We start from the raw sequence: 57,103 nt of genomic DNA, 5'->3' as shown, positions 1-57,103 counted from the left end.
ATCATTCCGATTAATAATTTCTCGTTGTATTGCATGGTTGATAGCACGCTGAATTTCGTCTAAAGAATAACCTTCTGATTCTAGCACTCTCATAACTTCGTCTTTGCGGCCACTATTAGAGCGAAATATTGCATGTTCAATATCAATGGGAACGAGAAAACCTAAATCCTGAATTTCTCGTCGTAACTTTACATGCGCCGATCTAACTTGAATGAAATCTTTAGTAGTTTCCATTCCCAGCATGTGCTGCAAGTCAGTATTGAGCGATGAGTAATAACCTGCACCGCCGAGGTATTCAAGGAATCTCGCATTAGGATATTGCTGAAGAGTTAAATGTCTTGATGCCTGCGTTTGATCGATAACCTTGTGCGAGACGCTTCCTGAATCACCTGCATAATATTGGCATTGAACAAATATGTGGGGTTGCCAGCCTTCCGTGCGGTAAGGCAATACAAAATCGTAAGCCCGTGTTTTGCTAGTGTTACCGACAACATTATGCGGATATTCAAGAATCACATCCTCGAGATTGAAGTCTACACCTCTTTCCATTCCCCAAGAAGACATCATCTCTCGAAGTCTATCTTCGGGAATGTGGCCGCCAGATGCAGAAACCGAGCCTCTCACCTTGAAGATAATAATGGGGGCCAGCAGAGCTTTTTCAGAGCCAGCATCTTCTGCCATCAATGTAAAATAGCTCTTTCCTAATGCCCAAAATTGGCGGATGCTTTCTTCGTCTTTGAGAATCGCGGTGATATATTTGCCGAGTAACCAGAGTGCTTCCTCTTCAAGATATTCCAAACCTTCATAGCTGCTATAGCAAACTAGTGCGTCTGCTATAACTTTGGCCAACTTGTCTGATTTTATAGTTCTACCAAGTGGAGCCTTCTGGAAGATACCGTTTTTGCCCTTTCTTTGGGGGAAGTCAGCTCTTTTTTCTGTTTGAGCCAGGAATACGGGAAATTGACATTTCAGGTTGTTGTCTGTTTTGCCAGTTACCATGAACAGTAATGCACAAAGTGACTCAAGTATGCCTATTGCTGAGGTGATTTTATTCTGTTCACTATCAGCTTCCGCTATGACCTGCTCAACCAGTTCAACACATGTTGCTGCAATTGCTTTTGGAGAACAGCTTTCTATTGACGCAAAGTTGTTAGTAGCTTCACCTAACCTACAAATAAGCCTATCAACTTTTGCAAGCTCCTGAGTATATTTATCAGTATCCTGAATCTCCTGCAGTGAGGGGGTAATCCATAAATCAAACTCTGCTAACTGCTCCGACAGGCTTATCTTCTTTACAGGTAATTTCATTATTAACGGTTTCTTGATTGAATATTTTTCTTGTCGCTTCGGCCATCTTTTTACTTAGTGGTGGCGCTACGGCATTTCCTACGAGTCTATAGCCAATCTCTAGCTCTTTAACACTTTCTGTTTGCGTGAAAATAAAACTATCAGGAAAGCCCTGAAGCCTTGCACATTCGCGCAAACTAAAAGGGGTATTTCTACTTGGATGAATGAAATAACGTGGATTATGGAAGTTCGTCAAAACCGTAGGGCTTGGTTCATCCCATCGTGGTCTTTTAAATAAGCCAGAGCAAAACATTGCACCTTTAAGGTCATATCCACCATTTTTCTCTTTTAAATATTCCGCTTTTACTAGACGAGTTAAACGTCTCTTTATACCGCCAAATCCACTGAGTTCTTTTATAGTTTCCTCGGATAGAGGATTTCCGTTCGGAATATTGCCATATTTCTTATGTCTTCGATTTTTACCGATAGTTTCTAAAATCTGAATATCAATGTCATCAACATCACCAAAAACTTCTGGGATATTCCATGTATAAACAGATGAACTAGAAAAGCGCACATTACAAAGCTTTTGTCCTTCTCTGATATGCGCCATGATCTTTTCTGCATCCGAACTCCATTTCTTCGTTACGCGATGATCTGGAATATTGGAGGAGAGTTCTCTAAGATCGTATATAGCATCTTTGATGGTTAGAGCGTTAGATTTGTGTTTGATAGTAATGCTATCCAAGAAGTCAGCAGTTTTAGAAGAGATAGATTCTCCGTTTCTGTCAACTGAGCAGTGAGTTTCTAAAGGCCACTCAAAATCAATATGATTTTGGTCTTCGCGAATTCCAACAAAAAATATTCTTCGTCTATATTGAGCAACACCATAGTTGACAGCGCTTAGAATACGAGCTTCCACGCTATATCCTATCTCTTCAAAGTCACTGATAATCTGTTCAAAGAATTTCCCCTTAAAGTTCTGACTTAAGCCATCAACATTTTCAGCTATGAAAATACGTGGGCGCAGGACATCAATGGCTGATTTCATTTCAAGATAAAGCAAATTTCGAGTATCGTTTTCTCGCTTCGGGCCTGCTTTGGAGAAACCCTGGCAGGGAAAACCGCCCAACACTACATCGCAGCTTCCTATATCCTTAATATCATTATGGAACTCTTCGGATGTTACATCTCTGACATAAGCTCTTTCATCGACATTGCGTTTATAGACATCAATGGCCGCAGGATCATTGTCACAGGAGTAGATGAGATTAAACCCTTCTTGCTTGAAGCCGAGATCTAGTCCCCCGCAGCCCACGAAGAGACTTACGACAGATGGAGAATAACTGCTTACTATTTGATCTACTTTTAGCATGACCTCACTTACCACAGAGAAATATTGATAGCAAAATGCATTATTGTAAGCCATCTAAGTCTAATGAACTAACAAAAAGAGCTAAAGTTATGAAAGTCATGAAGCTTAGGGGGAGAGCTAGCAATTCTCTACCCAAAAACAATCAGTCACTTTTATGGCATTAGCCCAGATAAAGATATATTCAGCTTTGATGCTTCACCAGCCTGGCTAACGTGCAGTCCAGTCGTGGACGGTGCTGTCCCATGACTTGGATGGGTATGACTGGCCGAGGCGTTCGCAATGCGGCTCACCACATCACACAAATCACTCAGCACCCGTAATACATCCGTCCCACTTCCACCGGCACCCAGAGCAATAGATGCCCCCTGTAGCGCAATAGAAGGGGCCTGAATCATCACCGAGGCATTCCCTTTTAACTGGATCACCTGAGCCTGAATTGTTCTCACAGCCGTGGCGATATCCGTATGGTTACCGGTCACATTCACAGACCGCTGGCCAGATGCCTGGCTGTCCGTCCCTTGAATGGTCAGAGTTCGGTTACCTGTTAGGCTCGTAGACTGATGTCCTTTGATGCTTTTGTTATCGTTTCCCGTAATACTGGCGTTGCGATTACACCCCACCGCTTGGTTCAGATCGCTGGCTGTAGTCAGGTTCAGATTGTCCACGGCGGACAGATTGGCATGGCCTCCGGACAACAGTTTGAGCGCGCCCAGGGCTTCCACTTTTTTGGTGCCTGCCACCATTGCCGGGCAGTGTTCCAGCACCTCCATAGAGGTGTTTTGATAGTGTTCCTGGTTATCCAGGACGTTCACTTTTCTGGTGCTGGACGTGTCGGATATGTTCCCGTGGGTTTCTCTCAACCAGTCCCCTTTGGCCGTCACTTTTTGCCTTGAGGTCTCGCTTTGCTGCCACACCATGTCCCCAGGTTTAATTCCCGGAATCCCTTGCCAATGTCCGAGCACTGTCCGAATGAACGGATGGTCCGGCAGCCCATACGCAAAGCCCACTTCTACCAACGCCCCAGGTTCCGGAAAGCCATACTGTCCCCGTTCAATCCCGGCAAACTGCACCGGCAAAGGCACCGACCGATACACCGGTAATTCCGGGTCCGGCTCGCCCTGGGGGGTGAGCATTTCAATATCGACTGCATAGCGCGGCCTGAAATCGTCGCACAGTTCCGGTTGGTTTAGGTGGTCACTGATCGCCACCACTTTGGCGAACCGGGGCAAGTGATAGTTCCCGGTCAATTCCGGAAACAACCGCAACACTATTTTTTTAATCTCTTCGTCCAAGGGTTGGGACTCCAGCTTAATAACATATGACTGTCCACCAGGTTCACTTGGTGCAGGTAATTTCTGTTGGATAAGTAAATGCCTGGGCGCAACTTCGGCACCGCCGGAATTCTGGCCCGGTTCGCCACCCCAAAGCCGTCCAGCCAGGCGGGAGGAATCTCGACCTCTCGCCCGGACCAATAGCTGTGTTGCCAGCTGCCCACATACACCTGACCGTCGCCTTGCTGTTGCCAGATCAGTTGCGGAATACTGAACACCTCCGCCATCGAATCTAGGCAGTGGTAACCACCGGTCAGGGAATAAAACGCCGACGCTTTGGTTTCGGTGTAGTTCGCTTTCGGGGTCACAAACCTAAGTCCCGTCTGGTCACTGATCGCGGCTAACACCTGTTTCAGATCCACATTGCGAAGGCTTAACGGAATTCGCCGGTTTAAGGTCGCGCTCAGCTCCCGACAAAACAGCCGCTGTTGCTGACTATCCAGCGTTGTGCAGCTCTCCACATAACCCACAAAGTAACGTTGAAGCTCCTGGGGATCATATCCCATCGAAAACCGTACAATGCCCGACAACGGGATTTCAGACTGCACGGTGAACACCGCCCGGCCCGGGCTCATCAATGACAGGCGAACCTCTTCTTTAACTAGCTTTAAAAGTTGGTCGGCCACCTCGATTTGTTTATGCAGTTTCATGCCAGGGCCTGATCCAGTTTCCCTAAGAAAGTTTCAAAGCCGGTTAACGCTTCCGCCTCTGCCGCGCTGACGGTGGCCGCACCTTCGCCCTGTTGTTCCTGAATAAGTCCTGTGGTTTGTCGTTGTTCGGCTTTCTCCGACACGCTTAGATATTCGGCCAGGGTAAAAGTCACCCGCCAGGCGTCCCGGGGGCTCAGATCCTTGGTCACCAGATTGCCGCTAAACTGCACCTGGCGAATGTTCATCGCCTGGGCGGTGTCTTCGATAATGTCGTACACCAGAAGCTTACCGGCGAGTCCACCGCTTCGGCCACCTTGACCAGTTCGGTCAGCTCTCCCGCGTGTTTCTTTTTGATCAGCAAGGACACATTCAGGGTCTTGGGTTTAATGCCCTTGTTGGCTCTATCGGTGGCGTTGGTCTGCCCACCTAATTCCTCTGTCTCAATTCTTAAGTGCCCAGACACCACCAACTCCGTACCGGGCACGGTAAATTCACTTAGTCTCATAATCCCAACACCTCTTTAAACAACGTCAGCCCGCCGGGTTCGGTCACCAACAACACCCCGGCGGCCAGTACGTTTTCATGACCGGGTAAGCCGGGGGCCTGCAACGCTTTAGCAATCCCTGACGGGGATTGATTCTCCAGGAACAAACGGAAACCGGCGGGACCAGAACACCGGGCTTTTAAAGCGGTAATGTTGTCCTCCTGTTGCTGCAACCAGCGTTGCTTTTTGGCGATCAGTTGTTGAAGCTCATCAATGGGCGTTTGGTTTTCTGCATCAAAACTTTCCATCAGACCCACCTGGGCACCGATGCCCCGCCGGATTTCCTGGGCGAGCGGATATTGGCCATGATCCCGGTCTTTCCAGTGCGGATTCAAAGCGGCATTCGGTTGAATCGTTTTTTCTGACTCCAGTACGGCCAATTGCCCCGCCCGACGCTCAGCCAGTTGCAGTTCCGGCACCGGAAACACCTGGTTAAAACTGCCTAACGCTTCTGAGAATCGGCCATATTCGGTGGCCGTCACCAAGATACACAAGGCATCACAAGGGCCTACTGGCCGTCCCTCGTCGTGTTTGTCTTGCAGCTTCTCCGCCAGACATTGCACCAAGTTGGGCGCGGACAGGTACTGATAACGCCCCTGTCCCTGGCCGATCCCTTCCAAAAACGGATGCACACACAACACCTGCCCTTTCACATTTAACAGGCCTCTCAGCTGCTCTCTGGCCTGTTGTGCCTTATCGGCTATCAAGGCCAGGGGGTTAGTAACAAAACTGGCCCCGATGCTCTCCAGGCGATTTTGAGCGGCGGATAATTCGACACTGGCGCCACTCAATACCGGGGCCACCTGATCCAACACTTGCTGACCACTGGGCGGAAACTGAAAAGGGCCTGCTTCCCATCTCATCACAGGCTTTCTCCAGGCCGTAGCGCCGCCAACTGATCGATATAGGGCTGGGCCAGCGTTTCAAAATCCTCGTCCTCGTCCGCCGCATCCAAGGCGGCTTTCCCGGTTAACCGAAACGCCCGAATCTGCAACAACAGGCTGTGCCAGGCCTCGGCGGTGGCTTCGATATTATCCGCGGCGTTTGTGGCGGTCAGTCCTGCCGCTTCGGCCCAGACCTGGATCGATGCCGGCACCTGGTCGGCGGGTCGGCCCTGGGTGTTCCAGATTTCCACTTGTTGCAACACCAGGCGGTATTCCTCATCCAGATACTGCCCGGCGCTGACGTAACGGGCGCGGGCTTCGCCGGCGGCTTCATCAATACGTTGTTTGGCCAGACGTCGAAGGATAGGCGCCGGTGGTCGCACCAGGCACGGCTGGCCCTGATCATCGGCCTGGATCTTCTGCAAATTGCCCTGGCCCTCCAATAACCGTTCGTATTCCGCTGACGTGATCTCCACCGCATCCGCGGGAATCTCTCCAGGCTCGTGGACCCCTTCCATATAAAAGCCCTGATCCGACGGGCAAAAGTAGTGCTTCATCATTAACGTCCAATCGCGATATAGGAAACGGCACAGGTGTTATCCACCGAGGGTGCCCGATCAATCTCAAAGGAGGTCCGGCTCCAGGTGACGATAGGCACTTCCTTGGTATGATCCCGGTCAATACGGTTGCCAACCACCTGATAACAGCTACTCCTGAATGCCGTTGGGAACGAGAAACGGACCGGACTGTCACTGGCGGTGGAGACCTTCCCCCACTGAATCATGATGCCCATGGACAACTTCAGATAACCGTTACTCGAATTCTTGCTGGTCTGGTCGGAATGCTTGACCAGGGCGGAAGCGTGATAGCCGTCCACCTTGTCCGAGTCCGCCGCTTTCCCATTAATTGGCAGCGCCGCTTTGGCTTTGTCATAAGCGGTCTTCACTGCCTGACTGGACGCCGCCACATGGGACGCCGTACTGGTCACCGAATCGGACAAGGTCACGTTATCGGTCCAGGCCGCCGGCACATTGACCACCCGCCCCGCATCTATGGCGTCGGTAATACGCTGGTAGCGGTCCGCCTCGATGCCAGCCAACTTGGCCGCATCGGCGGCCTGATCCTCAATGCCCAGTTTCTGCTGGATGTGGGCCAACAGGGCTTTCCCCTGGGCGGCACTTAACGGCTTATGGGGATCTTCGGAGGTTAAGTGATTGACCACATCGGCCATCTTTAACAACAGATCCCAGGCTGGCCCCTGGTCTCCCAGAACTTTGCGAAGATCGGTCACCAAACCGTCCGCCGCAATCTGGGCGATTTTGACTAAGTAATGTTGTCGCTGGTTAACATCCTGATAGTTCGCCTGGGGGTCAGTGGACAGGATCACTTGCACCTCGGGCACCACATCGGTGGCATTGCCCTGGAGCGAGACATCCAGCCAGACATCTTTGGGCAGAACCCCCGGGGTTAAGGTGATCTCTGAGCCCTGGGTAATACGTAGGCCGCCCACATAACCCCAACCGGCTTTTAACTTAAATACACCACTGTCATTCCAGACCTGGAAACCCTCGCCCATAAAGGCCTGGTCCCCATACAGATCAACATTACTTTGCCGTTCCCGCTCATCAATGCCATCCAGGCGAGCAGTAAAATCGATCTGCCAGGTATGGGCGTTTATATTGATCTGGGTCGTGGCCTGGGCATCGGTGAAGGCCAACAGGAAATTCCGCGTCAGCGTATTGCCCAACACAAAGCCATCGGACTTGCGCTTGTGCTGGGGTTCAGTCGTGGCCACCGCCACCAGGGTGTCATCCTCGGCCAGCAACCCAATCCAGTTATAATCAAAGTCCCCCACATTGGCTCCCAGCAACAAGCTATACACCACCTGGTCGGGGCTGACATAGCCATGACGGGTCACCGGTCCCTGCCACACAATCGTGTCAGGATTGGGCAAGGTGGTGTTGAGGTCCACCGGCTGGGTGGGGTCCAGGTGATCGATGTAAGCCAACACAAAGCGGTCAATAATCAGGGCCTCTCCGGCCCCTTGTTTTTGCGCGATCAGGTCACGCCCGGCGTTCAATATCGCTGGCATGAATTTGTTACTCCTCTAACCGGGCCACATCGGTGGCCCAGGTGTTGTTGAATTCGGCGACGGCGACCCCGGCAATTAACGGGGTGATAATGTCCCATTCATAGCGCCGACAGGTGCGGCCGTATTTGCTGATAATGATGTTCAATAGATCCGGATTGCGGGCCAGCTGGCCGTCCGTCACCCGTAACACAATCACGTCCCAATCCCGGTTGGCGGTGCGCTCTTCCACCTCCACATACCCCACGCCCAGGCGCGCAAAGATCCGCTTGATCCCTGCCGTACTGCCCGCGTCCACCGCGTTGGCGTAGGCGTGTTTCACCCGTAGTCGGTATAAAGATTCCGGCTCACCGGTAAAACGGCGGATATTGCGTTGCCAGGCCAACAGATCCAGCAACCCCAGAGAACAGGTGTCCGGGTCCATTTGCTGTAAGGGCCAGGACAACCAGGTTTCCACCTTGGCCCAGTAATGTCTGGCCGCCCGGGTCAGCTTGGTCAGCTGTTCGCCGCTCAACCAAAACGGTAATTGAATGTCGATCATTGAGCGGTCACCGTTAAGGATTTCAGGCGCGGCACATTCAATTCACTCACAATGTCAGAGCCTGCAAATTCAATGGAGACCAGCGCCGGAAATTCCCGGTGCAGTTCCTGGCCCAACCGGCTGAACGAAAACCGACTAAAGGGATGGGTTAACGTGGGCGCATAGTCCTGGTTTTCCCGAAAGGCGGCCCGGATAAACTGGGTAATGTCGGCGGTGATCTGGGTACGTTGCGCTTCCGTCAGCGCCTCGTTTAACCAAAGATCTGCGGTCAGGTCGTGAAAGGTTTCCGGCATCGCCGCCACCAATAGATCATCGCCGTGGCCATGGTTGCCCTCGTCGCTGATCCGGCTCTGGATCTGATCTAAAAAGCCCTGATCCGGGGTGCCCGTATCCAACAAAATATAGGCGTTGGCCGTGCCCGGCCCCCGGGGCGCTCCATGCAGGAAGTACACGTTATCCACGCTCACCCCATCGAAACTGGCCATGATCGCCGTATACACCGCGTCCGTATGCCATTGGTTCACCGCACTGAACTGGTTACGTACCCGCTCGCGTAGTTCATCATCGGTTTCCCGGTCGGCGCCGGGACGTTGCAACCAGTCCGTCGGGTTGGTCACCGCCACCCCGGGAATCGGCGTTTGCATCACCGCGTAATAGCCTGACGATAGGTTATAGCCCTGGCCTTCGGCCACGGCTTCAGCGTTCACGCGGAGGCTGTCTTCCCCATCCTGAAAGCTCTGATTTTCCAGAGTGACCAGGCTGTAAATCTGGCCATTAATATTCGCGCTCAGCACAGCGGTACCGGCGGGAATCTCCAACGTCCCGGACACTTCCGCCCGGGTAAACTGCAGAATCCCCTGGGCCTTGGCTGCGTGTTTGCGTTCCAGGTTCACCCCCCAAGCCAACAGGTCCAACATGGGACCGGTGGCGGTCTTCACAAACATCTGCGGCAACACGTTCTGGATCAACATCTGGACCAGCCAGAGCACTGGCTTGGTGACCAGGGCGGTGACAATCCGCCACCAGGGCGAATAGTCGCTGTTGTTGCTGAAGGCCACGCCCTGGGCGTTCACTTCCGCCTCCCAGTGTTGCTTTAACTCCGCCTCGGTGGTGGGAATCCCCGCCTCTTTCACAATGCGGGTAAAGGCCGCTTGCTGATCACTCATAAATAAAATTCCAAATCGCCATAGGCCAGGGTTTTGGCCGTAATCAAAAACGTCTCGGTGTCGGTGCGGGTGACTTTGGCGGTACCGGGTTTAATGCGGGTGTCGTTCTCCACCCGGGTTTCAATCCGGCTCAAGTTCAGCGCCACTTTTTCCCCGTTGCGCTCGCCGATCAGTTCCACCAACAGGCCACTTTCCCGGATCATGTGTTTGATGTCCTGGGCAATGGAGGCCCGCCCGTCCACTTCCTGGGGCACCCCAATGGCATCCAGGGCCAGATCGTTATCCACAATGTAAAGATCGATATAGTCACCCATTGTTAGGCCCCCGCCATGGCCAGCTCATCGGCCAATAAAAACCCGTTGACCGGTTGCGTGGTGTTCACTTCCAGCTTTTCCACCGTGACGCCCTGGTTCTGGTGGGTGGTCGCCTGGGTGATGTGCTGAAGCAAGCCACCGCTGGGTACCTGGCCCGGTTGAGAGGTTTGCAGCCGGGGTACCGCTGCCGTGATGGCGTCGCGTTCCTGGCGGATCTTTTCGGTGATCTCGATATCGTCCTGGGGGGCAAAGTCGAGACCGGGTAACTTGTTCAGTTTTTCCGTCACCCAATCAATGCCGTTTCCCAATCCCGCGAACGGGTTTACCTGATCGAACCAGGTCTTAAACTGGTCCCACCACTGGGGGATTTTGGCAAAGGCCTTAATCAGCGAATCCACCAAGTCCACCGCCGCCAATAAGGGCGCAAAGGCGAAGCGTAAAAAGGCATTGTCCTCGATCACCCCGCGTAACCATTGCCACTTGTCGGTGATATAAGTTAAAGCTGTCACCGCCATCACTTTCACCTCATCCCAATAGATCACCAGCGCAGCTAACGCCCCGATCAGGGCCACCACGCCCAGCACAATCCAGGTGATGGGATTGGCCAGTAGTGCCGCCGTAAACGCCCAGGTGGCGGTGATCACGCCCGCCAAGCCAGCGCTTAAGGCCGCAAAGCCCCCCGCCGCCAGGAAAGACGCGATCTGAAACAGGAACAACGCCCCCCGGGCGACCGCCAGGGCCAGCTGCCAGGCTTTGATGATCCCGGTGCCGACCAGCATCAGGGTTTGCCAACCGGCCAGCGCGAGCTTGGCCACCCCGGCAATCAAGGCAAAAGCCGATACGGCCGCGACCAGTCCGGTAATGGTCAGCACGCCAATGGCCACGACCCGGGTCAGGTTTGGAAACAACTGGGTCCAGCGCGTAATGGTGTCGGCCCCTTCGGTCAGGGACATCAGCACCGGTTGCAGAATCGGCAATAACGCCCGCCCTAAGCTGATCTTGACCGCCGTCACCCCGGCCGCCCATTGTTGCCAGGGGTCCACCATGGCCTGTGCCATTTCCCGCGCCTTGTCCATCCCAGTGACCGCGCCCAGCCGATCCAAAGAACCCGCCAGCCCGTCGGTGTTCTGTATCAGCAACTTGATCAGGCCCACCGCTTCCTGTGATCCAAAAGCGTTTTTCAGGGCGTCGGATTTGGCCACGGTGTCCAGATCCCCAAAGCGGCCCTGGATGCGGTCCAGAATCTCCACCATGGGCAATAAGCGCCCGGCACTGTCGGTAAAACTCAAGCCCAGCTCATCCTGGGCTTTGCCCACACCCGCCAAAAACGCCCGGTATTTGGTGCCGGCTTCGCTACCGCTCATGGTGGCCTGCAAGGTGCCCAGGATCGCCATTTGTTCGGCCATCGCCACACCATGGCTTTGCGCTTCCGCCCCCAGGTTGGCAAAGGCCCGGGCCATCTCCGCCCCGGTGGTCTTGAACATCTGCACCGCGTGGGCAGTCTGCCCGGTCAACATGTCCACCCATTGGGCCTTGCCCATCCGATCGGCGGTCTGTTGGAAAATCCCGTACATGGTGCCCATGTAGTCGGTGATGGTGTCGGCGTTGGATTTGGTGGCCTTGGCCAACACCCCGCTGGCTTCGGTAAAGCGCGCCAATTCGTGTCCAGTGAGTCCGGCAATCGCGCTTTGAATGTCATAACTGGATCTCACCACCTCATCGGCGACTTCCCCATAACGAATGGAAAACCGCAACGCGGTGGCCTCCAGGGTTTTCAGGTCACGCTCGACCACGCCCAGGCTTTTGACCTCGTTTAAGGCATGGTCCATGGCAATGGCCGGGCTTAAGATCGACTCCAGCGCCGCCCCGGTCGCCAACAATCCCGCCGCCCCGGCCCCGACCTGCAAAAAGCCCGATGTGGCCGTGCGGGTCAGTTGGTCGATGCGGTGCTGGATCTTGCCGGCAGTACCGCTGGCCTGGTCGATCAGGCCGACGGTGAACATCAGTTTTTCCAATTGGCGACTCATTAAAAAAATTACCCTTTCAAGGCTTTGGCAATGCCGTTGGCCACGGCGTGGGCGTGTTTTTCCCAGTAGTTGGTTTCCAGGAACAGAGCCAACCCTAAAACCTGTTCGTTCTGGGGTTGGCCGGGACACCATTTGGTGGCATAGGCGCGGAGCTGGTCGTAACCGTTATTGGAAATCTGGTCGGCGATCAGCTGCGCTTTTTTGCCACAATCCCCAGGTCCGGGGTGTACTCTTCCAGCACCGCGCCGACCAGTTGAATTTCCGCGCCGGGGTGGGTTTTCAACAACTCCAGCAAGGCGTCCTTATGCTCGGTGTCCACCGTGCTCACCAGAAAGTTATGACTGGGCGCCACCTTGTTATTGGGCGTCACACTGTTGATGTACTTGTTATAAGCTTCACGGCTGACCTGAAAGCTGAAGTCCTTGCCTGCGGCCGTCACGTCAATGGTTTGGTGTGTTTGGCTGTTCATCGTTGCTTGCTCCGTTTTGTTGCTTGATTTGTTCCCGGGATAATTCCAGGTGCTTTTGCTTATAAAACCAGTTGACCAGGAAGGTGGCCACGCCAATCAACAGACCGCCCAGGGCCACCCACTGATTGAAGGTGAGCCCCGCCATGGTGGTGATGGCAGAGGCCGCATAGTTGGTCATCACGGCGGATTTTTCGGGCATGGCGTTACCCACCTTTACGGGCTTTCAGTAAGTGGGTCAGATGCGGCGCTGCGTTGGTGATCGCCCGTTCCCCAAACAAAAAGCCCAGCACCAAAAAGTTGATCAGGATTAAGGCGCTTTGTTGTTGCTCATTCAGGCTCCAGTGACTAAACCACATCCAGTCCAGGGCCATGGCCCCAAAGCCCCACAAGGGACGCTGGCAACCCCGTAAAAACAACATCAGCGGCCCCAGTAACGGCACGCGCAATAAATCGGAAGCACTGCCCTCTAACGTTTTAATGCGATCCGTTAGCCGCTTTTCGGCTTCGTTAATCGCCTGGTCCGCCTGGCGTTGTTTTTCCAGCTCCAGATTCTGTAAGGCCAATTGAATATTGGCCTTCTCTGCCTCGCTCATGTCCGGCGGAAAATACTCCTTCACGATGCTGTAAGCGGTGGTCGCCAGATCCCCGGTGAACACCTCCACCAGGCCCTTTAACCAGCCCATAAGTCCTCCTCATCCAATAAGGTGTAGGTAAAGCGGTTGCCATAGAGCCCTGCTGCCTTGCGACAGAACGCCATCAACACATCAAAGTCGCGGACATCGGCCAGTACCTGACAACCGGCGGACCAGCGGTCCACCTGGTGACTGGTCCCGGTGGCGGTCGCTCGATGGCAGTTAATCCCAAACAGCCCTTTTTCCGTGTAGCCCTGGGCGTCCAGCTGGGCGTTGCCGTCGTTATCCCGATACACCGTGACCGGTGCGCGCTGGACCAGGGCGTCATATTTCCCCTGGTGTTTGCCCAGCGCCCAAAGCCCCGGATACTGGCCGGGTTTGACGATGGCCGTGCCTGACACATTGGCCGGATGCTCCCGCCAATAGACCCCCGGGTCCGTGGTCACCGGAAACTGAAACACATGTGTTTGGCTCCCCGTTTTAAAGGCCACATACAGGCTGTCGTTAAAGGTGTTGGCCTGACGGTCCCGGGCGCGTACCCCGACCAGGTTCAGATTGAAATCGCCCTGATCGAAAAACCGGTATCCCTGATAACAGACCGCCACTTGCAGATGTCGATAGGACAAAGGAGTCATCGCCGCCCCCGCTGCTGCTCTCTCTGGCGCTCTCGTTGAAAGTAGCCCTCACACTCCACGCACCGGGTCACCCCGCCCAAACGTTGCCGGGCTTCGGGAATGTCCGCGTCACAGTCCGCACACATTTTTAGGCTGGGCATATGGGTCACGGACTGACTTAACTGATGTCGTAATGCCGTGGTATTCAACAAATCCTGTAACTCAGTGGCGGTATCCAGATGATCAATCGCCATGCTTACACCAGATTCTCGGTTTCTTTAGCGTCCACATAGGACACGCCGTTAATCCGCACAAAATCCGGGTCCGTCACGTCATAGGCCAGTTTGTGGGTCAGCTTTTCTCCACCACTGGCATTGGCGTTTAACAGATCCGCCATACGCAGCTTGCAGCCGAAGGCCTCAATCCGCAGTTCCCCGCCACTGGTCGTGCCATTAAACACCTGGTCGAAAGGCTCCAGGGCACGGAAGCTGCCCGCACTCTTGGCCGCATCCAGGATGGTTTGCAGGTTAGTCGTATCCACGGTGATGTCCCCCGAGGCGCTGACCTCGCCATTCACATAGCCGTTGGGAATCCCCCGGGTTTTGGTGACGCTGGTGGCGTCTTCAATGGTCAGGGTGACTTCTTCCACGTGTACCAGCATGTCGCCGATCATCACGTCAATGTCTTTGCCTGACAGTCTTTGATTACTCATGTTGCGTTAGTCCTCTTATCCCTGGCTTAACCCGCGCTTGGGTTCGACAGGTCCAGAATGATGTTGGCGGTGATGTCCTTGGGGCAGTTGTAAGGCTGCACCTTGAGATACACTTCCACCTTGTTTTTGGTCGGCCAGACGATCTGAATACTGTCGTCAGACGGCGGTTTGATTTCCCCCGGGAAATGGGTCCCGGCAAACACCACGCTTTTGCTCATTTCCCGCAACGGGCGCATAAAATAGGTTTTGTTCGCCGCGATACTGACCGGGGTCGAGTTCAGGGAGCGGTTCGCCACCCGGGCAATGGCCAGAATCCGGATGGCTCGGGCGGCCTTATCCACCACTCTTAAGTGTTCAATCACCTGGTAATCCCCGGCGGGCACATCCAACAAATTACAGTCGCCCCAATAGGTGCCCGGGTAATCCGGGTAACGCTGAATGCAAGACAAGCGGTTAGCATCCAGGGTGGCCAAAGTGGCGTCCGGCAGTTCAATGCCGGCACTGTCCACCGGGGCATTGCCCAGGGCCAGCACGGAGCCGGTGGCCACTCGCATGGGACTATCGGCAATACTCACCGCCCGGTTACACAGACGTCCGACCAACACACCCAAATCATTACCATGCAGCAAGGGCACCACGCCCACCCGGGGACAGGCCAAGCCCTGGACGATGGCCGCCTGGGCCGCTTCAAAATCGCTCCAGGATTGGTTATCGCTATCAATGCCCGAGGTGGCCGCGAGGATAATTACCCGTCGTCCTAACGTGGTCCGGATCAGTTCCGCTTTGGTTTGCATCGCCTCGATGTCCGCCGCTTCCTGGGCCGGGGTGCATAACACCACCAATTCCGGGGAGATGGTCAACATGGCCTGATCCAGGGCGTCCTGCCAGGCGTCGCCCCCGTTCAGCGGCACCGCGTAGGCCTGCCAGTTTTCGCCGCCGTTGGCCTTGGCCGCACTGACCTGGTTTTTTATATCGCTATGATTCACGCCCAGGGATTCGTCCAGATTGCTCTGGGTATTTAAGGACAGCACGCTGCCCGCGTTTTTACTGCCGACGCCGATAAACAGCGCCTTGCGTTCAATCTCCGGGAAATTGCCCTGGGACAGATTGAGGTTGTTAACCGTGACTTTGCCTTGTGCCATTGTTAGGGCCTTCTTACCTGCTTCAGTGTCTGTTCAATGAGGTGGTCCGCCATCGCGTCGATCTCTGTCTGGGTCGCGCCCAGGAAACTGCGCGCCGGCAACGGAATCTCCCACCGGGTTTTGGTTTCTTTGTCCTGCAACTGCCGCAGGATCAGGCCCGCCTGGCCTTGGGTTAAGTGCTCGGTGATCCACCGCAACGTCGGCCGTTTACGCCCCTTGCCGCCATGACGGGCAATGGTGAAACCTTCTTGTCGTAATGCGCGGGCTAAGGACCGGCTGGCCGGGGCGTCATAATCGGGCGTCCCATGAATCCGCCGCATCCGGCCCGAGGTCATCACCTCGCTGATGCCTTCCTGGTGCTGTCGGGCAATCCGCCCCACCAGGGGATTGTTAAAGGTGATATCCACCCGATTCGATTGACTGTGGACCGCTAAGTGGCGGCCCAGCTTGCGCAACATCCGCCGTTGGCCCCGGCCTTTGCGCGCTTCCCAGGCCTGACCGTCCAGTCCCTTTTGGGCCCGCAAACGTTTGCGGGTCGCGGTGCGGACCTTGCGCCCGATCTGGCCTAACAAGCGTTTGCGCTTGGCTGGGGGCAGCTTCAATAAGTCCAACTGGCGTTGGATCGCCAGCTGGCCACCGACCTCAATCTTCACGGACATAAGGGGCATCCGTGGGTTGGGTTTGGTCATCCCCCACACCGACCGCCCGGGGTTCAAAAATCGGGACCCTGGCCAGGCGCCAGGACTCACCGTTAAAAGCAATATCGCCGGTGTCGTCTTTCACCAGGTCGATGTTTTCGTAAAAGCTCACTCGGATCTCAATATCCGCCGTGTCCTGGTCGTTCACATCCACTTCAACGTCCGGCGGGGCCAACCCTTCCCGGTCTCGGTCCGGATCATGATCTGAAAGCCAGATCACGAGGTGCGCAAACAGGGTTTGCGGATCGCCCGGGTATCGTTCCAAAGTCAGTACCGCGTCGTATTTCAGGCGACAGATCCGCACGCCCTGGCCCAGGGATTTGTCCGCCAGTTCCAGGGTGCCGTTCTCCATCCAGCTGTCGAGCTGTTCCACCGCCACCAGATTGCGGTCCAACAGGTGCGCGGTGAGCTGTTGCAATTTGGCCAGGGCCATCAGAGCAATACCGCCGTGATGCCGGTGGCTTGTCCCAATAATCGACGCACCGCCCTAACACTCAAACTCAGATATTTCTGCTCCGTCTCCGGGGCTTCTTTGGCCAGGTTCTCCGCCGACTCGCGCCGGTTCATCGTGGCGAAGGCTTGCAATAGGCTGGCTTTTGCCCGGCAGTACACCGCCTGCTGGTAATGCATCACCAACAGCTTTTGGCCATCCAGTTCCTGATCGCTCACCGCTGCCAGGGACTCAAAGCCACCACTGATCCACTCGTCTTTACGCTCGGCCAGGCTTACGTTAATCGCCACCATCGCCAGGCGTAGGTGCTCTTTCACCATGTCCGCGTGATACTCCGCCGGAATTCGGTACACCCGCTGAAAGTCCCCCAGGGACAGGTCCGGGAAAAAGCCGTCGTTGCTTAACGTGACGTTTAAAAAGCTGTGGGTTTTACCGGTAAAGCTCATGCCTGTTTATCTCGTTGATCCCGAATAGGTGGCGGGTCGGTGTCCGTTCACTGCCAACTCAAAAAAGCGTTGCAGATCCCAGACACGCCCGCCGGGTGGGGAAGCCTTTTATCGTTTATTCCAGGCCCAGTTGGGCCTTCAGTTGCTTGATCCGGGTTTTACAGCCTGCCGCTTCATTGGCCGCCTGGGCCTGCTCGAAATAATCCAACGCCGCTTTGAGTTCCTGGCCACGTTCGGCGTGCATCCCACACAAGCGGTACACCTTGCCCATCACAATGCTGTTGGTGGTCGGCCAGGTGCCTGCCGTCATCAGATCCGCCGCTTGCTCCAGGTAGGGGCTGGCACTGTGCCCGGCCTTGTACTGACGTTCGGCCCAGTCGTGGATCTCTTCCAGCACATAGGTGGGCAGATCCCGTTTAAAGAATTCCGGCATCAGTTGCTGTTGCTCGATGGCAAGCCCAGCCCAGGCCATGGCGCTTTCGATATCTTCCACGTCCAGCAACCAGATGATGCAGAACACCAGCACCTGATTAGGGTAGCGTTGGCCGCTGTCCCGGTAGTCCTGTAAAAACTCGGTGAACTGGGGCAACACTTTTGCCTTTAACGCCACCTTGTCCCTGATATCGTCCAGGGCGCCCAACTGCTCCCGGATTTGTGCCAGCGCGGTCAGGGCCACCTGGTAACTGTGGGTGGTTTTATCATTGCGGACGGGGACGCCGGACCGGTTCGCCAGGGCATCTTTACCCGCCTGCTGTTCCAGGCAACGCTGTTTATGTAGCACGGTGATCAAGGGCATAGGTCACTCAGAAATTCGTTGTAAAAAGCCACCGGAGGATTGCCTCCCTGGTGGGAGATCCACCCGGTGAAAAGTGCGCATCCTTACGCGACACACAAGAGAAAATAGAAAAACATTACTGCCAGCCGTCCGCGCCGTCGGGCAGCTTCACATGGGCGAATTCAAAGCCGGCGGCCTTGGTTTCGTCTTCGATCACATAGCCTTCATTCAGGCTGTTAAAGTCCTCGATCCGGTTACGCTTGGGGTTGTCGATCACCTGGCGCCGGATGCTGTCTTCCTGGTAGTAGATAGACAGATTATCCAGGCTGGTAATCAGCAAGCCCCGACCTGGGAAAAACGGCGCGGTCATGGCAGGCAATCCCCCATAGGTGCGGATAATGGCCTGGTTTTCGATACGCTCTTTTTCGGTGGGTTTCTGGCCCTGGGCGGTGTACAGCTGGGCCTTGTCTTCGGCCAACAAGTCGCCCCCGATCAGCGCTACCAGATCGCCACCGTCCCGGTGCAGTTCGTCAATCATCTGCTTGCAGGCATGCACCGCCGCGTCCAGGTTTTCAAAATCGCCGCCGGGGCCAATGCGGATTTCCCCGGGGGCTTTCGCGCCTTCAGTAAACCATTGCGCCCCGCTGTTGAATTCCCGCAGTAACTGCAACCAGCCTTTGTTAACGTCCTCGCCGTTGGGGTTGTCTGCCGGTTTGGTTTCCGGAAAGGCGCAACTGGTTCCGAGCCAGCCCACACGGAGTTTTGACAGGCTGATGGCCTTACGCACCCAGCCCGCATAACGGGCCTGGAAGTCCGGAAACTTGGCCCAGGAATCAATGGTTTTGTATTTAATGTGAGTGTCGTACTCGACCGGGTGCAGCTCATAGCCTTTGCTGCCCAGGGACAGCACGTCGCTGGTCTGGCGGTCGCGGCTGTCGGTATCGGTGCGCTTGGGCACAAAGCCGGTCACGCTGCCGATGACTTTCTCGCCTTTCAGTTCCGCCACACCGATCACGTTCACCAGCTGCAGAAAACCGAAAGACTCGGTGATCTTGTCCTGGAGTTCCTGGGCAATGGTGGGCTCAACACTGAATTGTTCCGCCACGGACGACACCCCATAGGTGGCGGCCATCGCGCTGCACATATCGTTAAATAATTTCTTGGTCTTAAAGTTCATCAGGTCCACTTAAAAAATAGAATTCGGGTCGGGTGTTTGTCGCTCTCGCCCAACAATGGGTTACAGCACCCGGGGCAAACTGGCCCCCTCGCCTTCCGGCACTTCCGTGCCCGGCTGTGGTTGGTTCAGCGCCTCGTGAAAATCGGATTTCAATTGATCATGGGCGGCCAGCAACTGGGAAAACTGTTCCTTCAGGTCGGCCAGTTCACTGTGTTCCTCCGATGCCGCACTGTCAGCTTCCGGGGTTTCGATTGGGGCTAATCGATCCGCCAAACTGGTGAAGCCTTCGGCCATCTTGTCGATGGCGTCCTGGGTGGCTTTGGTGGTGTCCATCAGTTGGTTAAATTGCTCGGTGTTCATGGTCTCAGTGTCCTGTGGTTCATCGTCCTGGCGTGCGAATTTGCCTACCCACCGAGACAGCAAACCGCTAGGGGGTTCCAGATCCAGCGGGGCCAGTTCGATGGGCGTAGAAAAAAGGTTGCCCGGCAGTTGCGCCCGGTGGTGAAAATGCAGTTCCTGGGTGCCGATACTGGCCGGGGAATCGGTGACCGCCAGACCCGCCAAATAGGCTTTGCCGGAATCGGCGAAGTTCGGTTGAATCTCAATGGAGGTAAACAGCTTCTGGCCCTGGGCGTTCAGGCGTAACAGCTCATTGGACGGGGTGATTTTGGCGAACAGACACACCCGGCCTTTGTTGTCGGTGTCGTGTTTGATCTCGGTCACTTTGCCCAGGCTGCCGAAAAAACGTAAATGCTCGTACCAGATCACGGCGGTATATTCCTGGGGGTCGTAAAGATCCGCCATATCGATAATGTCCTGGGCGTCGATGTTCCGACCGTCAATGGTCGGGCCACTGGTCGCGACTTTGACAAAATCGGTGGTCAGGGTTTTCGCCATAAAAAGGGTGTCCGTCAGCTCTTAAAATGTTCGTTGATATGTTTCGATGGGGCCAGATTAGGGCGTAAAACGCTCCCCTTCAAAGGCTTTACTTGCGAAAGCTTCCTAGCGCTGAAGGCTAGGAACGGCGCGGGATTTCAGCGAGATTCAACGATGTAAAAAGCCCCTATCATGGCCGTATGTCATCACGTTATCCCCAAGAAGTTATCGACGCCGCCAAAGGGCTGTTTTTGCGTCACGTATCACCGGCTGAAATCAAGGATCAGCTGGGCATTAATAATGTCCGGGTGATTTATCAGTGGATTGATCGCTATGAGTGGAAAGACCTGTTACAGCATGAGACGGTGGAACAGGCCACCGCCCGCCGCTTAATTCATCTGGTAGAAAAACCGGTCAAGGTGGCCAGCGATTACCAGGAAATCGACCGCCTCAGTAACCTGCTGGATAAGCTGGCGGGCATCGACCTGAAGAAAGCCAAGGCCGCGAAAGAAAAAGCCCAGAGTGAAAACGGGAATAAAAGTCAGGAGAAAAAGAAACGTCGCAGTGCCAAGAATGACATTAGCGAGATTACCCCGGAGCGCCTGGAGAAAATCCGCAAAGAGTTGTTCTATGAATACCAGCACCGCTGGTATGACAACCTAAATCAGCGCACCCGCTTTATCCTGAAGTCCCGCCAGATCGGCGCGACTTATTACTTTGCCTGGGAGGCGTTCGAAAACGCCATTGTCACCGGGGACAATCAGATTTTTCTGTCGGCCAGTCGCAGCCAGGCGGATATTTTCAAGGCGTACATTATCAAGTTCGCCCGGGAGTATTTCGAGGTTGAGCTGAAAGGCGTCGATGTCATCCCGTTGAGTAACGGCGCGGAGCTGCGCTTTGTGTCGACCAACGGGCGTACCGCCCAGGGTTACCATGGGCACCTGTACATAGATGAAGTGTTTTGGATACCGGACTTTGACCGCTTAAACAAACTGGCCAGCGGCATGGCCGCCCACAAGAAATGGCGGAAAACCTACTTCAGTACACCGTCAGTGAAAAGCCACGGCGCCTATACCCTATGGTCTGGTGAGAAATACAACGAACACCGCAAGACCCGCGCCGATTTTGATCTGTCCCACAAAACCCTGAAACAGGGCCTACTGGGTCCGGATAAGGTGTGGCGCAATATTGTCACGGTGGAAGATGCCGAAGACCAGGGCTGTGACCTGTTTGATATTGAGGAACTGCGCACCGAGTACACGGAATCGGAATTTAACAACCTGTTCTTGTGTGCCTTTATGGAAGCCGGGCTGTCCGTGTTCAAGCTGGATGACCTGTTGAACTGCGTCATCGATGCCAATGTGGTCTGGGTGGATTTTAAGGCCAAGCAACAACGGCCCTTTAACAATCTGCCCGTGTGGCTTGGGTACGATCCGGCGCGCACCGGGGACCGCTCCACGGTCGTGGTGGTCGCCCCGCCCCTGGAACCCACCGGGCGTTTCCGAGTGCTGGAAAAGATCCATTTGAAAGGCGCGTTCAGCTACCAGGCCAACCGCATTAAGGAACTGACCGAACGTTACAACGTCCAGTTTATCGGCATTGATTGCACCGGCCCGGGGTTGGGGGTGTTTGAACAGGTGAAGGCCTTTTACCACAGAGCGACGCCCATTCATTACTCCCTGGAAGCCAAAACCGCCCTGGTGTTGAAAGCCCTGGACGTGGTGGAAAACGGGCGCATTGAATGGGACGCCGAACACACCGACATCGCCCAGGCCTTTTTGCAGGTGAAACAGACCACCACCGGCAAGGATCAGATCACCTATGTGGCGGATCGCAACAGCAAAACCGGCCACGCTGATGTGGCCTGGTCGATTATGCACGCGCTGAGCCATGAACCCTTAAACCGTCGCACCCGCAAGGGCTCCATTGCCTTTGCCAGTGAATGAGCTTTTCTATGACAACTAACACCTACACAAACACGAATATCAGCGCCTTTAGTTTCGGGGAACCTGAAGCGGTATTAGACAATACCCTCACCGGGTATCTGGGCATGTTCCTGCATCCACATGGGGACTATTACGAGCCGCCTGTGAGTCTGCCCGGCTTGGCCAAGCTGTTACGGGCCAATGCCCATCATGGGACCATTCCGTATTTTAAGCGCAATATGCTGCGTAAGTTCTATGTGGAATCCCCCGCCCTGTCGGCCACGGATCTGGAGAACGCGGGCTTTGATTATCTGGTGTTTGGGCAGTGCTACTTTAAACGCATTAAAAACCGCTTTGGGCAGCTCCTGCGCTTTCAGCACTTACCGGCTTTGAACATGCGACGGATGAAAGAGGCAGACCGGTTTTGTTTGTTGCGGCCGCATGGGGAGCTGCCGTTGGAGTTTCAGCCCGGGGAAGTGCTGCACCTGAAAGAGTACGACGTCACCCAACAAATCTATGGCACGCCCCAATACCTGGGTGGGATCCAATCGGTGTTATTGAATGAGTCCGCCACCCTGTTCCGCCGCAAGTACTACAACAACGGCGCACATATGGGGTTTATCTTTTACACCGCCGATGCCCAATTGGAGCCGGAAGATGAAAAGGCCCTGAAAGAACAGATCACCGCCAGCAAGGGCGTGGGGAATTTTCGGAGCCTGTATTTAAATATTCCGGGCGGCAAACCGGACTCGGTGAAGATTATTCCGGTGGGTGACATTGCCACCAAGGACGAATTTGAGCGGGTCAAGAACCTGTCGAGAAATGACATTTTGAGTATGTGGCGCATCCAACCAGCCCTGGCCGGGATCATGCCGGAGAATACCGGGGGTTTTGGGGATATTGAGAAGATCAGCCGGGTGTACTATGAAAACGAAGTGGTGCCCATGCAGCATGTGTTTTTGAAGCTCAACACCGAACTACCCAAGCAGAAGCGCCTTCAGTTTATGAAGCCGGACGGACAACCGGATGGATAATATTTATCCCTAAAGGGGTAGTGTGGTAAAATTCAGGTCACCAAATAAGGAAGGGTTGACCATGCAAGTAAACTGCCCCGAATGCAGCCAAAAAGCCATTATCACCAGCCGCCAGGTATTAGATCCGAAACTGGCAAATCTTTACTGTATCTGCAAAAACGCGGAATGTGGTCATAGCTTTGTGATGAATCTGGCGTTTAGCCATACGTTAAGCCCATCGTCGTTTCAGGCGAAAAAAATGATGGTGGATATGTTGAGGGGAATGGATCGGGCCGAGCAGTTGGAACTGCTGGCCCAGGCTCGAAGCAACGCCTGATTGTTTTACTTATTGGGTATCAGTTCTAAGGCACGCCTGTGCCGCTTCGATCTTCTCCTTCACATGATCAATAATAAAATGACATCCTTGCTGAATATCGTCTCCCAGCTCCAAACCGGGTCGATTTGATAAAGCAAACTGCACAAATTCCAAGATTTTCTGGCTCTCCGCCAGTTGTTCTATAGCGTCTATCATTTTCTTCCTGTGCGCCAATTTATATAACTCCAATTTACTGCACTGTTCCATATGAATGGCTCTTGCCATCAAGGAATCAGATTTTACATCCAACCCCCAAAAACTGTATATATATACAGTCCTCATATATGACACTTTTTTACGACGAAAGTGTGTAACAATTATGTGGAGTTTTTTTACCGGATTGTGAACAGCATCACATTTTTTCTTTCGCAGGCTAATAACGGACATGCTGAGCGGACCATTGAAAATGGGATCTTCAACGCCCTGGGTAACTGATGGGGCCAGCCTGGGCGGCACCCCCAGGCTAGCGAACATGGATTATACGGTTGAACGTAATTGGTCAGCCGTCATAAGATCTGAAACCGTCAACTTAGCAAATACAGCTCTAATCACCTCCACCGTTGTGAAGCAGTCAGCCACAGAGCGGTGGGAACCGGTAATCTCAATCCCCATTTGGTTAGCAGCTTTGATTAAACTTTGTCTTCTGTACCCGCCGCGCTTTGTGTCTAACTCACCTCGAAATTCTGCATAAGCCATCATGGCACATTGCCAGTCTACCTCTATCATCGGCAGACCGTACGCATCACAGGTCTGTTTTAGTAATCGATGGTCATAGCTTGCATTGTAGGCCACCACCGATTTGCCTTTGATCACTTCCATCAAGGCATGATAGAGCTCTGGAAAAATCGGCTTATCACGCAAGGTTTCGTTCGTAATACCGTGGATCTCGATCGCATCCTCCGGCACAGAATGAAGCGGACGTATCAGTTGATCAAATAAAACATTTCCAGTCATGTCCATGACGCTCACTTCGATAACTTCGGCGTGTTCATCCAGCCCGGTGGTTTCCGTATCCAGTACCACCACCTCGGGCTCAAACACCCAGCTTCTAAAGATTTCTAACAGTTCGGTTTGATTACTTTTCATTTTCAATGTATCCAATGGGCAGAGGGCCAGGTCATGCTGGCCCCTATCATGCCTATGTCGGGTTAGTTTCTATCGTCAGTATTCACTGGCCGGTTGCTAGGGGTTTCTTTTTCAATCTGTGGTCGTTGATCTGTCTTCACGATCCACCGACGGTGCTTGCCGCCCCTTATTCGATGTTTCAGCCATGCAATCACATGGCCGTTGTGTTGGTAGTGTCTGCGATCCATTGCTTGTGCTTTCCTCTGCACGTTTCAACACGTAGAATCACACTCGGGCTCACGCATAAGCGCATCGCTTCGCCGATTTATCGGCCTGGTGTGGTTTGTCTTCCTGATAAAGGCTTGTGCGGCTGGTAGCGTCCCGGTCAAGTTCGGCTACCAGCGCCCACCTGTTTGCATTCTTCATATCAGCAACCCTTCTAAAACGCTTTCGTAGTGGTGATCCATCACCCGCCCCGGAATATCGCTTTGACTGCATACGCCGTGACTGATGGCTAATAAAGTGCCCCAGGACGGATGGAGCAAGCTGACCATAGTCGCCAGTAAGATCTGGTCGCACCGTTTGGCATGGATCAATACCGCATTCACTGCCGTTGGCGATTTAAAGCCGATCTGATCCAGAGGCGTGGCTCGCTGGTTCGCTGAGGTAATTGCAAAAGCTCTCTCTCCCAGTACTTCCAAAGCCTGGTCCCAATAGAAGAAAAACTCCTGGGTTGGCTGTAGTGATTCCGGTTTCGCCAGCCGATGGCGCTTGCCCAGGGTCTCCAGGACTCGGAGCCGTCCCCGGGTCTTGGCTTCATATACCCAACAGCGCAAAGCCTGTTTGCCATTTAACGTGCTCACAACACCCGGCACGACGGCCAAGCCGTTGCAGATCCCTTTTGCCCATGTCTCCATTGGGCATAGGGGTGCCTCTATAGTTGGCTCATTGGCCACTTTATCTATCATTGCGTTTTCTCCTTTTGCATTGATTCCGGGTCTCTTCCCGGTTCTGTTTCCCCTCAAAAATCAGAGGGGGGTGTCGGAAAAAGGTAATATAGGTAAGACGCTTCCAAAAACATCATCTATCTATATGTTTTAATTAGATTTTTAACTTATTTGCGAAAGGTAAGAAAAAGGTAATATCAAGGTAAGGTAAAAAGTAAGATCATTGATTTATAAGGATTTTTTGTTTTTCAAAAAGGTAAGGTGGAAGTAAGTTTTTAAGGTGTAAAAAGGTAAGAAACTTACCTCAATATTACCTTTTTCTTACCTTTTTAATAAATCTATAACCTACTGTTTTTAATAAGGAATATGGCACTTTTTTGGACCTTCTTACCTATATTACCTTTTTCCGACACCCCCCTTGGAAAAATGAAACTTTCCGCCTATCTCTCACGCTTTCCCACGTACTCACACGTATGATTAACGCTTAAAAATCCAGCAATGCAGGGTTTTGTTCAGCCGTTTTGAATACACCTTGCGACTTTCCACAAACTTGTAGCGCTGACTGTTGGGCAGCAACTTTTTTAATGTCTTAAGGTCGAGGGACTTCTGACCACGATCCCGGCACACCTCATCAAAATGGTTCAGGTTAATGGCGATTTGTTCAGCCCCTGTAGAGTGATTCAACACCTCTGCCATAGAACTGGGTGATAGCGCGGTGTGGTCTGGTTGAATATTGAGATATTCATAGGACTCCCAAAACTCGGCAACCAGCGGGTGATCTTTTGCCAGACGTTCCTGACGGCTCAGTGCTCGCTCATACAGATAGTCATTCAAACCTGCGAAAGCGCTTTCATTTAACGTTGGGAAGATATGCTTTAACGCTTTAGCAGCCGCCATCACCTGGGCGTGGTTTTTCACCAGGCGTGACAGGCTGGTTTTGATTTCCCCACGATGGGTGAAGGCTTCTTCATAACGCGCATACTCACTGAAAAATGTGTTTAGGATCTGGGTTTCCTTCTCCAGAGCCAGGCACAAAAAGCCGGCGACCTGATCCACGGTCTGTCGTTCGAACCACTGGGCCAGCTTTCGCGTACCAGGTGTGTGGTGTTCGGTCGTACAGTGGCAATGGACGATCCGCTGTAACAACGCTTCGGAGCCGTCCACCTCGGCATTTTGCGCAAACACCAGAGAACCTAAGAACAACGGTTCTTCTGTGTCGTTACCGCGTTTGGCTACTCCCAGGGTGCCGACGGCCCGACCGTTAAAGAAGGGTTTGAACTCATCGAAATCAAATTGCTTCTTTTTGGCGTCCGGTTCATCTCCCCGGTCGGACTCAATCAACACCAACGGCATATTGGAGCTTTGGGTAAATGCCCTTCTCCGGCCGGCGGCGGTGGCTTTCATAGCGTCAAAGCCTTCGTAATCATCCCGCCCCATGAGTTTCCACAGAAATTCAATCAAGGTGGATTTCCCCGCCCCGGGATCGCCTGTCAGTTCCAGGAATGGAAAACTCTTGTGTTTGGCCCGGATCTGTTGAACGAACAACGAGCCCAGCCAGAAGGCCAGCGCGGTTAATCCTTGCCAGGAAAAGGTGGTCATAAAGTTATCGATCCATTCCGGGCTGAATTCCCCTGAATGTACTTCAAACCCCTTAAAGCTGGTTTTGATGCCGCCTCGGTCGGTTTCAAAGTAGCCTTCTGTGTTCAGCTCCAGGGCTTTGCCTTTACTGAAAGCAAATGCCTGATAAACATAGGTCAGACTATCAGCGTGATACCCCACATAAGGGATGGACTGAATTTCTTTGACCTGTCGGTTTAACCATTGCTCGTGCAGCATGGCCATGTCCTTGGAGCTTCCAGAAAAGGCACCGTAGCCCTTGGTGATCATCGCCTTGTGAAAACTCGACGCGGTGTCGATGTTGGTTCCATCCAACCGGATCAGCGCATCCGGGTTATTGCTGCTGTACTTCACCTGGAACATATAGAACTTTTCATCCAGGATGTCGTCACGCTCGGCGTAGAGCAGTTCCGGGACAAAGTTACTGATGGGAAACGCGGTACAGTTCTGGCTGAACGGATCAAAGCCTTTGCCTAGCTGTAGCTCTTCCCCGTCCAATTCCTCATAGAGCTTATGCACGTCCACCGTGACTGAATACAGGCGGTTGTCAAAGTCGATGACAAAGTAAGAATGACGTTTCCATAGGTACAGCGCGTAGGCCTTCCACAACACGCTTTTGGCTGTGAACATGAGCCCCCGATATTGGGCATCCTGCAGAAAGCTTTTGGTGATCTTGCCCAGGCGGTAAAGGTCGTCCCAGTCCCGGCTGGTCCCGGTCAGTGCCACTTCGGCGTGCTCATCCATTTTCTTGAGCTTCTGATAGTGGGAGCGCATGAACTTACGGCCGGCTTTGTCATCATCCAGCGCCACAATCCAGATGACCTTTTTCCCCAGGTGGGACTTGATTGCCTCACTGGGAAAGTAACCGGCGGCGAAGATCGCCACCGCTTTGAAACCGGAAAAGTGCAATGCCAAAGCATGAAAAATGCCTTCGACTATATACACCCGGTCCCCTGCCAGGATTTCCTGGTTGGGCGGCATCCACCATTTGCCTTTGACGGGATCAGCCAATACCCACTTTCCATTGACGTTGAGACGCTTGCCACCAAAGTTAATCCGCTGGCCGTCGTCCTTCTGCTTATCAATCAACCGTTCCCAATACAGGGTTCTATCGCTGTTCAGATAGAAGCGGACCGTATTACACCACTCCTGGGACTTCGGGAGCTTGTAGTTGCCTTGTTCATAACATCCGGCCATCTTGCTGATGGGAAAACGGCGGTTGTGTGCCAGATAGGCGTCTGCCGTCGCGTTGGGATTGTCTTCCGTAATAGGGAAACGTTCGGAATAGTTGTTAAAAAGTTCCGGGTACAGCTCCCGGGTGGTTTCGCTGTAACCACACTTATTCATGCGGTTACAGCTAACCCGCCAGGGTTCTTTTTTACTAACAAACAGTTCCTTTTTGCCACAGCCCGGGCAACGGCCCTGTTGTAGGTATTCCCCGACCTGCTTGAAGGCAAACTGACCATCACTGGTCAGTGCCTCCACAATTTCGGTTCTGTTATCAAAATCTTTCATTGCCTTGATTACTCTTGGTCTTCGTCAGCTTCAACGCAGTCCAGGGCCAGCCTAGCCACGTTGACCAGGAGTAGACGCCCAATTTTTTTCGTCGGGATTTGGTCCCGGTCCATTTGTCCCCTGATTTGTTCCTCACGCAACCCGCTGGCTTTAGCGAACCTTTCTCTAGTCATTACGGGGGATTCGATGGAAATCATCGTTGGCATACAGCGGTTTCCTTGTATGTATTAGTCGAACGTATGTGGTGAAATGTGGCCGTATTATTTACCCCTCGCCGATCAGATGTCAACTTATATGATCGATAAGAGATAATTATTACCCTAATTCATTCTTTTTTAATACTAAGATATGCGCCAAGAGATATTTTTTAAGGCTTAGCCTTGCAATAATAATGTCTTAAGGTGTACAAATGTGGCCGTATGTGTGGTTAGGTTGAAATGCAAAAGGAAAAAAAATGGGGTTAAAAGCGGGTGAAAGACTTAAGGGAATGCGGGAGTTAATGGGATTTACTCGAATGCGGTTTGCTGAATTCTTAGACATCAATCTCATACGTCTGAAAAACCTAGAGCAATTAAAAGCTCGGGTTGCTGAAGATGAGTTCGAGAAATTAGGGAAGATGTTTCCAGAGATGATGCCCTGGCTTGTGTATGGGGGAAAAATCTCTCTCTCTGAGTTAGAGCGCAGCGATAATGAATATTGTCAGTTGATTGCTCTAAAAATCAAAATTGGAGAGATACCCGCAGGCTACGGGTTTAGAGACGCTATCGAAGTCCAGGACAAAAATGAACCTCTTAACGGCAATAGGTAATCAGATTTAATAATAAGGGAGTGAGTAGTTAGAGAATGGCCATCACCAAAGTGGAGAAGGGATGGAAGGTAGATTTCCGTCCAGAAGGACGTAGCGGCCCACGAGTTAGAAAGACATTTCCCAGGAAGTTACAGGCAGAACAATGGCTGGTCGCTCAGAAGGCAAAAGCCAATGCTGGAGAATGGTCAAAACTAGACAAAGACAAGCGCCGACTATCAGATTTAATTCAAACCTGGTATGACCTGCACGGCCATACCTTGAAAGACGGTGAAAATAGACTTCGAACTCTAACAGCCATAATTAAACGGTTAGGTAATCCCCTTGCCCGTAACTTTACCGGTGAAAACTGGCTTGAATACAGGCGACAGAGATTGACGCAAAAGCATGTACGCAGAAACAAACTTGTCGAACCGAGCACTATTAACCACGAGCATGCATACTTATCGGCAGTGTTTGGAACATTAATAAAGCTGAAGAACTGGAAACATGAAAACCCGATGAGAGGGATTCCAAAGCTAAAAATAAATGAACCAGATCTAATCTATCTTGAAGAGGACCAGATAAAGTCACTGCTGATGGAGTTAAAGCGGTCAAAGAATCCCGATGTCTATGTAATGGCCAAACTATGCTTGGCAACTGGCGCCCGTTGGGGAGAGGCGGAAAAGCTAAGGGGCGAGCAAGTAAAACAGAATAAGGTTCATTTTGTTAACACAAAAAATACTAAGGCTCGAATTATTCCAATATCGACAGAGCTTGCAGATGAGATTCTAACTGGTCGGCCTCGTTTTGGGCGTTTGTTTGCAAGTAACTCATCAAATGAAGCATTTCGGAGTGCTGTTAAGAGAGCGAACATCCACTTACCGGATGGTCAGTTGACACATGTGTTACGCCACACCTTTGCCAGTCATTACATGATCAACGATGGAAACATACTGAAGCTGAAAGACGCTTTGGGACACTCTACCTTAACCATGACCATTCGGTACGCTAAATTAGCGCCTAAACACCTTGCAGATGTAGTAACTAAGAATCCAATAGCAACACTCTAAAGGTCCACAAAGTGTCCACACAAAGGTGCTAATAAGTGTTTTAAGGTGGCTCAAAGCCGCCTAAAGCATTGATTTATCTTCGTATGTGGCCGATTGTGCATCAAAATAACGGACACAAAATCAGCATTGCCCTGGAAGAGATGTCGCTTCCCTATCAAGTGATCCCCATCAATCTCAGCCAGGGAGACCAGAAAACACCCGAACACCTCAAACTTAATCCAAACGGTCGAATCCCCACAATTGTCGATAGAGATAACGACAATTTCGTGGTTTTTGAGTCAGGAGCGATTCTGATTTACCTGGGGGAAAAGACCGGTCAGTTCTATCCCGAAAATACCAAGAAACGCTCCCTGGTCATTCAGTGGCTGATGTTCCAGATGGGGGGGATCGGACCAATGATGGGGCAAGCCAATGTTTTCTATCGATACTTCCAGGAGAAAATTCAACCAGCCATTGATCGTTACCAGCATGAAGTCAAACGACTCTTCACTGTTCTTGATAAGCAACTGGAGGATCATGAATTCCTCGCCGGCGATTATAGTATTGCAGACATGGCTAACTGGGCTTGGGTAAGGACCCACAATTGGTCGGGGGTATCTATTGATGACCTTCCAAACCTGTCGCGCTGGTCTGAGACCATCGGCGATCGCAGCGCTGCCCAGAAAGGAATCAGTATCCCTGCCAGACCAGACCCGGATAGCGTGATCAAAGGTGCTCAGAATATTGTCATCCGATGAAAAGAATCGGGCAGCCAGGGTCTGTCGAGGCTTGCCAACACCTATTGGTTCTGATGACTGAAGGTCTGCAACAAGCCATCGGATGTGATTGCGGATATCCGCTTATCCGGCCTGAATGCCAGGGCAAGTATGGCACCACTGCTACCAGGCCCCCAAGGTGACCGAGCCTTGGCTTTCCAGTGAGCCAGCTCTGACCCGTCAGACGTACTGACCAAATAAAGGTCGCCACGAAAAGTCCCTAATGCCAGCGATTTTCCATCCGGTGAAAAACGGGCACTGGTGAAGTTTTCATACCGGTAATCCAGCTTTGTCAGTGCATCACCGCTGGCCGAGTCCCATATGATGGCATCCTCACGTTGAGCGGTGGTAAAAGCCATATCTCCGTCCACTGCCATTGCCACTGTTCTAACTTGGTTCGAGTGATCAAAGGTATGCAACAAGGCACCATCTTTAACACGCCACAGTCTTGCTGACTGGTCATCTGATCCTGTGATGGCAAACTGCCCATCGTCACTCAAGGCAACACCATGAACCTCTGCTCCATGCTGAAATAAATAAAGCACAGTGCCACGTTCGATATCAAAATAGGCAGCCTGGTTATTCTGCATTCCCAGTAACGCATAACGACCATCCGGACCGATAGCCAGAGACAACACCTTGGAAGGCGCACGCCAGAAGTGAAGGGATCTGCCACTGCTGACATCCCACACCAGAAGATCCATATTATCTGCCGTAATGGCCACTCTTCCTTCCGAGGAGATATCGGCCGCTCTAAAAGTGGTGTATTCACCCGCGCTGCGATTCCAGTTATACAGTCTTTCAGCACGATCGGCATTCCACAGGCTCCCACCATGTTGCACCGAGGCAATAACAGCATAGGAAGCATCACCGGATATCCCTCCACTTAATACCCCCTGAACGGCAACCTCCATAACCTCATCAGGCTTCGGAGCTTCACAGCCAGCAAGCAACAGGGACATTAAAAGCAGGGATAGTCCGACAGCTGCACGCTTGAGTTTGATGCCAGCTGTCGACAGAAGGTGAGTCACGTTTACAGTTTATCCGTTCAATTCAGATTGCGTTGTCGGGCTCATCAGCATATGGCCAGAGTTCATAGTGTAGTTTAGCCAACAGACCTTATAAGACCAAATATCAGGATAAAAAAGAATAAGTTATGTTTATCGGAATAAAGCGATTAAGCGGAAATGACCGTTTAGAGGGAAGCAAATACAACAAAGCCAGCGAACCTGAAAATTCACTGGCCTGGGTTATCAACTATTTATTCAATTGTGGACATAGTTATTCAGTTGCTGACTTAAGCGACCTGATCAGCGTGAGCGGTATGCAGCTTGGAAATCAGCATATCTTCAAGCTCAAAACGCTCTTCCAGCTTTTCACCAAGCTTGGACAGCTCTGGTAACATGGAATTGATTTCTTCCAGCTCTTCCGGAGTCTTGTCGAACTTGTCATTAAAATCAAGCGAGGCTTCTGTGGTCGCCTGAATTTCAGGATACAGCTTATGAGCCAACTCTATCCCACCATCATTGAACTCATGAGCTTCTTCTATCAGTTGCTCGTAAACTTCAAAATGTCCAGCAGAAACATAATCCAGAAGCACCTGGCAGAATTGTCGGAAAGTGGTCACAGCAACTTCACAGTCGTCAAACTCCCCTCTGCCAATCAAATCACAGTAGCGAACAATCAAGTCCTGACGCTCGCGCAGCCAACGATCAATAATTTCGCTGACTCCACCCCATTTTTCTTTTGCGCTCTGGCAGTTTTCTAGCATGACCTCACCTTCTCTAGACCTAGCTCTACAGACGTTATTCTTTTATGCAAATGTCGTGGAACGAGTACTACTGAACGTTACCACTTGAAATCGCCCACCTTGGACTATTCGGACGTTGAAACCAGAACCTCCAGCACCTGACACCTGGGGTGGGCCCCGGCAAACTGCCGACCCTGGCTTCACCATAACCCTGGCGGGCTTACAATCATATTACTGATGAATCGGTGAATTCCACTATACGCGAACAGGTAATCCTGAAACAAGGCCGCAATACTGATTGGCCCTAAATGCGACCAAGCTTTTGCACAATTTTAAGTTTGCCCCTTCTATCCTGATCGAAATATGTTGTCACTATCTCCGGCTACGGACCAGGGTAGAACCAAGCAGAAAAACAAAACCAATAAATGCGATTGCTGTCCAACCTGGGATACTCAGACCTATAAATGTCCACTGCACTTCAGCGCATTCACCAGTCCCCTTCAGCATCATGGTAATAACTTCGCCCAGAGGAAAGACTTCAAGCATATATTCGAGGCCAGGCCCACAGGCTGGCACCTGATCTTCCGGCAGGTTCTGCAACCACAACTGGCGTATTGCCAGCGCCAGCCCAGACAGCGCAACCAGACCACCAAGTGCAGTGTACACCATACTTCCCAGCTTCTTGGGTCCATGCAAAAAAGCAGCAAGAAAAACCAGACCCAGAGCCACAAAGGCAATTCTTTGCGCCATACATAGCGGACAAGGTTCCAACCCCTCAACATACTGCAGGTAAAAGGCGAACCCCATCAATCCGGCAATGACGGCAAAAGCCAGTCCGTATATCATTCGATTACTTAACCACGCGGGCATAACTTCTCCTGCTCGTTAAATTGGTTCAGGATAGGCCAATGGATGGCCACAGACAATCCATTTGACGTAACGCAAGTGCTTGTCTAGGCTCGAATTAATGAAATTTAATCTACCTTGGAGCTCTCCCGCATGCATTTCCGAAACTACCTTTCCATTCTGTCGCTCCTGGCACTCCTGCTACTTTCGGCACAGTCCCGGACAGAGGAAGGTGAACCTGAATTGGTTCAGTACATTGAAATGCGGCCCTCATTCGTACTGAATTATGGACCACCCTCTCCGAAATTGAGCTACGCCAAAGTCGACATTTCTTTAAGGGTGAACTCTAAAGCGGGAATAACAGCGGTTGAGCATCACATGCCCGCTTTACGAAACACCATTGTCCTGATGTTCAGCCAGCAGACAGAGGAAATCATGGGAAATAGTCAGGGGCGGGAAAAACTACGCCTGGAAGCACTGAAAGCTTTGCAGGAACTTTTGGAAGAGGAAGAAGGAAAACCAATGATTGAGGACCTTCTGTTCACCAGTTTTGTGGTACAAAAGTAAATCCATACATCAGACAATATCGGTAAAGAACAGAGCCCGTCTTTTCTAGGCGGTCCTCGGAATAGATTGTACGCTACCGCCAATCTGTTTGCCGTCTTCCCAGCCGGCTTCCCAGGCAGCAATGACAACATCGCCGCGGTATGGGCACTTCACTCTCTCCATACCCAAAACACCAGCCATGTAACCTTGTTGATAGGCCTTATTGAGAGTTTGCAGATTCCAATTCAAGGATAGGTCGTTCGCCATGGCGGCAGTCCCCGGTTTTGTCCTGTTGTTCCATGTGGTTGTAGTCGTTTATATGCGCAGAGACAGTTAAGCCAGGTCACCACTTCAAGCGCCACTGCAACAACTTCACTGCTTAAACTTAGACCGATCACGCCCAGAACAAGCATTAGTAAAAACACCTATTCAGAGAGCTCAGTTCACAGAACTGTAATATCGTTTATCGGTTTGTAATTATTTTTTGCGCAACAAAAAACAAATTATCATGTTCCAGCAGAAGCTCTCAATGTGCAGTCTGTGAAATAGTGTGAATTGTGAGCTAGTGCTCCCTGAAAGCGATAATCAAGGAGCACCATAAAGTCAGGAATAGGTAAGGTATTGCTTGAGGTAGTCATCGAATGAGAGGTTATCGGCCTCTCTCAGTTCCCTCTCATCAAGCCAGGACTGCTCTGACATTCGTTTGGCCAGCTGCAATTGATCGGATGACAGAGGTTCAAGAAGCAACTCACGCTGGTGCCGACGGGACATTTCGAGTATCCAGTCAGCATACCCCAAGCGACTTCGCTTCATGCCAGTCAACAGCTTGGCTGACGGCGTAAGATGACTATCGGTTAAAGCCGCATGCGCATGCTTCAGTGCTTCTGAGTAACGATCATCCTGATGGCTTTCTGCCAGCACACTGGCAACACCGCTCATTTTTTCCAGCAACTCATATCCCCAGTCACGAAGCGATATTTCCTGATGACTCCCAGGATCGTCCCCAGACACCATGCGACTTAACTGACAGTTCGGATGGCGTCCATGTTCCACGGTCGCAGTGAAGTTCTTGTCGATAAGGCCGCATTCCTCATCGCTGATGAGAGGGCTTTCATCCAGAAGACAAGTCAGCAGGAACACATCCAGGAAATGAGCCTGTTCCGTTTCCATGCCAATTGGAGAAAACGGGTTCAGGTCCAGACATCGAACTTCTATATATTCCACGCCCCTGCGCTGCAACGCCTGAATCGGTTTTTCACCACTGGCAGCCACCCGCTTGGGCCTGATTGAGTTGTAATACTCGTTCTCGATTTGCAGCAGATTGGTATTGAGCTGACGGTATTCTCCATCAACTTTCAGCCCAATTTTTTCATAGTCCGGATAGGGTACGTGGGTCGCTTCATAAAGCGTACTGAGATAAGTGTCGAGATGATTGAAACAGATTTTCAGAGAAGACTGGGCATTATTCTGATAACCAAGACCACTCATACGAAGGGAAGTAGCGTCGGGCATCCCGAATGTATCCGACCCCATCGACTCCAGTTGGTGCTTTTGTCCGTCCAGAAAGCTTTTATCCAAAGCCGGGGAAGCTCCAAACAGATACATTAACAGCCAAGACCAGCGACGAAAGTTACGAATCAATCCAAAGTATGTTTCAGATTTGAAGTCCTGAAGAGTTTGATCACCATCCTCAAGTTGACGTAGCGCCTGCCAGAAGGTGTCTCCCATGGAAAAGTTGAAGTGCACACCGGCAATGCTCTGCATAATACGGCCATATCGATAGGAAAGCCCACGACGGTATACATGCTTGATGGTCCCAAGATTGGAACTGCCATATTCAGCAATTCGAATACTGCTATCTCCATCCAGGCGGCAGGGCATACTACCAGCCCAAAATACTTCACCTTCTGCCAGATTGGCCTGAACATAACGGTGGGTATTCTTCAGATCTGCCAGCATATCGTCGATGCTGCGCTCTACGGGAGTGATCAACTCCAACAGCGCCTCAGAGTAATCCGTGGTGATACCGGGATGGGTCAATGCCGATCCCAGGGCCTGCGGATGATCGGTCTGCGATACCCGACCTTCTGCATCCGCTCGCAAACCTTCCTTTTCGACCCCTCTGTGGATATCTTTTAACGCATCTGACTGATGCTGTAGCAGACGATCCAATCTTTGGCTGAGGCGTTGATTCATATATTACCTCTGACTAATTTAGTGGCCTACCGGAGTATTACCTACCCCGGCGCCCTCAGCAAAACCATATCCGACGGATTAAGCACAAAATCCGTCAGAGTGAGACTACGGTTTTGCCCAAAAAGTTTCCTCCGCATCCAACAGATTGCAGAGGGAACCCGTGGCTATGACGTCTTGGACGTCTTCTTTTTCTGCGCCTGCATTAATAATGCACCAAAGGAGCCCATGCCGTCAGCCTCTGCCTTGGCTCTACCTTTTCCTCCCGCGCGGTTTTTCTGAGGGCGGGAAGTTTTCCCCGCGCCAGCATCACTACTGGCGGCAGGTAGATCGTCGTCCAATCGCATGGTCAAGCCTATACGCTTACGAGGGATATCCACTTCCATTACTTTCACTTTGACAATATCACCGGTTTTCACGACCTCCCGGGGATCTTTGACAAACTTGTTGGAAAGCGCAGAAATGTGCACCAAACCATCCTGGTGAACACCGATATCCACAAAAGCCCCAAAATTGGCAACATTGGTCACCGCCCCTTCCAGCACCATTCCTGGCTTAAGATCTTTGATATCCTCAACCCCTTCCTGATACTGCGCGAAGGTAAACTCCGGACGCGGATCCCGGCCGGGTTTATCCAACTCCCTGATAATGTCTTTAACAGTCGGGACACCAAAGTGATCATCAATGAAGTCTTCAGCCTTTAACGTGTTCAGGAATGATGAATCACCGATAATGGAAGCAATTTCACGAGCCTGTTTTTCTGCAATACGCTCAACGACACCATAGGCTTCGGGGTGAACAGCTGAAGCGTCCAGCGGATTCTTGCCTTGCATGATGCGCAGGAAACCCGCCGCCTGTTCAAAGGTTTTGTCTCCCAGGCGAGGAACCTTGGTCAGCTCTGATCGACTGCCAAATGCGCCATTTGAGTCCCGAAAGGTCACAATATTATTGGCCAGTGTGGTATTGAGACCAGCAACTCGAGCCAGCAGAGCAGAAGAAGCAGTATTGACGTCAACGCCAACGGCATTTACACAATCCTCTACCACCGCATCCAGCGCCCGGGCCAGACGGGTCTGGCTGACATCGTGCTGATACTGACCCACGCCAATAGATTTGGGTTCAATTTTTACCAATTCAGCCAGAGGGTCTTGCAAACGTCGGGCAATGGACACAGCCCCCCGAATGGTAACATCCAGATCCGGGAACTCCCGGGCAGCAAATTCTGACGCAGAATATACAGACGCTCCCGCTTCGTTCACCATGATCTTGGTCAGTTTTAAAGCCGGTGCGGCCTTCATCAGATCGCCTACCAGTTTGTCCGTCTCTCGGGAAGCCGTACCGTTACCGATACTGATCAATTGCACCTGGTGCTTCTGACAAAGTGCTCCAAGCACAGCAATCGCCTGCTGCCATTGATTCTGAGGAGCATGAGGATAGATCGTCGCATGGTCCAGCATCTTACCTGTGCTATCTACCACAGCAACCTTGACTCCAGTCCGCAACCCGGGGTCAAGCCCCATGGTGGCACGAGGGCCAGCCGGCGCGGCCAGCAACAGATCTTTCAGGTTACGGGCAAAAACTTGTATTGCTTCCTCTTCCGCAGCCTCTCGCAACTTCCCAAACAAGTCCGTTTCGTTTTGTGTCAGCAGCTTCACACGCCAGGTCCAGCGAACCACTTCCTTCAGCCACTGATCAGCCGGCCTACCCTGATCGCGAATGCTGAAATGGGCTGCCACGATGTTCTCACAAGGATGGGGTTCCAGGCGCGACTCCGGCTCATCAGGCACACCCAGTGCCACATTCAGAATGCCGGCAGTTCGGCCACGAAAAACAGCAAGTGCCCGATGGGATGGCACATCCTTTAACGGTTCCTGATAATCAAAGTAATCTTTGAATTTGGCGCCTTCCTGTTCTTTCCCTTCGACTACTGAAACCTTCAGTAATCCCTGATTCCAAAGGTGGTCACGCAGGCGCCCAACCAGCTCGGCGTCTTCAGAAAAGCGTTCCATCAATATATGACGGGCACCTTCAAGAACGGCTTTGGTATCGGCAAACCCGGCCTCTGAATTGATATAGTCAGCCGCCGAACTTTCAGGATCCAGAGAAGGGTTTTCAAACAAAGCATCCGCGAGCGGTTCAATTCCAGCTTCCCTGGCAATCTGAGCTTTGGTGCGACGCTTGGGTTTATAGGGGAGATACAAATCCTCAAGCCGATTTTTCGTATCGGCATCGATAATCTGTTTTTTCAGTTCGGGAGTCAGCTTGCCCTGCTCTTCAATACTTCCAAGAATGGACTGTCGACGATCCTCCAATTCCCGCAAATAGCGAAGACGATCTTCCAGGTGACGAAGCTGTCCGTCATCCAGACCTCCCGTCGCCTCTTTTCTATAGCGGGAAATGAAAGGGACTGTCGACCCTTCATCCAACAGCCCTACAGCGGCTTGCACCTGGGAGGAAGAAGCGTTTAGTTCATTGGCAATTATGTTATATATCTTGTCCATTCAATACCTTTATCATCTTCCCCTGCGGAATGGCGTGCTGCGGGGATTCTCAACAACTTTTCAGCAGGACATAGGCCCAACAACTGCGGTAAAAGCAGCCATTATATCGATGCAGATATAAAGCAGAAGAGTTGAATACAAGAATTGAGGGAAATCACTGACCAGCCTTGGATAAAAATTCAGCTGGCACCGGGGTGAGCCTCCGAGACCACCGGACGCGACTGCACCAGAAAATCACTGAACTCGGTAAAGGTCATTGGCTTGGCAATCAGGTAGCCTTGTGCGTAATCGCAATGATGACGACGCAGAAATTCCAGCTGCTCTGGTGTCTCAACACCTTCAGCCACCACTTGCATTGACAGGTTATGCGCCAATGAAATCATGCCCGCTACCAGTGTTTGATCCTGAGAACTGGAAGGTAAACGTTCGATAAAAGACTTATCGATCTTCACACTGGAAATAGGCAGGGAACGCAGATTACTAAAGGAGGAATATCCAGTTCCGAAGTCATCCAGGGAAAAGCTTATTCCCATATGAGCCAGCTCCTTCAGGCACTTCATCGTATATTCCCGGTCGTACATGACCGCAGACTCTGTCAGCTCAAACTCAAACCCTGTGGTATCAATATCCGCGTTATATATGATCCGGAAAACAGTTTCAGACAGCTTACGGTCATGAAATTGTCTGAATGATAAATTCACAGAACACTGCAGATGCTCGAAGCCGCGACGCTGCAGTTCAGACAGATCCTGGCAGGTTTGCTGCAACACCCAATAGCCCATGGGAATAATTAGACTACTTTGTTCAGCCATGGGTATAAATGTTTGGGGCGCCAGCATACCGAACTTGGGATGAGGCCAGCGTACCAACGCTTCCATTCCGATAATCCGCCCGGTACTGACTTCAATCTTCGGCTGATGATAGACTTCAAGCTGATTGCCCCGGATGGCCTGTCGCAGGTCCGCTTCAAGCTCCAGACGCCGTTTTAAATCCCGGTTACGAGCTTCATCGAAAAAGCGATAAGCACTTCCCGGTTCTTTCTTTGCATCAAACATAGCCTGGTTGGCGTGCTGCAATAACAGATCGACGCTGTGCCCTTCCTCTGGATAGTTGGCCAACCCGATCGATACATTCAGTTCCACATCCCGGTGCGAGACCTGGAACGGCTTGTGGAATACCTCAATCACTTTATCCGCTACCGCTGAAAGACTGAACTCTTCCTCCACATCTTCCAGAATAACGGCAAATTCATCGCCACCCACTCGGGCCAGTCCATCACATTGCCGGAGCACCTGACGAATTCTGGCTGCGACCATCTTGATCAACAGGTCGCCATTTTTGTACCCAAGGGTCTGGTTAACGGTTCGAAAGTGATCAATATTCAAGAACAGCAGACCGACCTGCCTGTTTCCACGCTGAGCCCGCAACATGGCCTGATGCAGACGGTCATAAAAGAGGTGGCGATCCAAGATGCCAGTGAGTGAGTCCATTTGTTCACGCAGTTGACTGCCTGATCTGGCCAACTCCCTGTACCTTGCCCGACGAATAGCACGAATCAACAGAGCCGGCCTCAACTCTCCTTTGGCCAGATAATCATCCGCCCCTTTCATTATCAACTGACGAATGTGAGATTCATTGCGGGAAGACCCCACCGCAATGACCGGCGCTTGCGCGTACTCCGCCATCATGCGAAGAAAGCTGGCCTGGTCGGACTCAAACAGGTGTTCTTCCCACAATACGATGTCGTAATGCCTCCGACGCATGACATCCATCATCATGGGCACACTGTTACACCAGTACAGGCGCAAGTCGTCCTGACCGGTGAGCAGTTTGCGTATCCAGAGCAAGTCTGTGTGTTGCCTGATCAATAACAATACGGAAAGGCGACCTGCCCGGGATCCGGAAAGTACTGACGCCTTGGATTTCCGTAACATAACAGACTCCATCCCGAAATCCGGGGAGGTGGTAACTGTAATCCAAATTAATAACGGAAAGGGCCTGCTGAGTTTTCACTCCCGCTGGAGTGACTCATCAATATCACTCTGCTGGCGACAAGGAAGAAACGTCAACAAGCCTTAACATTATAGTTGGGAATAGCGATTCATCATGTATCTTTTAGTGGTGTCTCCCTAAGATGGCCACGCGATAAAAATTCCCAATGAAACTCTTGTCAATTTCTCTGGTAAAATGCCGCTTTCCGCAGGAGTCATCATACAACACTCCTGGCCAAACGTGTTTTTCTTTATCACTCCATTCCAAAATCTGACAGGTTGTACTTTGGCCCAGCTGAACCCCAGGCAACGTGAAGCCGTGCATTATATCGATGGTCCTCTTCTGGTATTGGCCGGTGCGGGAAGCGGGAAGACCAGTGTTATCACCCGTAAAATCGCTTACCTTATCCAAGAATGCGGCTTCAAGGCCAAGCATATTGCAGCAGTCACTTTTACCAACAAAGCCGCCAGAGAAATGAAAGAGCGGGTAACACAGCTGGTTTCAGGCCCCGCCGCCAGAGGTCTGACTGTCTCGACGTTCCACAATCTCGGAATGAACATTATCCGCATTGAGCACGAGGCCCTCGGCTACAAGCCCGGATTTTCCATTTTCGACGAACAGGATGCCAAAACCATTATCCGGGATCTGATTTTCAAAGAATTTGCGGATGCGATAGAGGATGTCGATCAACTCCAGTCACAATTTTCTGCCTGGAAAAACGACATGCTGACTCCCGAAGCTGCGATAAGACAGGCCATAACCCAGGAAGAACTGACCGCTGCAAAAGTTTATCAGCACTATAACCAATACCTGAAGGCCTACAATGCCGTCGACTTCGATGATCTGATTCTGTTGCCGGTATTGCTATTCAGAGACCAGCCACAGATTCTACAGAAATGGCGCCAGAGAATCCGCTACCTGCTGGTGGATGAGTACCAGGACACTAACCTGAGCCAATATGAACTCGTGCGACAACTGGTTATTGAAAGACAGGCATTAACCGTGGTGGGTGATGATGATCAGTCCATTTATGCCTGGCGGGGAGCTCGCCCGGAGAACCTGGCTCGCTTACAGCAGGATTTCCCCACTCTCAAACTGGTGAAACTGGAGCAGAACTATCGCTCGACCGCCCGCATCCTGAAAGCTGCAAACACCTTGATCGCCAACAACCCACATGTTTTTGAGAAGTCTCTCTGGAGCGACTTTGGCATGGGCGATGAGATCCGCCTGGTCCAGGTACGTAATGAAGAAGCAGAGTGTGAACGCATTGCCTCAGAAATTCTGGCATTGCGGTTGCAGAAGCGGGTTAACTTTAAAGACTGTGCCGTGCTTTACCGGGGTAACCACCAGTCCCGGCTGTTGGAAATAAAGCTCCAGGCCAACCAGATCCCTTATCGTATCAGTGGTGGCACCTCATTTTTCTCCCGCAATGAAGTAAAGGATGCCCTTTCCTATCTCCGGCTTATTGCCAATCCGGATGATGACAGTGCATTTCTGCGGGTCGTCAATGTCCCCCGGCGAGAAATAGGTCCGGCAACTTTGGAAGCACTCTCAAACTATGCCCACCAGAGAAAAATCAGCCTGTTCAGTGCTATCAGTGAAATCGGTCTTGAGCATGTTATGCGGGAGAAGGCCCTGCAACACCTGCGCGAGTTTGCCGATATCATTCTGCGCACCAGTAGCCGCTGCGAAGATGAAGACCCAATCCCAGCTCTGAAACAACTCTTTACCCAGATTGATTACGAAGAATGGTTGCTTCAGAACAGCACCTCCCCACAGCAGGCAGAACGCCGAATGGCCAACGTCTGGCTTCTGATCGATCAAGTTGCGAGAATGCTGGAATACGATCCGTTAGACGAAGAGCAACTGACATTAAAAGAAGTCATTGCCAAACTCCTGCTAAGGGACATGATGGAACAACAGGCAGAAGAAGAAGACGAAGACAAGGTTCATCTGCTGACACTACATGCATCCAAAGGTCTGGAGTTTCCTCATGTGTTCATCCTTGGGCTGGAAGAAGATATTCTGCCTCACCGGAACAGCATAGAAACCAACCAGATCGAAGAAGAAAGACGCCTGATGTACGTTGGCATCACACGAGCCAGAACGACTCTGTGTATGACCTTTTGTGCAGAACGCAAACAGTTTGGAGAAAAGATCGAGACCACGCCCAGTCGTTTTCTTGATGAGCTGCCTCAGGAAGATGTCATCTGGGAGGGAGTCGGCCACCAAAGCCCTGAACGCAACAAGGCCAAAGGTCGTGCAACACTGGATGCGCTGTTCAGAGATTTGGCCGAAGACGGGTCAATGTAATCCGAAGCACCAAAAAAAGCCGCGAATCATCGCGGCTTTTCATTAAGTACTCGGTGTAACCGTTATTGGCTACGCTCAACCATTAACTCAACAGTTGCCTGAATTTCCTCATCAGAGCAGTCTGAACATGTTCCACGAGGAGGCATACCGCCAATACCGTTAATCGCGTGAGAAACCAGTGTTTCCAGTCCCTGGTCAACACGCGGTGCCCAAGCGGCGGCATCTCCAACTTTAGGAGCACCGGCAGCACCTGTGTCATGACAGGCAAAGCATTTGCTGCCATAGACATCCTCGGCTGAACGGGGACCACTGGAAACTGCTGCGGTGGCTACTGCCTGGGCGCCTTCACATTCCTCTCCTTCCACACATACCTGACCCACCGGCTTAATACGATCAGCAATCTTTTGCTCGGCCGGGGTCAAAGACCACACGGTCCCTGCTATAAATAGCGCCGCAACGCTTAACAACACTCTCAGAGTCGTCTTCACCACACTACCTCATCACCAGCTTAAAATTTTATAGTGGCGCATTATAACGACATTGCAGGGGAAATAAAAAGCAGGCCGCAGCCTGCAGTTGATTGAGATCATGCCCGGTCAGATTATTACGCGCATACCTGACTATTTGACAGCGTTCATACGTGACTCACTGACAGGACTTTCTTGGCCAGGTGGAAAAGCTACCTGGCATAGATCTATTGCTGGATTTCTCCAGTCTGGCTACTGGAATCCTGTATCACGCGGTTTGGCATCTGCCCTGATGGGGCAGCGGGCATCAGAGGATTACAGTTTTTAATCGATACTTTCCCCTGCAACAAAGCCCCTTTGGAATACTCATTGAAATGGCAGGTATTGGTCTCTGGATCGTAGTTCTCCACCCACAAATTATCGTCTTTCCAGGTTGCAGCGATATGGTGTTGGCCTTTAGGTACAGAGATCGACATCACTCCCCCATACCGCTTAACGAAAATCTGTTCAAAGTGAAAGTAATAGGCTCCCCACCCAATCAGTAATACCACCAGAGCTCCAACGAGGCCGAATTTCCACTTATCTGCTTTACCGAAAAGAAATAACAGAGACATTGCCACTAGAATTACAACAGCCCAATAAAAATAAGTAATCATGGTAAATCAGGTTCCTTGCTTCTGAATGTCGATGCACTTTAAGTGGTCTAAGGCCATTTTCCAACCTTATCGCTCGATAGAAATACTGCAGAAACGGTATAGAGAATATGGTTTTCAGGATATCCCAGCCGGACGGTAGCGCAATCAGCAGTCAATGGTTATAATGCGCGCCGCTGTTATCGCAGCATCTGAGTTCCGGCCCAAAAGGCTCGAACATTCCCCGACGCCAAAAGCAGAGGGGCAGATCTCCTTTCCTAATTTTCCTTCGAGCCGAGCATCCTTTTCAGACCATCAAGCACATCCGTTCGGGCCACGCCGACGAGCATACCATCCACCTGGCTTGTCAGCTAAACTAATGCCCCAATTCAACCTGAGAAACATTGACGGACATGCAGCTATGCAGTTAACCCCTTATCGAAAGACCATCCTGATTGTAGAGTTTGTCGCTTTGATCATTCTGGTAGGCTCCATGGTGATGTTCGGTCAGTTCACCGAACAAGGGGAACCACCCTCGCCTGTCCTTTGGCTGATTCCCATTTCTGCCAGCCTTCTGGTCATTTCCGGATTTTCAGCGAACCTGTATATACGTTGGGTCGAAAACCCGGATACCCAACGGGCGAATCCTATTCAGCGAATGTTCATCTATCTCCTGATAGCCTCTCTTTACTTGATTTGGTTATTTGCAGTGGGACAAGCATGGCTATCGCATCAATTAGTAAACACAGCTTCCTGATATTGGTTCTCGGGCTTTCATCCTCCCTTTCCTGGGGGATGAGATGCGGGACGGACATCATCAAAGTTCAGGACCTTGAATATGAAATATACAAAAAATGCGGGCGACCGGATCATACCAGTCTAGTTGGATATACTCTGACCGGAGATCGAGTACGTGAGCATAAAATTGAACGCTGGGTTTATGAGAAACCCGGTGATGCCATCTATATACTGGAGCTGACCGGTGGAAAAGTGACCAAAATTGACTGGCGCCGATCCCCTTCCTGATCAACAACCTTCACACAAGATGGAACTGAACAGTTAAATCACAATCGCCATAGAATGTGGGCTTAGATTGTGAATAAAGAAAAAGGCGGACAAATAGTCCGCCTTTTTCTTTTCAGATGCTATCGATTCTATCGAGCAGCTCTTTTGTCTTGGACTCCATCAGCGCCTGATCGCCTTTGGATTCCACATTCAGACGAACTAATGGTTCGGTATTGGACATCCTCAGATTAAAACGCCAATCGTCATACTCCACGCTTAAGCCATCAACGAAATTGACGGACACCGCAGACGGGGCATATTCGGCCTCGATAGCTTTCAAGACCTTACCGGCGTCTTCAAGCTTCCGATTGATTTCGCCGCTGGCTGGATACTTGGCCATACGCTCATCAATAAGGCTTGAAAGTGACTTGCCTGTTACGCACATCAAGTTGGCAACCATTAACCAGGGAATCATTCCCGAGTCACAGTAGGCAAAATCGCGGAAGTAATGATGAGCACTCATTTCCCCACCATAAACCGCATCTTTTTCACGCATAATCTGCTTGATAAACGCATGTCCTGTTTTACTCTGGACAGGGTTACCACCACCGGCATTGACCATATCAATGGTGTTCCAGGTTAACCGGGGGTCATGAATGATGTTCGCGCCGGGCTCTCTCTTGAGGAACAATTCAGCCAGTAAGCCCACAATGTAGTAACCTTCAACGAAACGACCCGTTTCATCGAACAGGAAACAACGATCATAATCGCCATCCCAGGCAATTCCGATATCTGCGCCATTTTCCAATAACGCCTGACGGGTGCTCTCACGGTTTTCCACCAGCAATGGGTTAGGCACACCATAAGGGAAAGTTCCGTCTGGTTCGTGGTGAACCTTGATGAACTCAAAAGGCAGCAAACTCTCTAGCTGATCAATGATCAAACCAGCACCACCGTTTCCAGCATTAACTACCACTTTCAGTGGCTTGAGCTCAGCTGTGTTGATATACCCCATCAAGTGCTGGATATAGTCACTGTGGGCATCCAGCGTATGCTGTTTGCCAGACTCAGCGGCATCCTCAAATTCACCGGGAACCAGATCTTTGATCTCGTTCAGACCGGTATCGGAGCTTACCGGGCGTGAGCCCTTGGACACCAGCTTCATCCCATTATAATCCTGAGGATTATGGCTGGCTGTGACCATGATTCCACCATCCATTTCGTAGTGGAAAGTTGCGAAGTAAACCATCTCGGTGCCACACAAACCGATGTCATAAACATCAGCACCAGCGGCCATCAACCCTTTACTCAATGCTTCCGCCAATTCAGGGCTGGACAGTCTGATATCATAACCAACCACGACTTTCCGGGCGCCAGTGACCTGCACATAGGCCCGTCCAATGCGCTCAGCAATCTCAGGGTTGAGTTGGTCGGGCACTTTGCCCCGAATGTCATAAGCTTTAAAACCGCTTAAATCCATCAGTTGTGGACTCCTAACAATAATGATGAATGCAGCAGCTCCAGATCAAAGATCTGAAGCTGCTTCAGGTCAGTGAATACTCAGGCAGACACAGAATCCTTTGCAGATTGTTTGTCTGAAGCTGACGTATCTTCTCCACCGGCTTCAGAACGACCGCTCTCAGAACGACCATAGTTGTCCTGCAAGCGAACAATGTCGTCCTCTCCCAGATAGGTATCTGATTGAACCTCAATGATTTCAAGCATTATCTTACCTGGGTTGACCAGTCGATGCACTTCGCCAATCGGAATATAGGTGGACTGATTTTCCGACAGCAGGAATTCCTGCTCACCACAGGTCACACGGGCCGTCCCCTGAACCACAATCCAATGTTCAGCGCGGTGGTGATGCTTCTGCAATGAAAGGCTGGCACCAGGCTTGACCTTGATCCGTTTGACCTGGAAACGGGCTCCCATATCAACAGAATCGTAGCTTCCCCAGGGGCGGAATACTTCCCGATGGACAATCGTTTCCGATCTCTCAGCCTTATCCATTCTGGAAACCAGTTTCTTCACATCCTGGACTTTATCCCGGTGTGCCACCATGACAGCGTCCTGGGTATCAACCACCACCAGATCTTCCACCCCTAACAGAGCCACTAATTTATCGTGGCCACGGACGAAACACCCTTGGGCGTCTTCTGCCAGGACATCACCATGTAGCGCATTGCCTTTGTCATCTTTGCTGTTAACACTCCACATGGCTGACCACGCACCAACATCACTCCATCCAGCATTCAGCGGTACAGTGACAGCGTCACGGGTATGCTCCATTACGGCATAATCGATGGAGTTATCTGGACAGTGCGTGAAACTTTCAGCGGGCAGGCGCTTAAAGTCCATGTCGACATGACAATTGTTGAACGCCAACTGACAGGTTTCGTAGATATCTGGCTCGTATTGCTTGAGTTCCTGCAGATAACGCTCCGCACTCATCACAAACATGCCGCTGTTCCAAAGGTATTCGCCACTGGAAAGGTAATCTTTAGCGGTTGCTTCATCAGGCTTTTCTACAAACGCTTCTACGTCAAAAGCAAGCTCTTTGAACGAATCGCCTTTGCGGATATAGCCATATCCGGTTTCAGGCTGATCCGGCTCAATACCAAACAGAACCAGTTTGCCTTCCAAAGCAGCCTGTTCAGCTTTCTTCAAAGCCTCGTGAAATGCCGGAACGTCTTTGATGTGATGATCTGCCGGCAGCAAAATCATAATCTGGTCATGTCCCGATTCAAGAATCTGAAATGCCGCCATGGCTGCCGCCGGAGCCGTGTTCCGACCAAATGGCTCGAGCAGTATCGCCTGAGCTTTCCGGCCGATCAGCTGCATCTGCTCAGCCACAATAAAGCGATGCTCTTCATTACACACCACGATCGGCTCACCCAGATTATCCGGCAGGCGATTCAGTGTTTGCTGGAACATGGTTTCCTCACCAATCAAGGGAAGGAATTGTTTGGGATACATTTTACGAGATAGTGGCCACAACCGTGAGCCGTTACCACCTGACAATATTACGGGAATCATTTTCGTCTCCTTATCCTTTGGATGTTTTGGTCGTTTGCCAACAGTCAGTACCTAGCCAGCTCACGGCCACCTCGCCCTGTTGTTCTTGTTTTCGGTAATTTTTATGAACTCTCATCAGACACTTGGTCTTTTGTATCTTTCTTATGAGTTGATGCTTTAAACATTCGGCTCAGATTTCCACCCAATCTCGAAGCCTTAAGTTGTTCAGGAGGTAACTCTGGAAGATCAGCAAGAGCAATGCTGTCGAAGGTCGCAGCATAAGGAGCGACCCAGGCGACAGACCAGGGATTCAAAAGTCCCTCGACTTTCTGTTCGCGGCCGGTCAGCAATGTAAATGGTGTGGAGTCATTCAAACCATCAACTACCCTTTTTGTAAGCCGACCTAAAGCACCTTGATGCTCACTGGCAAGATCCAGTCCGTTCGCATCGGCGAACACAGCAATCATGACCAGAGGTTGAAGGGCAAAGTTATGGTACTCAAGTGCCCGCTGTTTTCTTCGCAACTCATTGGGAAGATATCCGGAAGCATCAATCTGACCGACCCCCTCGCGATACTTCATCACAGCCCAATCGAATAACTCTTGCTTTTGAAGTGCCACAGACGCGGACATAACAGCCCAGGCAGCCCAGTAATCATGGTTATTTACTTTCTTCAGAGGGCGATCGGTGTAGTACTTCTGCACTTCTACAGAGAGATCATACAACCAGTCTTCGATAACCTCTTTCTGATCAGCGGTGATTGTCTGCGGTTCAGCCAGATTTAGTTTCAAATAGGAAAGACTGGCGCAGGCAAGCGCCCATTTTCTGACAGCTTCACCGATATGATTGACTTCATCATTCATCAAGGCATCGGCGCCCGCCCAGTTCTCCAGCAATTTCACCAGACACTTTCCTGCACCCGGCTTGCCTTTCAGCACTTTATCAGACAGACCAATACTATATTTTTCAAAATCCCGAACATCCGCCGTGTGTTGCTTGTAGGAGAGCATGGCTTTCTTGTTGATATCTGCCCGTGATTTTCCACTGCCCTCATATTTACTACGCATTGACAGAGATTCAGTATACGGCTCCGGAAGGTCCACACAGTCCACAGCTTCATCATCGCTGCCCCCCCGGGTCACCAATCCAAACCCTGCAGGAGCAACAAGCTGCTTTATTTGAGTTTCTGGTGATTTCACCTGCATTGCACACCCTGAAAAAGACAACAGGCTGCCGACCAAAATAAACGTACTCAGAACGCAGGATTTGCTGATCTGTTTATGCATGAGATTATCCTCCTGCCATTTGGGTATTAGCATCGGGACGGCGACACATTGTCGCGGTAACTTCTACAGGCTGAGCCTCTTCAGGTAATTGCAGGTCAAGAGATAAGAAGCGGTAATTCCCCCAATCTTCTTCAGTCTTAAGCTCGGTAATGAAACGACCATTGTTGTCGACCCTCTCACCGAACTCCATTTTCATCCGGTCCCGGCGACGGTTGATATACCAAAAGGCCAGTTCGATTTCTTTTACCTGTGGATCAGAAAACTGAAGATCCACCAGAAGATCTCCACCTCGAAGATCCTGATATTCACCACCTCCATTAAACAGAATTTCCTGCAGACCAGCTTTGACTGTCATCGTCTTCTGCAACACGACAGGCTGGTTCTTACAACCGTCATATACCATTGGAATAACCTGACGATAGAACTGCGTCGTAGATAAATCGTAATAACTGGGCACTTCCCAGATCATCAGTCGCGGTGGTGACTGTTGAAACTCTTCACTTGGCAGATACTGGATAAGCGTGCCGTCATAACCACCACCTACGATGGCTTCATTTAGAATATCCACTTCCAGATATTCCTTCAGATAGCCCTCAAAGTTATAGTTATAGGCACCCTTACTGAAACTGGTTCCAACAAGCGTGACTTCCGGTAACTCTGCATCTCCAAACAGACTGTCTTCTTCAGACTCCCCCAGAAGGTCCCCTTCCTCTACTGGCTCCGTTATGTACTCATCAACGTATTGTTCTGCGTACTGGACTCCACACAGACGTGCAAACGCTGACTGTAATGTCCCACGTTTGCGCATCATGCCAATACGTCTGGTAGCAAACTCAGTGTTTTCCAATTCCGGATAAATGGGGTGCTCGCGTACACTCTCAGCGACCAATGCAGCCGTTCGCCGTGCTCCTACGGGGGTCCAGTGGTGATCCCGGCGGAAATAGAAATCTGCCTTATCATTAGGCTGGTTCAATAAAGGAGTAAGATCAGGGGTATAAATTCCCGCATTTCTCATCCTCCTCAATGCATTGGCATAGTTGGTTGCAGCCAACGCAAAGTCATACTGGTTGTTACCCGCAGTATTGGCCTTAAAGGGGTGCACCAGCCCCCTTGTGGGCTGATACACCAGTACAAGCTCGGTCCCTCTGCTTTTGAGTGCCTGAGCAAACCGCTGAAGTTCTTTCAATCCGAACTCATCCGGTCCGAACTCCATCATCAACTCTGATTCTGTTCGAAACAGCCATCCATCTTCCCCTTCGATCAGAGTCCTAAACGATCGCAGGAAAGATGTATCATAGTTTTCTATTTCCGCAGCTGCCGGACAGATATCACAACAAGGCTCGACCTCGTACTCAATAGCCTGTGCTGGCTTTCCCACAAGCATCAGCAGCACAACCGCCAGAAACATGGGATACATCTGATAACCTCTGCACATGGCTATTTCCACTCCTTAAATTTGCGAATCAACCTGGCTTTCAACCCATACCAGTCTGGGTTGAGCCTTACTACCACAGGCAAACAAACTGAACACCTTGCCTCTCTCCAAATTCACCGGAGCCGCGTCGGCCAGCTTTTCGCTGCCATTGAACGCCGCCAGTGAAATCTTGACTGCATTCACCTGACGATGTTTGCTGCCCAGCTTCTCAACAGACTCCAGTACAGCCGTTTTACCGTTACTGGTTTTCAGATCCAATGCGTCAGCATCCGTGAGGTTGTACAGCCCTAACAAAGCCTTACGACGGTTATCGAATGCCTCGTCCTGTACCAGCTTAGGCTCCTCACCTTTTAAGACGACCAGGGTATAAAAAGCGTCTTTCTCAAGTTGAACCGGCTGTTTGGCACCGCTTAGTTCAACTTCATATGCACCTGCAGGCAGGAACACATACTTGCTTGATGACAGTGGATCAATCTCACCAAAAACTTTTCCACCGACACCGGCATTCTCAACAGGCAGGTTCACCTGAGCGTTAAAAACACGTATAAACGCAGACCCCGGAGGTGCTTCAGGACCGTAGAGTGCAGCCTCATCCGCTCTTGCCAGAGAGGTAGCAAAACTCCAAACCAGAAATATCAACAAAATGTTCTTTACGTAAGTTTTCATTTGATTCTCCCTGAATCACTCACTTCAATTAATTGGCGGTTGAAACCTGTTGAGCTTGTTCTTTTCTTATAAATGGCAATGCATATTCATTCAGCTCATAGGTCATGGGCAGGTAGCGTTCTGGAAATTCCCAGATCACTACCTTGGGTGGGCTTTGCCGGAAATCTTCGGAAGTCAGATATTCCATCATTGGAATGACCGGCCCTTTGCCTTCCTGGGCATAGCTGATGATGTCGATTCCTGTTTGCTGCTGTAAGGCGCCTACAAAGTTCCACAATGAGTTGGCGCTGTAGCTGGTTCCGACAAGAACCACTTCTTCATTCGATGAACCAAAAAGGTCGTCAGACAGCAATGAATCCTCTGTATCTGTCTCCGCCAGAGCTGTCTCCCTGGGGGAAATTTCCTCCTCACCCGGGCCGAGATTCTCAAAATAGGGTTCCAGGGGAATGTAATTCAGCAGATCTCCTTTATGGGGAACAGGAGGTTTGATGTCGGTACTATAGGTTTTGCTATGCCAGGGCAGATCGCGCAGTTGCTTCTCAAGCGTCAGAGCGACTTTATTGGCAGCCACTGCAGCCCCGGCGGGAGTCCAATGTGTGTCTGTTCGCAGGAAAACCTGATCAGAGTTTTTAGCCGCCAACATTTCAGAAAGTAGCTCCGAAGTAGCGACGCCACGATCTCTCAAGCCTTCAACCGCTTCAGAATAAAGTGTCTCGTGCGGAGTAAAAGGTTTGTGGCCATCAAGATATTCCGGATATACACGGACTTTTGACGGTACTAGTGACAGATTCAACTCGACTCCTTGCCGCGCCAGATAATGCTGCACACTGGCAATCAGATTGAGCTGTTGATCCACCCTGTCAGAAAAGTCTGAATAGGCTTTGAATTCCTCTTGGGTATATAACCAGTCCTGACCACCAACGACAACACCTTCCCGCCCCTCATCAAAGAGCAGGTATTGAATGGCTGCCCATAAGCTCGTCCCCAAATTCTTTACTGGAAACTCACTGTTATAGTGACTCTCGTATTGAGAGGCCCAGCCTCCATCGATGGCACTTACTTCCTGTGGCTGTTCAAAGGCTTGCCAGGACCCAAGGCTCCAGATCCCCAATGCCGTAACCAGGAGAATAAAAACAGTAACGTAAATTGTGTGGGTCAACTTTTCCATGACACGTTATCCCTGATCGACCTCAAAATTGAAAATAGAGAAAAGGCGAATAGTTCTGCGCCGAAAGCTTGAGAATCGATAATGCAAACAGCGGCAACAACACCACAGAGGCAAACCTTAACCCCGTTGCAGACATATCTCTGGCCGAAGCATATTTGGCACGCACACCCAACAAAACAATCAACACATACGCCAGAATTAAAGTGAATATCTGTAGACTGTTGATAGACTCGACATAAAGAGCACTGAAGCTCCACTCAAAGGAGAAGAACATCGCGTTATAGACTTTAAGAGCTTCATCCACATTGGCAGCCCTGAATATCACCCATCCCATCAAAACCAGGAAGAACGTGAATATCCAGCGGAATGGCAGAAAACGGCCTCGATCATCTCCCCATCCAAGGTAGCGTTCGATCGCCAGCCAGATGCCATGCCAGGCGCCCCAGATGACAAAGGTCCAGTTCGCACCATGCCACAAGCCACCAAGTAACATCGTCAGAAACAGATTACGGTAGGTGTTAAACGTACCAAACCGATTGCCACCCAACGGTATATAGAGATAGTCTCTCAACCAGCTCGAAAGACTGATATGCCAACGCCGCCAGAATTCAGTGATGCTCTGGCTGATATATGGCTGATTGAAGTTCTCAATAAACCGGAAGCCCATCATCAAACCTAACCCAATGGCCATATCACTGTATCCAGAGAAATCGAAATACAGTTGTGCGGCATAGGCCAGAGCCCCCAGCCAGGCATCTGCAGCCGTGGGATTTTCCAGGGCATAGAGATTATCGACCAGAGGAGCGATGGTATCCGCAATGATCACCTTCTTGACAAATCCCTGCATAAACCGGGATGCCCCTTCCGAAAACTTATCGACGGTGTGGGTTCGGTCATAGAACTGATCTGCCAAATCTTTATAACGCAGCACCGGACCGGCGATAAGTTGAGGGAACAACGCGATAAATGCCGCAAAGTCGATAAAACGTCGAGTGGGCTCTGTATCTCCACGGTAGACATCCACGATATAGCTGATTGCCTGGAAGATATAAAACGAAATACCAATAGGCAGAATCACATGCATGATTTCAAACGGCTGGAAGCCCAGACCGGTCAGTAGCGCATTAAGGCTATCGACACCAAAATTTGCATATTTAAAGTAACCCAGAGTTCCTAGGTTACCGGCCACTCCCAGAGCCACCCACCTCTTGGCTTTAACTGATCCTGACAGGGCATTGGATATGTTGATGCCTATCCAGTAATTCCAAAACGTTACTGCGACAAACAGCAGCAGGAAGTCGACCCGCCACCATGCATAAAACAGGTAGCTGCCGATCAGAATAACTAACGATTTTCCCCGATAAGGGGTCAGGTAATACACTGCCAGAAAGGCTGGCAGAAACAAAAACAGAAATATATTGGAGGAAAATACCATCGCTTTAGCTCTCCCTGGCTAACTCCACCGGATGTAACTTCACCGCACGCTGATCCTTAATCAACGCCTCCAACAACGAAGACTGGTGCGGTTTGAATATACCGAACAACTGCAGGCCATATGAGTTCACGGGGAAACGCATATCCAGATCGTAAAGAACAACGGACTCAGGATGCTCCACATGGAATGGCCCACGGGCATTCAGGGCATAGTTACCACCATGGATGGTCATCGAGACTCTCATTTCATAGGGATCATGTTCAAAATCCCTGTCTGTGTTGGATAGATCCGCGATATGTCCATAGATACCAAAACCGCCATTACGGAAGGCTTTATTACCATACAGACGCAGATTGGCACTGTTCCGCGCCCGAATTCCATGACGGTTATTATCAAAAGCCAGGTTTGACCAGAAAAGATTGTCATGACTCTCATACAATGTGTACCCGTCACCACCATTGCGGTAGGCCAGATTGTTGGCGATGACATTACGCTCACTGGAGCGGTCAAGCACGAATCCCGATATGGCGTTGTCATAGCTCTTATTGTTGAATATCCAACTGTCATTGACTGAGCGCGATACGATAATCCCGTGTTTTTTCACGGTTCCATATACTTCGTTTTCTGCAATCACCAAATGCGATGAGTAGTCATGTGGATCTATGCCATAAACAATGTTGTTGATGTACTTGTTGCGGACAACGACCAGACCTTCAGCTTCAAAACAGTAGAAGCCGTAATAGACATCCACAAACTCGGAATCCATGATCCAGGACTTAGGGCCTTCTTGCCTTAACTCCTCATTTTCGTCCTCACTGTAATGGGACACTGTAATTCCGTATGACTTACTCTTGTTGTATCCAAAGCTCACAACGCGAGTGCCGGACATATACAGCTTGCTCCCGCCCCAAGTAGTCAGGAAAGGCCTGAATTCTTTTGACGACTCGTACTGAGCATTGGTATCGGCACTTTCATCCCAGGCGACCATCTCCATATTCAAGGTGTATAACTGGCCATGCACTTCAATGAAAGCCCCCCTGTCCTGGGACAGGCGTAAGGTTTTGATTTCCTCTCCGTCCAACACCAGAGAAGCACCATGTTCAACAACCAAAGGCAGCCGTAATATAAATACCCCCGGTGACAGCTCCTCAAAGAACGCCCGGTTATTAACCTGTTGCAATATGTCTTTTGCCGTGACTCTCCCCGAACGCACAAAGACCGCCTTGGGGTGCGACAATTGTCGCCTAGCCCATTCAACAGCGCGATCCGAAGCCGTAAACTCTCGTAGGGTAGCCTTCTTGAACATCCGTTCGACTCTGACAACCGGTTCACCACCATGGCCGGTCTCATCCAACCGTTGCCGTACCCAATCCTCGTTATAAATATCAATTGGAGGCAATGCCGGCGCTGGAAGCTGGAGAGCTTCCGCCGGCACGTAATCCATTTGGTAAGGGCCATCCTTCAGTTTCGGCGAATCATCAGCTCCTGCATCTTCATCCACCTCTGTTTCTGAATCGCTGGCCTCAGCCGTAGCAACTCCTTTTTTCGCAGCATCAGCCAGAGTCGGTACACCCGTCAGAAGGAAGAGCATCAATACAGATGCCACAGCCAGCCGCCAATGATGCTGCATTGCTGTCATGTCCATGCTGTCGGCATTTCCCGCTGTCATCATCCCTGCCCCCTAAAACCTCATGACCCAATCAAAAGTGGCACGATAACGTAGGTCATCAAGATCACCATTAGCGTATGCATCTCCTGGCTGGAATCCAGACAGACGCAACCTCAGGTAGCTATCGACGGCCAATCCATCAAACATAGGGGCTTCTTCAGGCCAGTACACTGAGGTGACAAGATCCAGACCGCTACCCAGGTCGTCATCCAGAGCCGTCGGAGCCAGAGAAATGCCGTCGATAAAGACGCCCAAGGTGGGGTCATCCAACCTGAACTGCTGATAAACCAGACTGACATCCCAATCCATGTCGCTGTAACTGACATAGGCAGTCATGACTTCAATGTTATAAAGCGTTGCCTTTAGCGCCTCATTGAATCGATGAAACTTCGCTCTTGTTCCCGTAAATGCGGAGCGGTTACTCTCCAGCCCCGATTGTCGGAACCCACCGTCCTCGTCTCCGGGGGCGATTGCATAGTGAGCACCTAGCGCGAAATTCTGGAACCCGCTGGGACGCCAACGGATACCAAGATCAGCTGCCCACCCATTAACACTTTGTCTGCTACCCGCGAGCTCTTCATCTCCGGAGACATTGAAAAGATCAACCGTATACGCAAAAGGATTTCTGGCCCGATAATCCATATACTGGCTATCGAAGCCTAAATTTACCCAGGTCAATGAGGGCTCTGTTGGTGAATCATCCCTCCCTTCGGTGTGCAGTACGCGTAAATCAGCAAAATGCTGTCTTTGATATTGCCAGCGACCGCTGGCGAAGAGACGTAGAAGGTCCTTCTCATCATCGCTCAACTCTGAATCATCACTACGGAACCGACTCAATTTCTCAGCAACACCAGCCGTTGCATCAAACAAGGTTGTATCCCAACGCCAACGCAGCAGCGTAATGTCTGTAT

General features: G+C 51.2%; 61 protein-coding genes (2 of these 61 running past the window's edge). 10 read left to right on the top strand and 51 right to left on the bottom strand.

Going from position 1 to position 57,103, the window contains the following annotated elements:
* The 27 genes from F566_RS0131325 to F566_RS0131195 all read right to left on the bottom strand — a co-directional run.
* Positions 1-1,308, bottom strand: the 5' portion of a protein-coding gene (locus F566_RS0131325) for a hypothetical protein (protein WP_020411019.1). Its footprint begins 270 nt before the window's first position; 1,308 of the gene's 1,578 nt are visible here — the first part of the coding sequence; the start codon lies at positions 1,306-1,308; the stop codon falls past the left edge of the window.
* On the bottom strand, positions 1,256-2,662 hold the full coding sequence (locus tag F566_RS35985; protein ID WP_020411018.1) for a DNA cytosine methyltransferase: 1,407 nt from the start codon (positions 2,660-2,662) through the stop codon (positions 1,256-1,258). The genes F566_RS0131325 and F566_RS35985 overlap by 53 nt, the downstream gene beginning before the upstream one ends.
* Before the next feature lie 152 nt (positions 2,663-2,814).
* The gene (locus F566_RS0131315; protein WP_020411017.1) at positions 2,815-3,954 is read right to left on the bottom strand and encodes an HAD family hydrolase; all 1,140 of its coding nucleotides are present in this window, start codon (positions 3,952-3,954) and stop codon (positions 2,815-2,817) included.
* A complete protein-coding gene (locus F566_RS0131310) occupies positions 3,930-4,643 on the bottom strand; it encodes a hypothetical protein (protein WP_020411016.1) in 714 nt (237 codons plus the stop codon). Before F566_RS0131310 ends, F566_RS0131315 begins: the two co-directional genes overlap by 25 nt.
* Entirely contained in the window at positions 4,640-4,921 is a 282-nt protein-coding gene (locus F566_RS37820) for a baseplate complex protein (RefSeq protein ID WP_245555339.1), read from the bottom strand. Before F566_RS37820 ends, F566_RS0131310 begins: the two co-directional genes overlap by 4 nt.
* Positions 4,885-5,148 (bottom strand): baseplate complex protein, encoded by a 264-nt coding sequence (locus F566_RS37815; protein ID WP_051085457.1) that lies wholly within the window; start codon positions 5,146-5,148, stop codon positions 4,885-4,887. Before F566_RS37815 ends, F566_RS37820 begins: the two co-directional genes overlap by 37 nt.
* Positions 5,145-6,050, bottom strand: a complete 906-nt coding sequence (locus F566_RS0131300) for a hypothetical protein (protein WP_020411015.1) — start codon at positions 6,048-6,050, stop codon at positions 5,145-5,147. Before F566_RS0131300 ends, F566_RS37815 begins: the two co-directional genes overlap by 4 nt.
* Positions 6,050-6,631 (bottom strand): hypothetical protein, encoded by a 582-nt coding sequence (locus tag F566_RS35970; protein ID WP_157497242.1) that lies wholly within the window; start codon positions 6,629-6,631, stop codon positions 6,050-6,052. The genes F566_RS0131300 and F566_RS35970 overlap by 1 nt, the downstream gene beginning before the upstream one ends.
* The gene (locus F566_RS0131285; RefSeq protein WP_020411013.1) at positions 6,631-8,163 is read right to left on the bottom strand and encodes a phage tail-collar fiber domain-containing protein; all 1,533 of its coding nucleotides are present in this window, start codon (positions 8,161-8,163) and stop codon (positions 6,631-6,633) included. The genes F566_RS35970 and F566_RS0131285 overlap by 1 nt, the downstream gene beginning before the upstream one ends.
* Positions 8,164-8,170: 7 nt before the next feature.
* A complete protein-coding gene (locus tag F566_RS0131280) occupies positions 8,171-8,701 on the bottom strand; it encodes a phage tail protein (RefSeq protein ID WP_020411012.1) in 531 nt (176 codons plus the stop codon).
* Complete coding sequence (locus F566_RS0131275; RefSeq protein ID WP_020411011.1) at positions 8,698-9,867, bottom strand: baseplate J/gp47 family protein; 1,170 nt, start codon at positions 9,865-9,867, stop codon at positions 8,698-8,700. The genes F566_RS0131280 and F566_RS0131275 overlap by 4 nt, the downstream gene beginning before the upstream one ends.
* A complete protein-coding gene (locus F566_RS0131270; protein ID WP_020411010.1) occupies positions 9,864-10,181 on the bottom strand; it encodes a DUF2590 family protein in 318 nt (105 codons plus the stop codon). Before F566_RS0131270 ends, F566_RS0131275 begins: the two co-directional genes overlap by 4 nt.
* 2 nt (positions 10,182-10,183) lie before the next feature.
* Positions 10,184-12,196, bottom strand: coding sequence for a phage tail tape measure protein (locus F566_RS0131265; protein WP_245555338.1), 2,013 nt, complete (start codon positions 12,194-12,196; stop codon positions 10,184-10,186).
* Between the two features lie 20 nt (positions 12,197-12,216).
* The gene (locus F566_RS38410; protein ID WP_425402019.1) at positions 12,217-12,384 is read right to left on the bottom strand and encodes a DUF6890 family protein; all 168 of its coding nucleotides are present in this window, start codon (positions 12,382-12,384) and stop codon (positions 12,217-12,219) included.
* Positions 12,385-12,395: 11 nt separating this feature from the next.
* Positions 12,396-12,677, bottom strand: coding sequence for a putative phage tail assembly chaperone (locus tag F566_RS0131255; protein ID WP_020411008.1), 282 nt, complete (start codon positions 12,675-12,677; stop codon positions 12,396-12,398).
* Entirely contained in the window at positions 12,649-12,876 is a 228-nt protein-coding gene (locus F566_RS0131250) for a phage holin family protein (RefSeq protein ID WP_020411007.1), read from the bottom strand. Before F566_RS0131250 ends, F566_RS0131255 begins: the two co-directional genes overlap by 29 nt.
* Before the next feature lie 4 nt (positions 12,877-12,880).
* Positions 12,881-13,360 (bottom strand): hypothetical protein, encoded by a 480-nt coding sequence (locus F566_RS0131245; RefSeq protein WP_020411006.1) that lies wholly within the window; start codon positions 13,358-13,360, stop codon positions 12,881-12,883.
* Entirely contained in the window at positions 13,348-13,944 is a 597-nt protein-coding gene (locus F566_RS0131240) for a hypothetical protein (protein ID WP_020411005.1), read from the bottom strand. Before F566_RS0131240 ends, F566_RS0131245 begins: the two co-directional genes overlap by 13 nt.
* Positions 13,941-14,177, bottom strand: a complete 237-nt coding sequence (locus tag F566_RS37460) for a TraR/DksA C4-type zinc finger protein (RefSeq protein ID WP_020411004.1) — start codon at positions 14,175-14,177, stop codon at positions 13,941-13,943. The genes F566_RS0131240 and F566_RS37460 overlap by 4 nt, the downstream gene beginning before the upstream one ends.
* 2 nt (positions 14,178-14,179) lie before the next feature.
* Positions 14,180-14,635, bottom strand: coding sequence for a phage protein (locus F566_RS0131230; protein WP_020411003.1), 456 nt, complete (start codon positions 14,633-14,635; stop codon positions 14,180-14,182).
* A gap of 26 nt (positions 14,636-14,661) precedes the next feature.
* Positions 14,662-15,777, bottom strand: a complete 1,116-nt coding sequence (locus F566_RS0131225) for a DUF2586 domain-containing protein (protein ID WP_020411002.1) — start codon at positions 15,775-15,777, stop codon at positions 14,662-14,664.
* A gap of 2 nt (positions 15,778-15,779) precedes the next feature.
* Positions 15,780-16,436 carry a phage virion morphogenesis protein gene (locus tag F566_RS0131220; protein ID WP_020411001.1) on the bottom strand — a complete coding sequence of 219 codons (657 nt, stop codon included), beginning with the start codon at positions 16,434-16,436 and terminating at the stop codon, positions 15,780-15,782.
* Positions 16,420-16,908, bottom strand: coding sequence for a phage tail protein (locus tag F566_RS0131215; protein WP_020411000.1), 489 nt, complete (start codon positions 16,906-16,908; stop codon positions 16,420-16,422). The genes F566_RS0131220 and F566_RS0131215 overlap by 17 nt, the downstream gene beginning before the upstream one ends.
* Positions 16,908-17,372 carry a head completion/stabilization protein gene (locus tag F566_RS0131210; RefSeq protein WP_020410999.1) on the bottom strand — a complete coding sequence of 155 codons (465 nt, stop codon included), beginning with the start codon at positions 17,370-17,372 and terminating at the stop codon, positions 16,908-16,910. The genes F566_RS0131215 and F566_RS0131210 overlap by 1 nt, the downstream gene beginning before the upstream one ends.
* Positions 17,373-17,487: 115 nt before the next feature.
* Positions 17,488-18,168: a phage terminase small subunit gene (gene gpM, locus F566_RS0131205; protein ID WP_020410998.1), complete on the bottom strand. Its 681-nt coding sequence runs from the start codon at positions 18,166-18,168 to the stop codon at positions 17,488-17,490.
* 115 nt (positions 18,169-18,283) lie between these two features.
* Positions 18,284-19,324, bottom strand: coding sequence for a phage major capsid protein, P2 family (locus F566_RS0131200; RefSeq protein WP_026180455.1), 1,041 nt, complete (start codon positions 19,322-19,324; stop codon positions 18,284-18,286).
* 60 nt (positions 19,325-19,384) lie between these two features.
* Entirely contained in the window at positions 19,385-20,221 is an 837-nt protein-coding gene (locus F566_RS0131195) for a GPO family capsid scaffolding protein (RefSeq protein WP_020410996.1), read from the bottom strand.
* Between the two features lie 179 nt (positions 20,222-20,400).
* On the opposite strand from F566_RS0131195, the gene F566_RS0131190 reads away from it, so the two are divergent.
* The 3 genes from F566_RS0131190 to F566_RS0131170 all read left to right on the top strand — a co-directional run bounded on the left by F566_RS0131190 (position 20,401) and on the right by F566_RS0131170 (position 23,475).
* The gene (locus tag F566_RS0131190) at positions 20,401-22,146 is read left to right on the top strand and encodes a terminase large subunit domain-containing protein (RefSeq protein WP_020410995.1); all 1,746 of its coding nucleotides are present in this window, start codon (positions 20,401-20,403) and stop codon (positions 22,144-22,146) included.
* Between the two features lie 8 nt (positions 22,147-22,154).
* Positions 22,155-23,159: a phage portal protein gene (locus tag F566_RS34650; protein WP_033417100.1), complete on the top strand. Its 1,005-nt coding sequence runs from the start codon at positions 22,155-22,157 to the stop codon at positions 23,157-23,159.
* Positions 23,160-23,220: 61 nt separating this feature from the next.
* The gene (locus F566_RS0131170) at positions 23,221-23,475 is read left to right on the top strand and encodes an Ogr/Delta-like zinc finger protein (protein WP_020410993.1); all 255 of its coding nucleotides are present in this window, start codon (positions 23,221-23,223) and stop codon (positions 23,473-23,475) included.
* 9 nt (positions 23,476-23,484) lie between these two features.
* Here the strand turns inward: F566_RS0131170 and F566_RS0131165 are convergent, their stop codons facing one another.
* From F566_RS0131165 to F566_RS0131140, 6 genes are all read right to left on the bottom strand, one after another.
* Complete coding sequence (locus tag F566_RS0131165; RefSeq protein ID WP_020410992.1) at positions 23,485-23,988, bottom strand: hypothetical protein; 504 nt, start codon at positions 23,986-23,988, stop codon at positions 23,485-23,487.
* Between the two features lie 3 nt (positions 23,989-23,991).
* Positions 23,992-24,600 carry a 3'-5' exonuclease gene (locus tag F566_RS0131160; RefSeq protein WP_020410991.1) on the bottom strand — a complete coding sequence of 203 codons (609 nt, stop codon included), beginning with the start codon at positions 24,598-24,600 and terminating at the stop codon, positions 23,992-23,994.
* Between the two features lie 276 nt (positions 24,601-24,876).
* Positions 24,877-25,005 carry a hypothetical protein gene (locus F566_RS38015; protein ID WP_020410990.1) on the bottom strand — a complete coding sequence of 43 codons (129 nt, stop codon included), beginning with the start codon at positions 25,003-25,005 and terminating at the stop codon, positions 24,877-24,879.
* Entirely contained in the window at positions 25,002-25,547 is a 546-nt protein-coding gene (locus F566_RS0131150; RefSeq protein WP_020410989.1) for a hypothetical protein, read from the bottom strand. The genes F566_RS38015 and F566_RS0131150 overlap by 4 nt, the downstream gene beginning before the upstream one ends.
* A gap of 456 nt (positions 25,548-26,003) precedes the next feature.
* Entirely contained in the window at positions 26,004-28,658 is a 2,655-nt protein-coding gene (locus F566_RS0131145) for a toprim domain-containing protein (protein WP_020410988.1), read from the bottom strand.
* An 8-nt stretch (positions 28,659-28,666) separates the two neighbouring features.
* Positions 28,667-28,864 (bottom strand): hypothetical protein, encoded by a 198-nt coding sequence (locus tag F566_RS0131140; RefSeq protein ID WP_020410987.1) that lies wholly within the window; start codon positions 28,862-28,864, stop codon positions 28,667-28,669.
* 248 nt (positions 28,865-29,112) lie between these two features.
* Here F566_RS0131140 and F566_RS35965 point away from each other — a divergent pair, with 248 nt between their 5' ends.
* From F566_RS35965 to F566_RS0131125, 3 genes are all read left to right on the top strand, one after another.
* Positions 29,113-29,466, top strand: coding sequence for a hypothetical protein (locus tag F566_RS35965; RefSeq protein ID WP_020410986.1), 354 nt, complete (start codon positions 29,113-29,115; stop codon positions 29,464-29,466).
* 35 nt (positions 29,467-29,501) lie between these two features.
* The gene (locus tag F566_RS0131130) at positions 29,502-30,515 is read left to right on the top strand and encodes a phage integrase (RefSeq protein WP_020410985.1); all 1,014 of its coding nucleotides are present in this window, start codon (positions 29,502-29,504) and stop codon (positions 30,513-30,515) included.
* 83 nt (positions 30,516-30,598) lie between these two features.
* On the top strand, positions 30,599-31,252 hold the full coding sequence (locus F566_RS0131125) for a glutathione S-transferase family protein (RefSeq protein ID WP_020410984.1): 654 nt from the start codon (positions 30,599-30,601) through the stop codon (positions 31,250-31,252).
* Between the two features lie 41 nt (positions 31,253-31,293).
* On the opposite strand, the gene F566_RS0131120 is transcribed toward F566_RS0131125, so the two are convergent.
* The 3 genes from F566_RS0131120 to F566_RS0131110 all read right to left on the bottom strand — a co-directional run bounded on the left by F566_RS0131120 (position 31,294) and on the right by F566_RS0131110 (position 33,890).
* Entirely contained in the window at positions 31,294-32,301 is a 1,008-nt protein-coding gene (locus F566_RS0131120) for a WD40 repeat domain-containing protein (protein ID WP_020410983.1), read from the bottom strand.
* Between the two features lie 266 nt (positions 32,302-32,567).
* Positions 32,568-33,041, bottom strand: a complete 474-nt coding sequence (locus F566_RS0131115; protein ID WP_020410982.1) for an Rsd/AlgQ family anti-sigma factor — start codon at positions 33,039-33,041, stop codon at positions 32,568-32,570.
* 351 nt (positions 33,042-33,392) lie between these two features.
* Positions 33,393-33,890, bottom strand: a complete 498-nt coding sequence (locus tag F566_RS0131110; protein WP_026180451.1) for a disulfide bond formation protein B — start codon at positions 33,888-33,890, stop codon at positions 33,393-33,395.
* Between the two features lie 129 nt (positions 33,891-34,019).
* Here F566_RS0131110 and F566_RS0131105 point away from each other — a divergent pair, with 129 nt between their 5' ends.
* Positions 34,020-34,433 carry a flagellar basal body-associated FliL family protein gene (locus F566_RS0131105; protein ID WP_020410980.1) on the top strand — a complete coding sequence of 138 codons (414 nt, stop codon included), beginning with the start codon at positions 34,020-34,022 and terminating at the stop codon, positions 34,431-34,433.
* A 45-nt stretch (positions 34,434-34,478) separates the two neighbouring features.
* Here F566_RS0131105 and rmf read toward each other — a convergent pair whose 3' ends face one another.
* The 4 genes from rmf to F566_RS0131085 form a co-directional block, all read right to left on the bottom strand.
* Positions 34,479-34,679 (bottom strand): ribosome modulation factor, encoded by a 201-nt coding sequence (gene rmf / locus F566_RS0131100; RefSeq protein ID WP_020410979.1) that lies wholly within the window; start codon positions 34,677-34,679, stop codon positions 34,479-34,481.
* A 336-nt stretch (positions 34,680-35,015) separates the two neighbouring features.
* On the bottom strand, positions 35,016-36,608 hold the full coding sequence (gshA, locus tag F566_RS0131095; protein ID WP_020410978.1) for a glutamate--cysteine ligase: 1,593 nt from the start codon (positions 36,606-36,608) through the stop codon (positions 35,016-35,018).
* A gap of 164 nt (positions 36,609-36,772) precedes the next feature.
* The gene (locus F566_RS0131090; protein WP_020410977.1) at positions 36,773-39,106 is read right to left on the bottom strand and encodes a Tex family protein; all 2,334 of its coding nucleotides are present in this window, start codon (positions 39,104-39,106) and stop codon (positions 36,773-36,775) included.
* A 179-nt stretch (positions 39,107-39,285) separates the two neighbouring features.
* A complete protein-coding gene (locus F566_RS0131085; protein ID WP_020410976.1) occupies positions 39,286-41,040 on the bottom strand; it encodes a putative bifunctional diguanylate cyclase/phosphodiesterase in 1,755 nt (584 codons plus the stop codon).
* A gap of 343 nt (positions 41,041-41,383) precedes the next feature.
* On the opposite strand from F566_RS0131085, the gene rep reads away from it, so the two are divergent.
* Complete coding sequence (rep, locus tag F566_RS0131080; RefSeq protein ID WP_026180450.1) at positions 41,384-43,411, top strand: DNA helicase Rep; 2,028 nt, start codon at positions 41,384-41,386, stop codon at positions 43,409-43,411.
* A gap of 62 nt (positions 43,412-43,473) precedes the next feature.
* On the opposite strand, the gene F566_RS0131075 is transcribed toward rep, so the two are convergent.
* On the bottom strand, positions 43,474-43,902 hold the full coding sequence (locus F566_RS0131075; protein WP_245555336.1) for a c-type cytochrome: 429 nt from the start codon (positions 43,900-43,902) through the stop codon (positions 43,474-43,476).
* A gap of 203 nt (positions 43,903-44,105) precedes the next feature.
* Positions 44,106-44,534: a hypothetical protein gene (locus F566_RS0131070; RefSeq protein ID WP_020410973.1), complete on the bottom strand. Its 429-nt coding sequence runs from the start codon at positions 44,532-44,534 to the stop codon at positions 44,106-44,108.
* Between the two features lie 397 nt (positions 44,535-44,931).
* On the opposite strand from F566_RS0131070, the gene F566_RS0131065 reads away from it, so the two are divergent.
* Both F566_RS0131065 and F566_RS0131060 read left to right on the top strand, forming a co-directional pair.
* The gene (locus tag F566_RS0131065) at positions 44,932-45,267 is read left to right on the top strand and encodes a hypothetical protein (RefSeq protein ID WP_033417097.1); all 336 of its coding nucleotides are present in this window, start codon (positions 44,932-44,934) and stop codon (positions 45,265-45,267) included.
* On the top strand, positions 45,231-45,536 hold the full coding sequence (locus tag F566_RS0131060; protein WP_157497236.1) for a DUF2845 domain-containing protein: 306 nt from the start codon (positions 45,231-45,233) through the stop codon (positions 45,534-45,536). The genes F566_RS0131065 and F566_RS0131060 overlap by 37 nt, the downstream gene beginning before the upstream one ends.
* Positions 45,537-45,648: 112 nt before the next feature.
* Here F566_RS0131060 and F566_RS0131055 read toward each other — a convergent pair whose 3' ends face one another.
* From F566_RS0131055 to F566_RS0131015, 9 genes are all read right to left on the bottom strand, one after another.
* A complete protein-coding gene (locus F566_RS0131055) occupies positions 45,649-46,995 on the bottom strand; it encodes a phosphohexomutase domain-containing protein (RefSeq protein WP_020410970.1) in 1,347 nt (448 codons plus the stop codon).
* Positions 46,996-47,075: 80 nt separating this feature from the next.
* Positions 47,076-48,554 carry a mannose-1-phosphate guanylyltransferase/mannose-6-phosphate isomerase gene (locus tag F566_RS0131050; RefSeq protein ID WP_020410969.1) on the bottom strand — a complete coding sequence of 493 codons (1,479 nt, stop codon included), beginning with the start codon at positions 48,552-48,554 and terminating at the stop codon, positions 47,076-47,078.
* A gap of 101 nt (positions 48,555-48,655) precedes the next feature.
* The gene (locus F566_RS0131045; RefSeq protein WP_020410968.1) at positions 48,656-49,819 is read right to left on the bottom strand and encodes a mannuronate-specific alginate lyase; all 1,164 of its coding nucleotides are present in this window, start codon (positions 49,817-49,819) and stop codon (positions 48,656-48,658) included.
* 4 nt (positions 49,820-49,823) lie between these two features.
* Positions 49,824-51,254 carry an alginate O-acetyltransferase gene (locus tag F566_RS0131040; protein ID WP_020410967.1) on the bottom strand — a complete coding sequence of 477 codons (1,431 nt, stop codon included), beginning with the start codon at positions 51,252-51,254 and terminating at the stop codon, positions 49,824-49,826.
* Between the two features lie 15 nt (positions 51,255-51,269).
* Complete coding sequence (locus tag F566_RS0131035; RefSeq protein ID WP_020410966.1) at positions 51,270-51,920, bottom strand: alginate O-acetyltransferase AlgF; 651 nt, start codon at positions 51,918-51,920, stop codon at positions 51,270-51,272.
* Positions 51,921-51,948: 28 nt separating this feature from the next.
* Positions 51,949-53,088 carry an alginate O-acetyltransferase gene (locus F566_RS34640; RefSeq protein ID WP_020410965.1) on the bottom strand — a complete coding sequence of 380 codons (1,140 nt, stop codon included), beginning with the start codon at positions 53,086-53,088 and terminating at the stop codon, positions 51,949-51,951.
* A gap of 22 nt (positions 53,089-53,110) precedes the next feature.
* The gene (locus tag F566_RS0131025) at positions 53,111-54,523 is read right to left on the bottom strand and encodes an MBOAT family O-acyltransferase (protein ID WP_020410964.1); all 1,413 of its coding nucleotides are present in this window, start codon (positions 54,521-54,523) and stop codon (positions 53,111-53,113) included.
* Positions 54,524-54,527: 4 nt separating this feature from the next.
* A complete protein-coding gene (locus tag F566_RS0131020) occupies positions 54,528-56,195 on the bottom strand; it encodes a right-handed parallel beta-helix repeat-containing protein (RefSeq protein ID WP_020410963.1) in 1,668 nt (555 codons plus the stop codon).
* Positions 56,196-56,204: 9 nt separating this feature from the next.
* Positions 56,205-57,103, bottom strand: partial view of an alginate export family protein gene (locus F566_RS0131015; RefSeq protein ID WP_020410962.1) — the 3' portion only. Its footprint extends 448 nt past the window's final position; only the last 899 of its 1,347 coding nucleotides appear in the window; the start codon falls outside the window, past its right edge; its stop codon occupies positions 56,205-56,207.

The organism is Hahella ganghwensis DSM 17046, assembly GCF_000376785.1.
GTDB classification, from domain to species: Bacteria; Pseudomonadota; Gammaproteobacteria; order Pseudomonadales; family Oleiphilaceae; genus Hahella; species Hahella ganghwensis.
Note: the sequence above shows the minus strand (reverse complement) of the source record. Positions and strands in the feature narration are given on the sequence as shown.

Excerpts from the sequence above, each read along its gene's own strand:
- F566_RS35985 (WP_020411018.1), bottom strand. The coding sequence starts at position 2,662 with ATGCTAAAAGTAGATCAAATAGTAAGCAGTTATTCTCCATCTGTCGTA.
- F566_RS0131310 (WP_020411016.1), bottom strand. The coding sequence starts at position 4,643 with ATGAAACTGCATAAACAAATCGAGGTGGCCGACCAACTTTTAAAGCTA.
- F566_RS37815 (WP_051085457.1), bottom strand. The coding sequence starts at position 5,148 with ATGAGACTAAGTGAATTTACCGTGCCCGGTACGGAGTTGGTGGTGTCT.
- F566_RS0131300 (WP_020411015.1), bottom strand. The coding sequence starts at position 6,050 with ATGAGATGGGAAGCAGGCCCTTTTCAGTTTCCGCCCAGTGGTCAGCAA.
- F566_RS35970 (WP_157497242.1), bottom strand. The coding sequence starts at position 6,631 with ATGATGAAGCACTACTTTTGCCCGTCGGATCAGGGCTTTTATATGGAA.
- F566_RS0131285 (WP_020411013.1), bottom strand. The coding sequence starts at position 8,163 with ATGCCAGCGATATTGAACGCCGGGCGTGACCTGATCGCGCAAAAACAA.
- F566_RS0131280 (WP_020411012.1), bottom strand. The coding sequence starts at position 8,701 with ATGATCGACATTCAATTACCGTTTTGGTTGAGCGGCGAACAGCTGACC.
- F566_RS0131275 (WP_020411011.1), bottom strand. The coding sequence starts at position 9,867 with ATGAGTGATCAGCAAGCGGCCTTTACCCGCATTGTGAAAGAGGCGGGG.
- F566_RS0131270 (WP_020411010.1), bottom strand. The coding sequence starts at position 10,181 with ATGGGTGACTATATCGATCTTTACATTGTGGATAACGATCTGGCCCTG.
- F566_RS0131255 (WP_020411008.1), bottom strand. The coding sequence starts at position 12,677 with ATGAACAGCCAAACACACCAAACCATTGACGTGACGGCCGCAGGCAAG.
- F566_RS0131250 (WP_020411007.1), bottom strand. The coding sequence starts at position 12,876 with ATGCCCGAAAAATCCGCCGTGATGACCAACTATGCGGCCTCTGCCATC.
- F566_RS0131245 (WP_020411006.1), bottom strand. The coding sequence starts at position 13,360 with ATGGGCTGGTTAAAGGGCCTGGTGGAGGTGTTCACCGGGGATCTGGCG.
- F566_RS0131240 (WP_020411005.1), bottom strand. The coding sequence starts at position 13,944 with ATGACTCCTTTGTCCTATCGACATCTGCAAGTGGCGGTCTGTTATCAG.
- F566_RS37460 (WP_020411004.1), bottom strand. The coding sequence starts at position 14,177 with ATGGCGATTGATCATCTGGATACCGCCACTGAGTTACAGGATTTGTTG.
- F566_RS0131230 (WP_020411003.1), bottom strand. The coding sequence starts at position 14,635 with ATGAGTAATCAAAGACTGTCAGGCAAAGACATTGACGTGATGATCGGC.
- F566_RS0131225 (WP_020411002.1), bottom strand. The coding sequence starts at position 15,777 with ATGGCACAAGGCAAAGTCACGGTTAACAACCTCAATCTGTCCCAGGGC.
- F566_RS0131220 (WP_020411001.1), bottom strand. The coding sequence starts at position 16,436 with ATGTCCGTGAAGATTGAGGTCGGTGGCCAGCTGGCGATCCAACGCCAG.
- F566_RS0131215 (WP_020411000.1), bottom strand. The coding sequence starts at position 16,908 with ATGGCCCTGGCCAAATTGCAACAGCTCACCGCGCACCTGTTGGACCGC.
- F566_RS0131210 (WP_020410999.1), bottom strand. The coding sequence starts at position 17,372 with ATGAGCTTTACCGGTAAAACCCACAGCTTTTTAAACGTCACGTTAAGC.
- gpM (WP_020410998.1), bottom strand. The coding sequence starts at position 18,168 with ATGCCCTTGATCACCGTGCTACATAAACAGCGTTGCCTGGAACAGCAG.
- F566_RS0131200 (WP_026180455.1), bottom strand. The coding sequence starts at position 19,324 with ATGAACTTTAAGACCAAGAAATTATTTAACGATATGTGCAGCGCGATG.
- F566_RS0131195 (WP_020410996.1), bottom strand. The coding sequence starts at position 20,221 with ATGGCGAAAACCCTGACCACCGATTTTGTCAAAGTCGCGACCAGTGGC.
- F566_RS0131190 (WP_020410995.1), top strand. The coding sequence starts at position 20,401 with ATGTCATCACGTTATCCCCAAGAAGTTATCGACGCCGCCAAAGGGCTG.
- F566_RS34650 (WP_033417100.1), top strand. The coding sequence starts at position 22,155 with ATGACAACTAACACCTACACAAACACGAATATCAGCGCCTTTAGTTTC.
- F566_RS0131170 (WP_020410993.1), top strand. The coding sequence starts at position 23,221 with ATGCAAGTAAACTGCCCCGAATGCAGCCAAAAAGCCATTATCACCAGC.
- F566_RS0131165 (WP_020410992.1), bottom strand. The coding sequence starts at position 23,988 with ATGTTCGCTAGCCTGGGGGTGCCGCCCAGGCTGGCCCCATCAGTTACC.
- F566_RS0131160 (WP_020410991.1), bottom strand. The coding sequence starts at position 24,600 with ATGAAAAGTAATCAAACCGAACTGTTAGAAATCTTTAGAAGCTGGGTG.
- F566_RS38015 (WP_020410990.1), bottom strand. The coding sequence starts at position 25,005 with ATGAAGAATGCAAACAGGTGGGCGCTGGTAGCCGAACTTGACCGGGAC.
- F566_RS0131150 (WP_020410989.1), bottom strand. The coding sequence starts at position 25,547 with ATGATAGATAAAGTGGCCAATGAGCCAACTATAGAGGCACCCCTATGC.
- F566_RS0131145 (WP_020410988.1), bottom strand. The coding sequence starts at position 28,658 with ATGAAAGATTTTGATAACAGAACCGAAATTGTGGAGGCACTGACCAGT.
- F566_RS0131140 (WP_020410987.1), bottom strand. The coding sequence starts at position 28,864 with ATGCCAACGATGATTTCCATCGAATCCCCCGTAATGACTAGAGAAAGG.
- F566_RS35965 (WP_020410986.1), top strand. The coding sequence starts at position 29,113 with ATGGGGTTAAAAGCGGGTGAAAGACTTAAGGGAATGCGGGAGTTAATG.
- F566_RS0131130 (WP_020410985.1), top strand. The coding sequence starts at position 29,502 with ATGGCCATCACCAAAGTGGAGAAGGGATGGAAGGTAGATTTCCGTCCA.
- F566_RS0131125 (WP_020410984.1), top strand. The coding sequence starts at position 30,599 with ATGTGGCCGATTGTGCATCAAAATAACGGACACAAAATCAGCATTGCC.
- F566_RS0131115 (WP_020410982.1), bottom strand. The coding sequence starts at position 33,041 with ATGCTAGAAAACTGCCAGAGCGCAAAAGAAAAATGGGGTGGAGTCAGC.
- F566_RS0131110 (WP_026180451.1), bottom strand. The coding sequence starts at position 33,890 with ATGCCCGCGTGGTTAAGTAATCGAATGATATACGGACTGGCTTTTGCC.
- F566_RS0131105 (WP_020410980.1), top strand. The coding sequence starts at position 34,020 with ATGCATTTCCGAAACTACCTTTCCATTCTGTCGCTCCTGGCACTCCTG.
- rmf (WP_020410979.1), bottom strand. The coding sequence starts at position 34,679 with ATGGCGAACGACCTATCCTTGAATTGGAATCTGCAAACTCTCAATAAG.
- gshA (WP_020410978.1), bottom strand. The coding sequence starts at position 36,608 with ATGAATCAACGCCTCAGCCAAAGATTGGATCGTCTGCTACAGCATCAG.
- F566_RS0131090 (WP_020410977.1), bottom strand. The coding sequence starts at position 39,106 with ATGGACAAGATATATAACATAATTGCCAATGAACTAAACGCTTCTTCC.
- F566_RS0131085 (WP_020410976.1), bottom strand. The coding sequence starts at position 41,040 with ATGTTACGGAAATCCAAGGCGTCAGTACTTTCCGGATCCCGGGCAGGT.
- F566_RS0131070 (WP_020410973.1), bottom strand. The coding sequence starts at position 44,534 with ATGATTACTTATTTTTATTGGGCTGTTGTAATTCTAGTGGCAATGTCT.
- F566_RS0131065 (WP_033417097.1), top strand. The coding sequence starts at position 44,932 with ATGCAGTTAACCCCTTATCGAAAGACCATCCTGATTGTAGAGTTTGTC.
- F566_RS0131060 (WP_157497236.1), top strand. The coding sequence starts at position 45,231 with ATGGCTATCGCATCAATTAGTAAACACAGCTTCCTGATATTGGTTCTC.
- F566_RS0131055 (WP_020410970.1), bottom strand. The coding sequence starts at position 46,995 with ATGGATTTAAGCGGTTTTAAAGCTTATGACATTCGGGGCAAAGTGCCC.
- F566_RS0131050 (WP_020410969.1), bottom strand. The coding sequence starts at position 48,554 with ATGATTCCCGTAATATTGTCAGGTGGTAACGGCTCACGGTTGTGGCCA.
- F566_RS0131045 (WP_020410968.1), bottom strand. The coding sequence starts at position 49,819 with ATGCATAAACAGATCAGCAAATCCTGCGTTCTGAGTACGTTTATTTTG.
- F566_RS0131040 (WP_020410967.1), bottom strand. The coding sequence starts at position 51,254 with ATGTGCAGAGGTTATCAGATGTATCCCATGTTTCTGGCGGTTGTGCTG.
- F566_RS0131035 (WP_020410966.1), bottom strand. The coding sequence starts at position 51,920 with ATGAAAACTTACGTAAAGAACATTTTGTTGATATTTCTGGTTTGGAGT.
- F566_RS34640 (WP_020410965.1), bottom strand. The coding sequence starts at position 53,088 with ATGGAAAAGTTGACCCACACAATTTACGTTACTGTTTTTATTCTCCTG.
- F566_RS0131025 (WP_020410964.1), bottom strand. The coding sequence starts at position 54,523 with ATGGTATTTTCCTCCAATATATTTCTGTTTTTGTTTCTGCCAGCCTTT.
- F566_RS0131020 (WP_020410963.1), bottom strand. The coding sequence starts at position 56,195 with ATGATGACAGCGGGAAATGCCGACAGCATGGACATGACAGCAATGCAG.